The following is a 57,671-nucleotide window of genomic DNA, read 5'->3' on the forward strand; positions in this document are numbered from 1 at the left end:
AAAATAGAAGCAGCAAAGATGGTATTAGAAGATAAAAATGCAAATCAAGAAGTAGTTGATAAGGCTGCTGAAGAATTGCATGTAGCAATAGATAACTTAGTTAAAAGAGAAGTTGAAGAGATAGTAAATAAAACAGTATTAGAAAAATTAATTGCTGAAGCTGAAAAAGTAAATAAAGATGAATATACAGAAGCAAGTTATAATGCTATGGTAAAAAAAATAGAAGCAGCAAAGATGGTATTAGAAGATAAAAATGCAAATCAAGAAGTAGTTGATAAGGCTGCTGAAGAATTGCATGTAGCAATAGATAACTTAGTTAAAAGAGAAGTTGAAGAGATAGTAAATAAAACAGTATTAGAAAAATTAATTGCTGAAGCTGAAAAAGTAAATAAAGATGAATATACAGAAGCAAGTTATAATGCTATGGTAAAAAAATTAGAAGCAGCAAAGATGGTATTAGAAGATAAAAATGCAAATCAAGAAGTAGTTGATAAGGCTACTAAAGAATTACAAACATCAATAGATAATTTGGTTAAAAAAGAAGAGTCTAATGAGCCACCAGTTGTTACTCCAACTGAGCCATCTAATCCTGATAATTCAACTAATACACCAAAATTAGATAATCCAACTGAATTAGTAAAGACTGGTGATGAAAGTATAGTTTTATCAGCAATAACAGCTTTAGTATTATTAGCTGTTGGAACAGTACTGTTAAAAAGAAGGAAAACTAGGGAAGGGGAAAATATATAATGAATAAGAGAGTTGGAAGAATATTAAAATTAGCTTTAGCATTAATTTTTGCAGGTAGTATATTTTCTTATGGTTTTTCTAAGTCCAACGGTGATTCAGAAGTTGCTGTAAGTTCTAAATATGACAGTGAAACCTTGTTGAAGGATCCAGTTACTACATTAAGTTCATTGACAGATGACAACTTAATAAGTGCCTCAGAGGAAGAAGAAGGGGAATATGAATTACTTTGGGAGGATGACTTCGGTGAAAATGATTTAGATTTGGATGTCTGGGGATATGAATTAGGAAGTGTTCGTGGTAATGAACAACAGCACTATGTTGATAGCAAAGAAAACGTTTTTCTTAGAGATGGAAATTTAGTTTTAAAAGTTACTGATCGTGCAGTTGAAGATCAATATATGAATCCTCGTGGAGGAGCTAGTGCTAGAAAAATTATATATAATTCAGGAAGTGTAAGAACTCATGCTAAAAAGGAATTCTTATATGGAAGAATTGAGATGAAAGCAAAATTACCAAAAGGTAAAGGTGCTTTCCCAGCATTTTGGACTTTAGGTGCAGACTTCTCATTAGATGGTGATATTAATTCTGCACAAGGTTATGGATGGCCGAGCTGTGGAGAAATTGATATTATGGAAATTATCGGAGCTCCAACAGCAGAAAGGGCTGCTCAAGGCGAAACAAAAGAAGGAAATCAAAGTAATTCAAAGGTATATGCTACACCTCATTTTTACTGGAAAGGGGCTACTGGTGATCCTGACCGTGATGGTAGCTATAGCCCATTTGAATTAGGTAAAAACTATGATATTGGTGAAGATTTAAATAATGAATATCATATCTTTGGAATAAATTGGACACCAGAAAAAATTGAATGGTACATTGATGATGTTATTTATAACACCATGGAGTTTAAAGATGATAATGGTAGAATGAGTGCAGCAGCAGCATCTCTTAATAGACCACAATATATCCAATTCAATCTAGCTACAGGAGGAAACTGGGCAAAAAATGCTGGGTTACATTTAGGAGAAGATAATACAGAATTTGCTATTGACTGGGTAAGATGGATGCAAGACGATGAACAAAAAGCAGCATCTGAAGCATATTACCAAGATAATCCTGTCATTACTGGAGTTAAAGATATTACAATGATTGAAGGGACTACACCAGATTTATTAAAAGGAATATCAGTAAATAAAATTGATTATTCAATTGATTATTCAATCGAAGATGAGTATATGTTTTCTAATGCTGGTGGATTAACAAATTCAACATTAAAATGTAGTGGGGTTAATGATATTGCAAAACTAGCAGAATTAGAACCTGGGTTATACAATATCTTCTATACTGCTGCACCATTAGGTGAAACATTAAGTGGACCTGTTACACCAACTCCTAAAGTGAAGCGTGAATCATCAATTTTAGTAGTTTTACCAAAAGAGTTGGATGGCGAAACAATTACCAACTTAACAGGTTTAAAAGGTGCAGAACTTTCAACTGTTTCATTACCAGATAATTTTAATTGGGTAGATGGTGATCAAAAAATTGATGGTAACACTTATAGTGTTAATTATACAAAAGTAAACAAAGAAAATGATGTTAGGGAAATTTATGCTGATATAAAAATTAATGTAATAGATAATTCTAAGTTATTGAATGTATTAGAACAAGCGGAAGAGTTATTAACAAAAACTGATCAATACTCTGAAGAATCTCTAGATAATTTAAGCAAAAAGGTTACAGTTGCCCAAACGTTACTTTCAAAGAAAAATATAACTGAAAAAGATTTAACAAGAGTTAGAATGGATGTTAAAGTAGCTATTATGGATTTAGAGGAAAAGTAAGTACTGTTAATTTAAAAGAAGATGATCCTATTTACTATAAAAAGAAAATTAGAGGAAAAGTAAGTACTGTTAATTTAAAAGTGCTGTAGTAATCATGATAGTGCTGTTTATTAAAAAATAGTGTAAAGAACTTTATACTAATTGATTTTAAAAATAGTGTTTATTTTAGAAGAACAAGAGAATTTACAAACAAAAATTATGTTAATATTAAAGTAATATATCAGAAATTAAAGGTTGTAAATTCAGATTATAAATTTTGGATTACAATTGATGATACAGTAGTAGACTATCCTGTGGTTCAAGGAGAGGATAATGATTTTTATTTAAACAATAATTTTTATAAGGAACAAAGTATTTCAGGAACTATATTTTTGGAGTATAAAAATGTTGAGTTGCAAGATAAAAATCTAATTTTATATGGTCATAATATAAGAGATGGGAGTATGTTTGCTTATATAAATAAATTTAAAGAAAAAACTTTTTAATAATAAGAAAATTTAAAATAATGAAACACAGAGGGAGTCGCGAAACGCGACTTCCTTTATTTTTTTATAAAATGCTAATTTATATTAAATTTATGAAAATAGATTAAAAAATAATTTGAAAATTAGTTTAAAAGGTAAATTGAGAAGTAGTTTAAAAAAATAGGATTTGAAAGTGGATATAATAAGCAAAAATTGACAAACCTTTTTGAAAAGAATATAGTGGTTATATTAAAAAAATATATATTGTATATACTAAAATATATATTTATTAAATTGAAAAACTATATTAAGAAAAGAATATATTCAATATATAAAAAATGAAAAGTAAAAGAAGGATACTTAAAAAGTGAACATTAGAGAGGTGACTTAAAAGTGGACATAATAAGAAAGCAGCTAGTTAAAATAAGAGATGGATTTTTAAATGGAGTACCAACTATAATTGTAGCTATTTGCTTATTTTTTTCTTTCTTAAAAATTTTCGGAGTATCTGAAGTTATAATAGCCTCATTTTTAACAGTTTTATTTACAATTAAATCAAGAGAAGAATTTAACTTAAAAAGATTGTTAAAGATATTTTTTATGTTACTTGTGATATCAGCTTTTTCATATATTGCAAATTTAAACATAGCATTATTCGTGGTGATTAATTTAATGCTACCATCTCTTATAATCTATTTATATACTGATAATTTTACGCCAAGAGGATATTTTGTATATGTAATGGCATTCATATTTTTACAGCTAAGACCTATTGAATTTTCAGCATTACCTAAGAGGTTTGCTGCCTTAATTTTTGGAATGGTGTTTGTAACATTAGCATTATTTATAAACTCATTAAGAAATAGGCATAAAAATAGTTATGAATTAGCGGAAAGTGGATTATTAAATTTATCTAATCAAATTAATAAATTATCTCTAAAAGAAGAATTAAAGAGTGAAACAGATGAACTTAATAGAATAATATACAAATTAAATAATATTATATATTCAAGTAGAAATTATAAGTATTTAGTAGATAGTTTTGGCTCAAATAATTATTATTTTATGCTAGTATTTCAAAAGTTTCAGTATGTTATAAAAAATATTTATATGATTTATGATAATTTAAATGATAGTGATATTTTATACTTGAAAGAATTAAGTATATTATTAAAAAAGATATCAAAGGAAGTTAATGAAAGAGATAATGTATCTTTAATAAATTTATTAGATAATTTTATAGAAGTACAATATTTTACAGATAAAAAAATAGAAGCTGATGTAGCATATATTATTAATATTTTAAAAGAGGTACTTACAAATATAGCTACTTCAAATTTTGATAGTATGAAGGAAACATGGAGAATACCAAAAGCTACTCATAAGATACGTGGAATTAGATATAATCTAAAATTAGATAAATTTCAATTGCGTTTTGCATTAAGGCTGTCTTTTGTCATAACAGCTACTTTCTTAATATCAAAGTTAACTGGATTAAATCATTCATATTGGATCCCTATGAATGCCTTTTTTATGATTACACCTTTTTATGAGGATAGTGCACAAAGAATTAATAATCGTATATTAGGTACAATTATTGGATCTATTTTAGCATTTATATTACTTAGTATATTTAAAACACCAAATTCTCATATTGTGATAATAGTTATAATGACAATATGTATGTATTCAGCAACACCATCAACATGGATAATGACTTCATATTCTACTTGTTATGGTCTTGCTTTAGTTACCTTAGCAATGGATAGAACAGAAGCAATAGAGCTTAGACTAGTATATATATTTATTGCAGCTATTATTTCAATATTAGCAAGTAAGTATATATTACCTAATAAGAGTAGTTATGAATTTAAATTAAATGTAAATAAGCTAATTGAAATAGATAGAAGAATGGTTTCAATGTTAAGAAAGGCATTAGAAAATAAAGATGAGTTTGATAATACATATTTAAGGGAATTATTAATAAGGTCTAATCAAATAAATTTAGATATTAAAAATTATAAAAAGAAGAATGAATATGAACAATCTTTTTATAATAATTTACTAGAAATAAATAAACAGCTTATACATGAAGTTAGGCAGATTTCATATATAGCTATTAACAATGAGGGGATTTTACAGGAAGATAAAAATATAAATGAAGTCCTAGATAACATAGAAGTTATTTTAAATATAATTCAAGTAACCTTAGAAAGTAATGAGTTGGCTGTAAATCAGATTATGTCAAGGAAATCTAAGGATTACGGATTAATTAGTAAGGATTTATATTTTAATAGTATAGTTCTTAATTGCATGAATACAGCTGAGGATATGTATAAGCTAGTAAGTGAAAGGTATAAAGAACATACGAGGTAATATAAGACTAGAATTTATGGGCTATAGAATAATAAAAAGAAAGAATAATGAGTAGGGAATTCATTAGTTTTAGTTAGAAAAAGATAATTAGAATTAAAAATAAAATATAAAATAAATAACACGGAACCTAGAAAATCCATAGCTTTGGAGAATCTAGGTTCTTTATATTTTATGAGTAAAATACTACTTTTTATATGAATTTCATAAAAAGCCATAAAAAATATATAGTATATGGTATAAATTTCAAGTTTGTGAAAAGTATCATAAAATTACAATGAGATTATATGAAATGCTGAAATTTTTACCTATATATTGGTAATTGATACACTAAATACGAATAATAGTTATAATCTACTTTGAAAACGTTTATAAGGAGTGATTTTATGAGAAAAAGAAAAAAATTTAAGGTTGTAAATATTCTTACTGTAATATTTATGACTCTAGGAATTTTTTCAAGTGTATCAATAGATGCATTTGCAAAAGATACTGAAAATCTAATTGAAAATGGCTCATTTGAAGACGGACAGAAAGGAAAATGGAATCCTAGAGGCGATGGGGTAAACTTAGAAATAACAAATGAAACAGAAGCAGCAAATGGGACTTACAGTTTAAAGGTTACAGGAAGAAATGATAGCTGGAAAGGACCATCTTATAGTGTTAAAGACTTACTTGAAAAGGGGAAGACTTATAATATATCAATTAAAGTTAAGGCAGTTGCTGGACAAAAGGCTATAGGGAAAGCAGAAAAGGTTACTTTATCTATGGAAAAACAAATAGATGGCTCAGCAACATACACTAATATATCTTTCTCTAGTGGCACTGATATTAATGAAGATGGATGGACAACAGTAGGCGGAAACTATACTTTAGATTATGCAGGAGAACTTACTCTTCTTGATATCTATGTAGAATCAAGCACTAAGGATTTAGAATTCTATATAGATGATTTAGTAATTGCTGATACTACACCTGTAGATAAAGGAAATATAGTTTCAAATTCAACTTTTGAAGATGGAGTTGAAGGGTGGGACAAGCAAGGAACTGTAACACTTGAATCAGTAAATGATATTTTTTATGAGGGAAGTCATAGTTTAAAGGTTTCTGGAAGAGGAGCTACATGGGCTGCACCTAGTTACAATTTAACTGATAAGGTGGTATTAGGAAGAAGTTATGATGTAAGCCTTTGGGTTATGTATAATGAAGGTGAAAATGAAGAAGAAACAATAAAGGCAACATTTAAGCCAGGATATGCAACAGTTGGAGAAGTAAAGGCTAAAAAAGGAGAATGGACAGAGATAAAGGGAACTATGAATGTACCTGAAACTTTATCAGAAGCATCTAGTATATATATTGAAGCATCAAACGTAGATTTACCATCTTATTATATTGATAATGTTAAGATTGAAGGTGAAATACCAGCAAAGCCAATAGAAATAGAACAAGATATTCCAAGCTTATATGAAAGTTTTAAAGATTATTTCTTAGTTGGAGGGGCTGTTAATCCAGGAGACTTTGGTAATAATAGCCTTACAGAACAACTTGTAGATAAGCATTATAATATAATAACGGCTGAAAATGCTATGAAACCAGAAGGACTTCAAGGAGAAGAAGGAGTATTTACTTTTGAACAAGCTGATAAATTAGTTGATTATGCAAGAGATAATAATCTTGTAATGAGAGGACATACTTTAGTTTGGCATAGTCAAACTCCAGATTGGTTCTTTCAAGACAAAGATAATCCAGAAAAATTAGCAAGTAAAGAAGTTTTATTAGAAAGAGAAAGAACTCATATAAGAACAGTACTAAATCATTATAAAGAAAAATATGGTACTGCAGCTGAAGGAAGTCCAATAAAGTATTGGGATGTAGTTAATGAAGTTATTGATGATAATGGAGAATACAGAAATTCAAAGTGGTATCAAATAGCAGGATTAGATTATATAAAGGTAGCATTTGAAACAGCACGTGAAGTAGACCCTTCACTAAAGTTATTTATTAATGATTATAATATTGAAAGAAATAATTCTAAGACAAATAAATTATATGAATTAGTAAAAGAATTAAAAGCAGAAGGAGTTCCAATAGATGGAGTAGGACTTCAAATGCATGTAAATTCAGATATACCAATGGATAGTATTAAAAAATCTATGGAAAAGTACGAATCCATACCTGGAATAGAACTTCAAGTAACAGAACTAGATGTAAGCATGGGATTAGAAAATGAGGCTGTAACCCATGAAGTTTTACTTAAGCAAGGAAGATACTACAAACAATTATTCGATTTATTTAAATCTAAAAAAGAAAGTATAAGTGCTGTAGTTATTTGGGGAGTAATTGATGATACTTCTTGGGTTAAGACTTATAAACCATTATTATTTGATGGTAAATATAAAGCAAAACCTGCCTTTTATTCAATAGCAGACCCACAAAATTCAGAAATTAACAGAGAGCAAATACAAGCTGTAGAAGGAAAGCCATTAAATAAAGATGATATTATTTGGTCAACAGTAAGAACATTAGATATTAATACTTTCTATGAAGGTTTAGATGGCGCAACAGCAAAAGCTCAAATCATGTGGGATGATAAAAATTTATACTTAAAAGCATATGTTAATGATAATACTATGAGCAATGATGATAGCTTTGAAGTGTTTATAGATTTAAATAATGATAAATCAGAAGCTTATGGAGATGATGATAATCATATTACAATTAAACGTAATGAAGCAATTAGTGATGGAAATGGATATTTAGTTTATAAAGCAATTCCTTTAGATATAGCATTACCAGCTGAAAAGGTTATTGGTTTTGATGTTAGAATAAGTGATTATAATGCTGATGGAAGCAAAAATTCAATTGTTGTTTTAAATGATTATTCTAATTCTCAAGATACTAATACAAAATATTTTGCAGATTTAAAATTAGGTAATAAATCTAAAATTGGAGATTCAATTTTTGGAACTCCAATAATTGATGGAAAGTTTGATGAGGCATGGAAAAATGCAAAGGAAATAAGTACAGATGTATGGGTGACAGGTAATTCAGGAGCAACAGCAAAAGTTAAAACTATGTGGGACAACAATAATTTATATGTTATTGCTGATGTTACAGATACAGTATTAAATAAGTCTAATGAAAATGCTTGGGAACAAGATTCAATAGAAATATTCCTTGATCAAAACAATGGTAAAACTTCTAGCTATCAAGGTGATGATAGTCAAATTAGAGTTAACTTTGAAAATATGGTTACAGTTTCTGGGTACAAGCCAGAAGGTTTAACAACCCAAACTTCTATTACTGATAAGGGATATATAGTAGAGCTTGCAATACCATTAACAGAAATTACACCAACAGAAGGAAATATCTTAGGTTTTGATGTACAAGTAAATGATGCTAATGAAGCAGGTGAAAGAACAGGAGTAGCAACATGGTGTGATTCATCAGGTGCATCTTATGCTAATACATCAAGGTTTGGGAATATTAGACTTGTTAAAAATGAAGTTAAGCCAGAAGAACCATCAAATCCAGGAAATCCAGGAAATCCAGAGAACCCAGAAAATCCTGAAAATCCATCAACTCCTGAAGTGCCAGAGCAACCAGGAAATAATAATCCAGGCCCAAAACCTGGTGATAACAATCAAGGTGGAAATCCAGGAGATAATAACTCAGGGGAAAATCCATCAAATCCTGAAGAAAATAATAATGGACAAAAGCCAGGATCTGATAATCAAGAGCAACAGCCAGGAAATACAAATTCAGGTGCAAATGAAAATTTACCCAAAACAGGAGGAAGCAATCCGATATATCTATTAGTTATTGCAACTACAATAATTGGAGTTGGTTGGTTATTATTTTATAAAGGAAAGAAAGAGAAATTAAGCAAAAATAAATAAAATATTATTATGGTATAGAAAGGACCTCACGTTTCGTTAGGTCCTTTATTTGCATTAGATAAATGTGAATAAAAGTATAAGATTTTAAGCTACTTCATCATTTAATGTCTCTTATTTGTATTAGATATATGTGAATATAAAGAAAATAAATAATAAAGAGGTTGAGGAAGTTAGTCATTGATTTACACTAGGTATATATAAATTAATTTATATTTTTGGGGGCATAGGGGTATTGGTCTTGAGGTTAGAAAAATGAAAAACACATATTTATTCAAAGTATAGAATGTATAATATTAATTTGAATTAAATACAATATATGTTAAAATAAATATAAATAAACTTTATAGTAAAAACAATAATTAAAGTTTAAGGACTATATAAAATATGAGTTAAAATAGAAATAAATATATTTAAAATATCAATAAATATCTATTATAACTTATATAATGATACTTAAAGTATAGTAATAATAGAAAGTAAGAGTTAACAGTAAAATTAGAATGGTATAGGGATTAAAAGAGAATTGAATAAAAATAGAGGTGGGTTTTTGAAATATGACATAATGGAAAAGAAGATGATATATTTAGATCATGCAGCAACAACAGCCATTAAAGATGATGTTCTTAAAGAAATGATACCATATTTAACAAATCAGTATGGAAATCCATCATCTCTTTATAGTTTTGGGCGTAAAAGTAAAAAAGCAATAGAAAAAGCAAGAGAGCAAGTAGCATCTGCTATAAACGCTAAAAAGAGTGAAATTTATTTTACTAGTGGAGGCACTGAAGCCAATAATTGGGCAATTAAGGGAGTTGCTCAGTATTATAAAAAAAAGGGGAAACATATAATAATTTCTTCTATAGAGCATCATTCTGTTATCAACAGCTGTAAACGATTAGAAAAAGAAGAGTTTGAAATAAGCTATCTGCCAGTTGATAAGAATGGAAAAATATTAATTGAAGATTTAAAAAAAGCTATAAGAAAAGATACTATTTTAATAAGTATAATGATGGCAAACAATGAAATAGGAACTATAGAACCAATTGCTCAAATAGGGAATATAGCTAGGGAAAATAGAATAATATTTCATACAGATGCGATACAAGCTGTTGGATGTATTCCTATAGATGTTGAAGATTTAAAAGTTGATTTATTATCAATATCAGCACATAAATTTTATGGTCCAAAGGGTGTAGGAGCCTTATACATAAGAAAGGGTACGGGCATCGATTCTCTTATGGATGGTGGAGAGCAAGAAAAGGGAAAGCGTGGAAGCACAGAAAATGTTGCATCCATTGTTGGTATGGGAAAGGCAATTGAATTAGCAAATAAAAACTTAAATCAATATCAAAAAAAATTATGCAACTTAAGAGATGAAGCTACAATGCATATTTTAAAAAATATACCAAACACAAGATTGAATGGACATGCTGTTGATAGATTGCCAGGAAATGTTAACATTCTCTTTGAGGGAATGGAAGCAGAAACAATGATATTAAAACTAGATAAAATGGGATTTGCAGTATCAAGTGGATCAGCTTGTACCTCAGGGTTACTAGAGCCTTCACATGTACTTAAAGCAATAGGCTTATCTCATGAAAATGCACAATGTTCACTTAGATTTACCTTTGGAGAAGAAAATAATATAAAAGACGTGGAAGATTTAGTAGAAGCGCTAAAAGAAATTTGTAGCTCGTAAATATAAAGGCTACGATAACTAGATATGTTCCATAAGCTAATAGCTACGTAAAGAAGTACTAGGCTCGGAATAACTACAATGCCAAGAGTTTTGGTTAACTCGCTGCGCTCAAACAAACCAACAACACTAAGGCACAGTAGTTATCCCTTCACCAAGTACTTCTAATTACTCGCTATATGCTTATTCCACATATTCTATTTATCTTCGCCAACTTATATTATACAACTTTAAACTGTTAAATGAAGAATTAACCTCATTAATGATATGTATTAAATTTAGATGATAATTGGAAGTTATTTTAAAATCCGCAAGGATTTTTTACTTCACTTTTCACTCTTTCATTATTTCACTATTTTGCGCAACAAAATACTAGGGGGAGATTATATGAGAAATACTTATGGAGAACTTATTAATGAATTGAAAAACAATCATAGTATGGTAATGATGACAAGGCTTTCATTTAAAAGGGGAAAGAAAATAGAAAAAACATTATTAGATTTAAATAAAGTGGATTTATTAGATATTAATGAAGAATTAGATATTAATGAAGAATTAGATATTAATGAAGAAATGAAGAATTCAATAAATGAAGCAATAGATAAAAAGGTACCAGAGCTTTTGATGCAAAATGATGAAGAGCAAATATTAATAGAGCCTTTTTTTCCAGAGGCAAGATTAATTATATTTGGAGGGGGAAATATCTCTGAGCATCTGGCTGACTTAGGAGCTAAAATTGGATTTAAGGTAACTGTTGTTGATGATAGATTGTCATATGCAAATAGAGAAAGATTTCCATTAGCAACAGAAGTAATTTGTGAAAGTTTTGAAAGTGTTTTTGAAAAAGTAAAGGTAAACCAAAATGATTATGTTGCAATTGTTACAAGAGGGCATAAATATGATAAAGAGTGTCTTAGAGCAGTTTTAAATATAAAGCCAGAATATCTAGGAATGATAGGATCTAAGAGAAGGGTCCAAGGAATTAAAGATCAGTTTAAAGAAGAAGGATATAGTGCAGAGCTACTTAATAAAATATGTTCTCCTATAGGCTTTAGAATTGGTGGAATTACACCATTAGAAATTGCAATATCTATTATTTCTCAGATTATTGCACAAAAAAGGCTTGGTGTATCAGATATGATAGCTTGTGCAAATGCTAAAAAAAGAACAAATTATTCTGATATTGATATTAAAGTGTTAGAAAATCTTGCAAAAGAGGATGAAGAAAGAAAAGCCATTGTTACAGTAACATCTACAAAGGGATCTACGCCAAGAGGGGCAGGAGCTAAAATGATTGTCTGGCAAAGTGGAAAAACACTTGGAAGCATAGGTGGAGGATGTAGTGAAGGTGAGGTAATTCTTGCAGCAAGGGATTTAATAGAAGATGAAGAAGAAGGAAGCTTTATAACAATGCAAGTTGATATGACAGGGGATGTAGCTGAAGATGAAGGAATGGTTTGTGGTGGAATAATGAATGTACTTATAGAAGTGTAAGAATGACTCTAGGTATAATTTGTTTGATAATCACACAAAGTTATATATTATCAAAAGTTAAGCAAAAATAAGCAGTTTTATTCTTAATTATAAGCATTAAACTTATGATATAACAAAGGACCTAACGTTTCGGTAGGTCCTTTGTTATATTAAAAATTCTACAGATTTTTATGTAGGTTCAAAATTAAACATTGTAGAAGTAACTAGTAGTATTAAAAATACAATAAAAAAGCTATAGTTTTCACTATAGCTTATAACAATCTAAAATTATCTTCTATTTTGTTCTTTTCTAGCTCTTCTACAAGAAATACATCTTGTTGGCTCGTTATCGAATCCTTTTTCTTTATAGAATTCTTGTTCTCCTACTGAAAAAATGAATTCGCTTCCGCAATCTCTGCATGTTATTGTTTTATCTGACATATATAGTCCTCCTAAAATTAAAGATTCGAATTTGATAATAATCTCTAATTTTGAGAAACTAATTATCGAAATGAAACTTTTTTATTTTGTTAGCAACTTGCTACTCATTTATAATAACATAGATACAAATATAATACAAATAGTATTTGTTGGGAAAATTGATTATTTTCTGAAAGTTTTAAAATGAGTTTTATACTTATATAAAGTTATAATAAATGTAAAATTGATAATATGAATAAGATCGCTGATATTGATGATGAATAAGATTTTATTTATTGTATAGATTTAGTGTGAATTAGGAAGGTATTTAATAATAATTGAAATGACTTTAAATTAAATATAGAAAATAAATGCATATTATGCTAAAATATTCCTTGGAAATATAAGGAGGATAAATGAATGGATAAAATTGCTAAAAAATTGTCGATTATGTTAGTAGCATTTATGTTATTGACATATGTACCAGTTTTACCTGTAAGTGCTATGATGGATTACAGTAAATTTGGTATAGATTATGTAAATACATACAGAAATGATCAAGGGAGAAGGGAATTTTCATTAAATGTTAGGGAGGAGGCATTAGGACAAAAAATTAAATCAGTTAAGCTATACCTAAAAATTGTTAGAGTAGAATATGATACATATAATAATCAAACAGAGGTAGTTTTTGATGTTCCTACAATATCATTGAATAAAAATAGCTATGATTCTTTTACGGGAATATTAGAAGAAACAAATATACAAAATTTTGGGACATACAATGTTGATAAAATTGAAATAACATTAGAAGATGGAAGTAAAAGAGTATCTTTTAATAATAAATTTTATAAATCATTAAGTGAAAACGATAAAGAAAATGGAGAGTTAGTTTATTATTATAATCTTGGAGAAGAAACAAATCCAATCAACATAGATGGACAAGCTACTATAGAAAAAGATATTGTAAAATTAGGAGAAGAGCAAAAAGTAAAATTTTCAATATTAAGTAGTAACAAAGAAGTTTATCCAGACAAAATATATGTTAATTTTACTAATCAAGAAGGTAATAAAAACCAAATTTCTTTAGCAAATAAAGTAGATGAAAATAATTATGAAGCTACTTTAGTTTTGACAAATAGTTTAGATACCGGAAGTTGGCATGCTAATAAACTTGATATTTCAGATAACATTGGAAGAAATTTTTCGTTAAATGTTTATAGTAATTATTTTAAAGTTGTTTCAGAGAATACAGATACTAATCCACCGGTTTTAAAAGCTATAGAATTAGATAAAAATATTTATGATGGAAGTAGTTATGACAATAATCCTACATTCAAAATAACAGCAACAGATGACTTATCTGGAGTTGACTATATTGATATTAAGTTAGTAAATACGAAAGATGAAAATATTACTACGGATATAACTGAATGGATATATGATGATGAAATTGAAAATAATACATTTAATATTAGAGTTAACAATATAGAAAATGATGGTGAATATGAAGTTAAATATGTATTTATTAGAGATAAAAATAATAATAGTATAAATTATTATAATGAAAAATATTATAGTGAAAATGAAATTTATAGTGGGAAGTTATTTAATTTTGATAATATAAATATATCAGCTATAAACTGTAATGGGGATGAGGAAGAACCTAAAATAGAAATATTAGAATTAAAAAATAATAAAAGTGAAATAGTTAATAATTCGGAGATAGATTTAGTAGTAAAATTTAAGTCTTCCAAAGCTATAAATGAAATAAATGTTATATTTAAAGATAAAATGAATAAGGATATTTATTTTTATTCAAGGGATATAGAATTAAAAGATGGAATTTATACTGCTCATATAATATTGCCAGAAGGATATGAAATAAAAGAGTATATGGCAAATGGAGAATATAAGGCAGATAGGATAAGGTTAGGCTATGAATCTAATAGATATTCTACTTTTATCGATATATATGATATAAGAAATAATTATTCAGATTATGCTGACCATAAGGCTGATTTAAGTCCATTGGATTTTGTGTGTACAAATCCTAATGAAGATATAACAGCACCTGAAATTTTAGATATTACTATAGATAAGAATATTATTCTTCCAGGAGAGAGCATTTCAGGAACTATTAAAGTAAAGGATGATAAATCAGGTTTTATAGATCAATATGGTAGTACTAGATATCTAAATATTAACTATTCTAATGGAGATAAAAATATAGAAATAGATAATATTAACTATGATGATGAAAATAAAATATATACTATAGATGTAAAGTTTCCTGGATTTGTATCAACAGGAGTATATACAATAAGATATATAAGCTTTGGTGACTTAGCAGGTAATGATAGATTCTATGATTGGTATAATGAAGAAGATAAAGAAATTCTATCTAAGGGAACTGTTTTAGTTAAAAGAAGCTTAGATGAACTTTTACCACCAGTAATAACTTCTAATATTAATGATAATGGATTAGATAGTTTTAAAGCTCCATTTACACCAATTGTTAATAGTGATCATGGAACAGTTACTATGTTATTGAATGGACAAGAATATAATGGAGATGCGATTAATGAACCAGGAAGATACACTTTATTTATAACAGCTACAGGAGTAGATGGATCTAAATCTACTAAGAAGGTATCTTTTAAAGTTATAAAAGAAATAAATAATGAAACTAAAATTGAAGATATAGTAGAACAAATTATCAAAACAGAATCAAAGGATATAGAGTTTGAAGTAAAAAGTGATGAAAAGCAAATTGATTCACAAATTTTTGAAGCTATAAAGGGTACTGATAAAACAGTTTCATTTAAGCAAGACGATGGTACAGTATGGACATTTAATGGAAAAGATATTAAGGATGAAAATATAGGGGATATTAAAATTTCTGTTTCAAATACTGCAAATGAAGAAGTAGAAGATGATATAAGTGGTTTAGATAATGGAGCAAGAATTATACATTTTGATCATCATGGAGTTTTACCAGGAAAAGCAACTGTTAAGATAAAAGTGGATAATCCATGGGATTTACAAGGGCGTGATTTAACATTCTATTACTATAATCCAGAAACTAAAAAGCCAGAAAAAGTACAAGGACCATTATCAGTAGATATGGATGGTTATGTAACTGTAGAAATTGAGCATTGTAGTGATTATTTCTTATCAACAGAAGATAATTTAGAAAAAATTGCTAATATGCCTAAGATTACAGTTGATGAGGCGTATATAGTTTTAAAAGAAGGTGAAAGAAAAAAATTACAAGTAACTGTTGATCCTTCAAATATTAATCCAGAGTTTGTATCATTAGATGAAAGTATTGCAAAAGTAACAGATGACGGAGAAATAATAGCTGTATCAAGAGGAATGGCTACAATAAAGATAAAAGCAGGAGAAGCTGAATCTTTTGTTAGAGTATTTGTAGGAATGGAAGAAGATCATAGTGGTCCTATAATAACTGTAGATAAAGATGAGTATGTGTTATCTGTTAATGAAGAGATGAAAATTAATGCTAAAGTTACACCAAAAGGTACAAAATTATATTACACATCTATGAATGATACAATAGCAACAGTTAATACAGATGGTGTTATTAAAGGAATTTCTAAGGGAGAAAGTGAAATTATAATTGATACTGGAGCAACAGTAAAAAGTATTAAAGTAATTGTAAATGAAGCAAAGGTTATAGAGCCGGAAGAAAAACCTGGTACAAATCCTAGCGATAATGGAGCAACGCCTCCTGTAGAAAAGCCAGATAATAATGATTCAAATGGAGAGAATCCAAGCGAAACACCTAGTGATAATAATGGAGAAATAAGTAATCCAGGTGAAAATAACACTAGTATAAATGACCCAAAAGATGATAATGAAGGCAAAGATGAAGGTACTAAAGTAGAAGCAAGTCAAGGTAGTGAAAGCGAAGAATTATCATCAAAGGATGATATAATTACTACTCAAGAAGTAGAAAAAATAGAATCTAGTAAGGAAAATGATTTACCTAAGACTGGTAGCAGAATACCTACTAGTTTAGGAATAATACTTTCAATGATTGCCGTTGTATCAGGAGTATTATTATATAGAAAGAAATAATCTTTATATAAGTATTATATAAAATCAATAAAATTATTTATTAATATATATGTAAGGGATTGTGCCCTAAAAATTTGTGCACAGTCCCTTATAATATTTGAAATTATCTTTTATTTTGTTCTTTTTTAGCTTTTCTAAAAGATTAATAAAATATTTTTCGTTGACAATGAATAAGTTTTCATTTATACTTTAAGTATAGTTTGAATATGGATCGTTACTGACGAATTTTGATCAGGCGTGACCGGGAATAATGATATGCTTAATTTATGTATATCGGTATTTTGGGTCTTTTTTTATTGTTTTGGAGGTAGTTATGCGTATTAAGAAGGTGTTTAATAATAATGTAGTACTTGTTATAGATGACCTTGGAAAAGAGCAAATCGTTATGGGAAAAGGCATAGGATTTCAAAAGTTTCCAAAGGATTTAATAGATAGTAAAAAAATAGAAAAAAGATTTATATTTAATGATAAAGAATCTTTAAATGATCTTTATACATTATTAGGAAGAATACCTTTAAATGATGTAGAGCTTGCTAGTGAAATAATTGAAATGGGAAAAGAGGCTCTTGGATATGAATTAAATGATACGATTTTAATTACTTTATCTGATCATATTAGCTATATGTTAAAAAGAATAGATGATGGATTATTTTTTAGAAACCCACTTCAATGGGAGATAAAGCAAATATATCCTGAAGAATATGAGTTCTCTAAAAGGGCTGTTGATTACCTAAGAGTAAAAACTGGTAAGAACATCCCAGATTCAGAGGTAGCTTTTATAACATTACATTTTGCAAATGCTCATTTAGAAACAGATAATATGGAAGAAACATTATTATTAACCAAAATAATAGATAGTATATTAGATATTATAAAATATAACTATGGAATAGAAATGAATGAGTATTCTTTTGATTATACAAGGTTTATATCACATTTACGTTGTTTTATAAGTAGACAACTTAAAAATGAAAGCGTCAATGTTGATACATCTTTATTGGAAATTGTAAAGATTAAATATCCAGAGGATTTTAAATGTGCTAAAAAGATTAAAATGTTTCTTGAGGTAACTTATAAATGGAACATAAGTGAAAATGAATTGTTGTATTTAACTTTACATTTAAATAGATTGTCTAGTATTAGTAAGAAAAAATAAATATTTGTAGGATCGTTACTGGTTTAGCAGGCGTGACCTAAGTTTAAGAGATTATATTATAGAATTAGATATACGTTAGTTATTTTATTTAGAAATTATATTAATTGTATTTTTGTATATCTAATTTGTATTAATTAGCATCTCTAAAAACTTAGGTCTTTTTTTATATATAAATTTTGGAGGGGAGATTTAAAATGAAGTTTGAAAGAGAAGCCGAAGAAATAATAAAATTAGTTGGAGGAAAAGACAATGTAATAAGTTTAGTGCATTGTGCTACAAGATTACGCTTTAAGCTTAAGAGCACTTCTGTTGCTAATAAAGCAGAATTAGAAAAAATGAAAGATGTCTTATCTGTTGTAAATAGTGGTGGACAATATCAAGTGGTAATTGGTAATAAGGTTACTGATTATTATGATACTATCACAAAAAAATTAGGATTAAAGGATAGTTCTTCTAATGAAAAAGGAGAAAAGGTATCATTAGTTTCTATGATTTTTGAAACTATATCAGGAGCATTTTCACCATTAATACCAGCTTTAGCAGGAGCAGGTATGGTAAAGGCATTATTAACTGTATTAACATCATTTGGATGGATGTCTGATTCAACTACTACTTATGCTATTTTATCAGCAGCTGGAAATGGAGTATTCTACTTATTACCTGTATTTTTAGGTATAACTTTAGCTAAGAAGCTAGGAGGTAATATGTTTGTTGGAGGAGCTATTGGTGCAGCGCTTTTAGATCCAAGCTACACTGGACTAATTGGATCAGAAGGTATTGTAGACTTTTTAGGATTAAAAGTAACACCTATTGATTATGCATCAAGTGTATTCCCAATATTCGTAGCAATATTTATCTATTACTGGGTTGATAAATTATTAAAGAAGATAATTTTAAAAGACTTACAATTATTCTTAGTACCAATGTTTTCACTATTAATTATGGTTCCTTTAACAGTTATTCTATTTGGACCATTTGGAACAACTGTTGGTGATGTTATTTCTAATGCTGTAATGTGGTTAATTGATAAGAGTCATATATTAGCAGGTATAGTTTTAGGTGCAGGAATGCCTTTCTTAGCAGTATTTGGACTTCACTGGGGATTTACTCCTATTACATTACAAAACCTTGCAACTACAGGAGGAGATCCAATTGAAGGAGCAGCAGTTGCAGCAGTATTTGCACAAGTTGGTATAGCTTTAGGTTTATTCTTAAGAGCAAAGAAGCATACTCAATTAAAATCATTAACAGGTTCAACTGCTTTAACAGGAATATTAGCAGGTGTAACTGAGCCAATAATTTATGGTGTTATTTTAAGATATAGAAGAACTATTCCAATTTTAGCTATTGCAGGTGGTGTTGGTGGTGCTATTTGTGGTGCTTTTGGAGTTACTTGTAATGCTTATGTATTCCACAACATTTTCTCAGCTCCAGTTTACACTCCATTTATAGGATATGTACTTGGTGTTGGAACAGCATTAATTCTTGGTACAGTACTAGCATTCATGTTTGGATTAAAAGAAGAAGAAATTAAAGAAATGGAATCAGAAACATCAGCTGTTATTAAAGAGGATGATAATAAAATTGAAGAATTAGTATCACCAATTAAAGGAGAGCAAATTAATTTATCAGAAGTTGAAGATGAAGTTTTTGCATCAGGGGCTGTAGGTGTAGGAATGGCAATTGTTCCATCAAAAGGAGAGGTTGTATCACCTGTTGATGGAGTTGTTTCAACTATATTCCCAACAAAACATGCAATAGGAATTATATCTGATAATGGAACAGAAATATTAATTCATGTTGGATTAAATACTGTTTCTTTAGATGGAAAATATTATGACTTAAATGTTAATTCTGGAGATAAGGTTAAAAAAGGACAAAAGCTTCTTTCTTTTGATATTGATGGAATTAAGAAAGAAGGATATAGCACAGTTACTCCAGTATTAGTTACAAATTCAAGTGATTTAGCAGATGTAATTATAATTGAAAATAAAGAAATTGAAGAAAATGATTCAATTATAAAGGTTGTTCACTAAGATTTACGGAGGTATTTAAAACATGGGATTATCAAAAGACTTTCTATGGGGTGGAGCTGTGGCAGCTCATCAAGTTGAAGGTGGTTATAATAAAGGTGGAAAAGGACTAAGTATTGCAGATGTTATGACAGCAGGAACTCATACTATTCCAAGAAAAATAACTGATGGTATTATTGAAGGAAATTATTATCCAAATCATGATGGAATTAATTTTTATGAAAACTATAAAGATGATATAAAATTATTTGCTGAAATGGGATTTAAATGCTTTAGAACAAGTATAGCTTGGACTAGAATATTCCCAAATGGTGATGAGTTAGAGCCAAATGAAGAAGGTTTAAAGTTTTATGATGATTTATTTGATGAACTATTAAAATATAACATTGAACCTGTAATAACATTGAGTCATTTTGAGATGCCATATAATTTAGTGAAAAATTATGGTGGATGGCGTAATCGTAAGTTAATTGATTTCTTTGTAAGATTTTGTGAAGTTGTGATGAAGAGATACAAGGATAAAGTTAAGTATTGGATGACTTTTAATGAAATAAATAACCAAACTATAACTACAAATCCAATTTATGCATTCACTAACTCTGGAATAATTTATAAAGAAGATGAAAATAAAGAAGAAGTTATGTATCAAGCTGCTCATTATGAATTTGTAGCTAGTGCAAAAGTTGTTAAGATAGGACATGAAATTAATCCAAACTTCATGATTGGATGTATGGTTGCGGCAATGCCAAGTTATCCTTATTCATGCAATCCAGATGACATAATGAAGGCAGAAGAAGCAAATAGAGAACAACTTATGTTTACAGATGTTCATGTTCGTGGAAGATATCCAAAGCATACATTAAAGTTATGGGAAAGAAATAATTTTAAATTAGATATAACTAAAGAAGATGAAGAAATTCTAAAAGAGGGAACAGTTGATTTTATTGGATGTAGCTATTATTTAACAACAGTAGTAACAGCAAATAAAGAACTGAAGAGAACAGGAAATGATTCAGCAGGTAAGGCTGATGTTGTAGAAAATCCATATTTAAAAACATCTGAATGGGGATGGACTATTGATCCAGTTGGATTAAGATTTTATTTAAATCAACTATACGATAAGTATGAAATCCCAATTTTTATAGTAGAAAATGGGTTTGGAGCTGTTGATGTTCTTAAAGATGATTTAACAGTTGATGACGATAACAGAATTGAATACTTATCTAATCATATAGTTGAAATGAAAAAGGCTATAGAAATTGATGGTGTCGAAGTTATTGGTTATACAACTTGGGGATGCATTGATCCAATATCATTTACTACTGGAGAAATGAAAAAGAGATATGGTTTCATTTATGTAGATAGAAATAATGATGGTAGTGGATCATTAAAAAGATACAAAAAGAAATCTTTTGACTGGTATAAGAAAGTAATAGAATCTAATGGAGAGATTTTATAATAACAATGGAATATTAAACAGATGAGAATTGAAACTTTCATTTAGATATTGGGAAAAGAGTAGTATAATCCCCAAGGGAGTCGCGTTTCGCGACGACCTTGGGGATTATCAATTATTAAATACAATAATCAATATTTAATATGTATTATTTATAATTTTCAATATTACATAGGTACAATTAATTGAAGTAGATAATAAAAAACTTCCCATATGTTTGGGGAGTTTTTTACTTCCCTTTTAAATTGTAGTTGATGATGAAATAGCAATACCTCATGCTAAGCCTGGAAGATATGTTAATAGTTTTGGAATAACAATAAGCACTTTTAAAACTCCAATTGTATTTGCTAGTCATAAAAATGTCAGAATACTTATAACTATTGCTAGTGTTAGTAGTGAAAATCATATTGATTTAATAACACAAATAATGAAATTAATCGAGGATGAAAGTTTTATGGAACTTCTTCTTAATAGTAATGATAGTCAAAAAGATTACATTTTAAAAAGAATTCATAATTGAATGAGTATAAGTATTAAAACATATACAAAAAAATGATAAAATTTTAGAAAAAAGTTATTGTAATTAAAGGTAAAATATACTAGAATATATATGAAAACATTGTCATGTATTTGTTGAATTAGCGTGTAATCAATTAAGTTTGAGCATTAGCTGAAAAGGAGTTAGTATTCTTTTCGGCTTTTTTTATGCAACAATGCACTAAAAGTAAACCCATATTATGTTTACTTGGAAGCAAATGAGGGAATGTGTGCAAATCTACGCAACAGTCAAATTATAGAAGAAGCAAATTCGAAGTACAGTTATAGAAAAATCAAACTTAAATATATCCATTTTGTTAGATCAAATGCATAACAAAATAAATTTAAGGGGGAAAGAGACGATGATAAAAAAATCTAAAAGGTATTTATCAGCAATGCTTACTGGAGCCATATTATTATCGAATATGTCAGGCACAATTAGTGTATCGGCTGAAACTCTGTCTAATGGAGTACCTAATGCTGAAGTCACTACAGTAGAAAATACTGAGTATGAAATTTATCCATCACCACAAAGAATAGAGTATAACGATGGAAGTTCTAATCTTAATAATGGTGTAAACGTTGTTTATGAAACTGGTATAGATAGCTATACCAAGACTCGCTTAGAAAGTGAAATTTTAAAAGCACATAACATTGGCTATGAAGTTTCATCATCTAATGCAGTTGTTGATGGAAAAACTAATATTTTAGTAGGGATTGAGGGTTCTGGTGAATTTGTTGATCAGTATGCAGACAAATATACTTTATCAACAGAAAATCTTTTTAGTAAAATTGATTCTTATTTCTTAGCTGCTGATAATAATGTTATTACTGTTCTTGGAAAAGATACGGATGCAGCTTTTTATGGGTTAACAACTTTATATCATGTAGTAAATCAAATAAATAATAATATAATAAGGAATTTTAAAATTGAAGATTATGCAAACGTAGTTACTAGAGGATTTATAGAAGGATACTACGGAAATCCATGGTCAGTAGAAGACAGAAGTGATCTTATGACTTATGGCGGGTATTATAAATTAAATGCTTACTTCTATGCTCCTAAAGATGATCCAAAGCATAGAGTTCAGTGGCGTTCACTTTATACTGAAGACGAGCTTACATGGATTAGGCAATTAGCAGATGCAGGTAATGCTTCTAAGTGTAGATTTGTATATGGAATTCATCCATTTCCAGGAAACGATGCCTTTGGAATAAATAAAGATGAAGCAGGGTATCAAAATGATTTAGCTGATTTAAAAGCTAAGCTTAAACAAGTTATAGATCAAGGTGTTAGACAAATTGCTATACTTGCAGATGACTTTGCTAATCCAGGAGGAGAACTTGGTCTTAGATTAGTAAACGATATAACTACTTGGTTAGAAACTGAAGTAAAGGCACAATATCCTGATATGAAAACTACATTACCATACATTCCTTTTGATTATATGGGAAATGGATCAAGTAATGAGTTTAGCTATTTACAACAAGCTCCAGAAAATGTACAACTTGTTATGACTGGTGGAAGAATTTGGGGAGAAGTAACTCAAAATTTCTCACAAACATTCAAAAATAATACAGGTAGAGCACCATATTATTGGATTAACTGGCCATGTTCAGATAACTCTAAGAAACATTTAATTATGGGTGGTAATGATACATTTTTACATCCAGGAGTAGATCCAACACTTATTGAAGGAATAATGCTAAATCCAATGCAACAATCAGAAGCTAACAAATCAGCTCTATTTGCAGTTGCAGATTATTCTTGGAACATTTGGGAGACTAAAGCAGAGGCAGATAAAAACTGGAATGATTCATTTAAATATATGGATCATAATACAGCGATAGAAACTGAAGCTTCATCTGCTTTACGTGAAATTAGTAAGCACATGATAAATCAAAATATGGATGGTCGTGTTACTGCATTACAAGAATCTATCGAATTAGCTCCTAAATTAACAGCATTTAAAGAAAAATATGATTCAGGTGCACTTGTTAAAGAAGATGCATTAGCATTAATTGAAGAGTTTACAAAAATTAAAGATGCAGCAGCTTATTATAAAAATAATCCAGGAAATGCAAAGACAAGAGATCAAATAATTTACTGGTTAAATTGCTGGGAAGATACAACAACAGCAGCAATTGGATATCTAAAAGCTATTATTGCAAATGAAGAAGGAAATAATAATGATGTTTGGACAAACTATTCAGAAGCACAAGCTGCATTTGAAAATTCAAAGACTTATGGATTTCATTATGTAGATCATACTGAATATGCAGAAGTAGGTGTTCAACATATTGTTCCATTTATAAAAACAATGGAACAAGCTTTAGCTCCAATAGTTTCTGGGATAGTAGATCCATCTAAGGTAGTTGCATCTGTTATAACTAATAGATCAGATGTTCCAGCTGGAAACTTATCAAATGTTTTAGATAACAATCCTTCAACTGAAGTTGTTTATAAGAATCCAAATTCTATAGTAGCAGGAACTTATATTGGTGTTAAGTACAATAAAGTAATTAATATTAAAGACATAGAATTTTCATTAGGTGCTATTTCTAACCCAAATGACACAATGCAAGAAGCTAAGCTTCAATATACAGTAGATGGTAGAAAATGGATAGATTTAAATGAAGAAGTTTATACTATGCCAAGTAAAATTGTTGTTGATGGTTTAAATCTTGATGCAATGGGAGTTCGTGTTATTGCAACTAAAGATAAATCAAATACATGGTTTGGTGTTAAAGACATAATAATTAATAAAGATGATATTGTAGAAGAAGATAATGAAATAAATGCTACTATAATAAGAACTCCAGGATGGCAAGGAATTTATAGTGGATCTGAGTCAAACTTATTAGATGGTAATGACTCAACTGATGTTTGGTATAAAACTCATACAGGAGATATGAGTTATGCTGGAGATTACATTGGAGTAGATTTAGGTTTAGTAATTCCAGTAGGGGATGTTAGATTTGTTGTTGGAAGAAATGGTTCAGGCGATAAATGGTCTAGCTATAAATTAGAATATTCAATAAACAATCAAGATTGGACAACATTTAAAGAATATACAGGAAAAGATAGTGGACAAGATATAATTGAAGAAAATCTTGAAGGAAAAGAAGCTAGATATGTTAGATTAACTAACAAGGAAGAGGCACATAAATGGGTAATCTTCTCAGAAATTAGTGTTAAAAAGTATGGCTCAGAGGTATCAACAAAGAATGTTTATACAAATACTGATTTAGAGCTTGCATCAATTTTTGAAAATGAAGAGTTAACAAAGCTAGCTCCAAAAGAAAATATAACTTTACAGGCTAATGAATATATAGGAATTAAGTTAGATAGAATTAAGGACTTAAGTGAAATAGCTTTAGAAGTATCAAATATGGATGGATTAGCATTACAAACATCTATGAATGGATTAGAGTGGACTGATGTTAATTTAGAAACAAGAAGTAATTTACAAGATGCTAGATATGTAAGATTAATAGCAAATAAAGATGTTACTTTCAATTTAAATAAATTTGAAGTTAAGTCTAATGAAATATATGCGCCATCTATAGTAGAATCATTTGTAAAAATTAATGGTAAAGTAGAAAGCATATTTGATAAAAACTTCAATTCATCAGCATCATTTGATTCTTTCCCAAGAAAAGATAGTGGCATAGTATTTGATTTAGGACAAACTATGAATATAAGTAATATTACTTATGCTGTATTAGATACAGAAAGAGATTTCCTAAGAGATGCTAAATTCCAAATATCTTTAGATGGAGAAGAATGGACAGATGTAATAACTATTGGTGATGGCGTAGAAAATGATAATAGCGATATGGATGCTAAGCCAGTTGATGCTGGATATGACCATGGAGATAGTACAACTATAGTTCCAATTTCTCATGCTTTTGTAAAAGGTGAATTAGATTCAGCTAAAGAAGCAAGATATTTAAGAATACTATTTACTGCAAATTATATGCATAGATGGGTTAAAATAAGCGAAATCTTAATTAATGATGGTGAATATGTTCCAAATGTAAATGATCCAACTTTTGTTTCTAATCCAATAGAGGTAGAAGGATTTGGACCACAAAATATTAAAGATGGCGATTTAACTACAGCATATAAACCAAATACTAATAATGGACAAATAAAATCAGGAAGCTTAACATATCGTTTATCTGAAAATACAGATGTTAAGAAAATAAACATTGTTCAAAGTGGTAATGGTATTTCAAATGCTAAAGTTATGGTTAGAACTGGATATGATGAAGATGGACAAGAGATTTGGAATGAACTTGGAACACTAGATAAGAGTTTAAATGAAATTCTAAATACTGAGTATGATAACATTTATGAAATAAGAATTGATTGGGAAGGGGTAGCTCCTACTATATATGAAATAGTTACAATCAACAATTATGATATACCAAATATAACTGATTTAGAAGAATTAATAGCATCTTCTGATGAGTATATAGCAGAAAACTACACATCAGGAAGTTTTGCTATATTTACTGAAGCTTTAGAAGCTGCAAAATCTATATTAGATAATTTAGCAAGTGCAAGTCAATCTGATATTGATAAAGCTAAAGAAGATTTAGTAAATGCAATAACTGGATTAGTTGATATTCAAGATTTAAAAGCTGTTATTAATAAAGCAAATGCTATTATAGGTAGTGATGTAGAGTACACAGAAGCAACATTCAATGCTCTTAAGGAAGCTTTAGAAGCTGCAAATACTGTTTTAGCTAATGCTGATGCAACAAAAGATATGGTAACAGAAGCTATAGAGAATGTTGATAAAGCTATCGATTCTTTAGTTGTAGTTGAAAATAAACCTGCAAATAAAGAACAATTACAAGCTTTAGTTGATAAAGCAAGTTCAATATCAGAAGAAGACCTTTCAAAAGTTGAAGATGAATCATTAGTTGCTGAATTTAAAGAAGCTTTAGAAGAAGCTAAGGCTATACTAGCAGATGAAGAAGCAACACAAGAAGTTATAGATGCATCAGTAGCTAGATTAACTAAAGCAATAGAATCTTTATCTTTTGAAAATACAGATAAAGGAGCTTTAACTGATTTAATAGAAAAGATAATGAACTTAAATAGTGAAAACTATACAGAAGAATCCTGGAATGCCTTAAAAGATAAATTAGAAATTGCAAAGGAAGTTCTTTTAAATGAGAATGCTTCAGAAGAGGAAATTCAAAAAGCTTATGATGAATTATTTAAAGCTTTCTCTGAATTAAAAGTAAAACCAAGCAAAGAAAGACTTGAAGCTTTAATAAATAAAGCAGAAGGTTATAAGAAGAAGGATTACACAAAAGAAAGTTTTGAAGTCCTTAGTGAAAAATTAAAAGCAGCTAAAAAAGTATTAAAAGATAAAAATGCTACAGAAGCTGATGTATTAAAAGCAGAGCTTGAATTACAAAAAGCAATAGATCAGCTAGTAGTAAGAGACAATAATAATAATAATAATGGCAGCAATAACAACAGCAACAATGGTAATAACAATTCTAATAATGGAGGCTCTGGAAACAGTGGATCTTCTAATAATGGTAGTGGTAATTTACCTCTAACAGGGGGAACTTCATCACTTGCATTAGTAGGAATTGCAGTGACACTTATTGGTGCTGGAACTGTACTAAGAAGAAGAAAGTAATTTCCATTCTTCTTGGCCCCAGGGAATTTCCCCTGGGGCTTAATTATTACAAGTTGAAATTATGAAAATTCTTAGATAAATCTATAAATTTCTAATAGGTTTAGTAAATGATTACATTAGAGTGAAATATAGTGATATAATGTGAAATATGTAATAAATTAAGTGAAATAACATTCGCAATATTAGTTAAAGAAGTTTTAAATGTGGTTAATTATTTTGAAGTTATAGTATCAAAAAAATAGTATTTCAGTGTTTTATATAGTTTCGATCGATATTATTATAGCTAAATAGCACTTATATAAGATTAAAAAATTTATGCTTAATAATATTGTTCAAATAAATAAAAAAGATATTTTATAAGGGGAGGATTTGAGATGAGACCATTTCAAAAAAAATGTTGTGCTTTATTGGTAGGGATGTCTGTAATGACTAGCTTAGTACCAACAAATAGAACATCTGCAATATCTTTAAGCTCTGAAATTAAGCAAAAGCAAAATGCTGAAACAGTGTATGTAGGTTTTATTAAGGATGGAGAAAGATCTACATTATTTAACCAAGATTGGCGCTTTTACAAAGGTGATCAAGCAGGTGCAGAAGCAGTTGATTTTAATGATTCATCTTGGCGTTCTTTAAGCTTACCACATGATTGGAGTATTGAAGGAGATTTTACTGTTGAAGGTGAAGCAGAAAGTGGGTTTTTATTAGGTGGTACTGGATGGTATCGTAAGCATTTTGTTGTTCCAGAAAAGTATGAAGGTAAAGAATTTACTATAAATTTTGATGGTGTTTATATGAATGCTGAAGTTTATGTAAATGGTAAGCTAGTAGGTGAACATAACTATGGTTATACAGCATTTGCTTTTGATATTACTGATGAATTAATATGTGACGGTGAAACTGAAAATATAATAGCCGTTAAAGTAAAAAATCCAATTCCAAGTAGTAGATGGTATTCAGGAAGTGGTATATATAGAGATGTTACTTTAACAGTTACAGATTCTATCCATGTTTCACATTTAGGAACAACTGTTACTACACCAGAAGTTGAATCACAAAAAGGAGGAAATGTTGATGTAGTAGTTGAGACAATTGTAGAAAATGAATCAGATAATAATAATGATATTAAACTTAAAACTACTGTTGTAAATTCTAATGGGGAAGCGGTTAGTAATCCAGTAGAAACAACTGAAAATATAGTTGCAAATGGAAGTTTTACTTTTAAGCAAACTGCAGTAGTAAATAATCCAATTTTATGGTCAGTTGATAACCCTAATATGTATAAAGTAAAAAATGAAGTTATAGTAAATGATAAAGTAGTTGATACTTATTATGTAGACTTTGGATTCAGATATTTTAATTTTGATAGAGATACAGGTTTCTCGCTAAATGGGGAGAATATGAAGCTTAAGGGTGTTTGTATGCATCATGACCAAGGAGCTTTAGGAGCAGCATCTTATTATAGAGCTGTTGAGCGTCAAATGGAGATAATGAAGGAAATGGGTGTAAATGCAATTCGTGTTACTCATAATCCAGCAAGTCAAATGTTATTAGAAATTTGTGATAGATTAGGACTTTTAGTTATAAATGAAGCATTCGATACTTGGACAAACTCTAAGAATGGTAATGTAAATGATTTTGCTAAATTCTTCAATACTCCTATAGAAGAAGGTAACCAGATAATTAATGGGGAACCAGGAATGTCTTGGGGAGAATTTGAAGCTAGAGCAATGGTTAAAACTTCAATAAATAATCCATCAGTAATTATGTGGTCAATAGGAAATGAAGTTTTAGAAGGGATAGGAGGAAATTCATCTAACTATGCTACAATTGCAGAAAATATTGTTAATTGGATTCAAGATGAAGATACAACTAGACCTGTTACTATTGGAGACAACAAAAGTAAGGGATTGGATAATAGAGCTATAGCTATTTCAGATGTTATTGCTAATAATGGTGGTATAGTAGGGTTTAACTATGCTAATGAAAATCAATTTAACAGTTTAAGAAATAGCAAAAGTAATTGGATACTTTATGGATCAGAAACTAGTAGTGCAGTTCATAGTAGAGGATATTACAAAGTTAGAAATCATAACAATGAAAGTAGAAGGGATCTTCAATTACCTGAGTTTGATAATAATGCAAATAAAGTAGGTTGGGGACACTCTGCAAGTGATGCATGGAAATACACAATAAAGCATGACTATAATGCAGGGGAATTTGTGTGGACAGGCTTTGATTATATTGGAGAACCTACACCTTGGAATGGTACAGGAACTGGTACTGTTGGTGGAGGAGTTGGAGCAGCTCCAAAATCAAGTTACTTTGGTATAGTTGATACAGCTGGATTTGAAAAAGACGTTTATTATTTATATCAAAGTCAATGGAATGATGATGTAAACACCTTACATGTATTACCAACATGGAATGAAGAAGATATCCCAGTTGAAAATGGAAATGTTCAAGTTGATGTATTTACAGATGCTTATAAAGTTGAATTGTATGTAAATGGAAAACTAATTGGAACTAAAACAGCAACAGAGAATATAACCGATGCAGGGTATAAGTATTACACTTTTGAAAACGATTCACTATATCCAAGTTTTATTGTTCCATATGAAGCTGGAACAATAGAAGCAAAGGGATATGATAAGGAAGGTAATTTGTTAACTAACACAGAAGGTAGATCTTCAGTTACAACTTATGGAGAAGTATCTACTGTAGATTTAAGTGCTGATAAAACTACTATAAGTGCAGATGGATATGACTTATCTTATATTACTGTTGACTTAGTAGACGCAAATGGAAATATAGCTTCAGGTGCAAATAATAGATTAACTTATACCCTTGAGGGAAATGGTAAAATAGTTGGTTTAGATAATGGAAATGCAGCTGATACAGATAGGTATAAACCAGCAACTGATAAATCAGGAACTAGAAGTGCATTTAATGGTAAGGCTTTAGTTATAGTTCAATCAACTAAGGATGCAGGCGAAATGACTTTAACTGTTTCAGGTGAAGGATTAGAATCTAAATCTATAACTATCAATACTGTAAATACAGCAGGTGATAACAAATATATAGAATCTTATGATATAGTTAAAGATTATTATGTATCATTAGAAGAAAAGCCATTATTACCAAAAGAAGTTACAGCTAGATATAGTGATGGTACTACTGAAACTTTAAAAGTTGATTGGAATGAATATGATGAAGCTCAATTAAGTGCTCCTCAAATATTTAAAATTACAGGTAAATTATCAGGAACAGATATTGCAGTAGTTGTTAATGTACATGTAATTGGTGATGTAGTTTCAATGGAAAATGTATCAACTTTCACATATTCAGGAAATACACCTACGCTTCCTAAGACAGTAAAAGGATATTTAGCAAATGGTACTGAATCAGAAGAGTTTGTTGTTAATTGGAATCTTGATGGTCTTGATTTTTCAACTGAAAATACAAATGTTACTGTTCCTGGTACTGTAGAGTTATTAGAGGAAACTTATAATGTTATAGCAAATGTACGTGTAGTTCCAGCTTTAAAAGCAGCTAGAAATCTTGCTATAAATAATTCAAGTGAAAATGATGATATCCCAACATTATCTCAAAGTTGCGTAGTAACAGCAGATAACTTAAATTCTATCAATAATGGAATTACAAATGGTGGAGAAAATGTTAATGAGCGTTGGACAAACTGGAATGAGCGTAATTTAACTGGAGAAAATGGTGAGCCTAAGGGAGCATATGTCCAATTTGATTGGAATAACAAATATGATATAGATCGTCTAGATTTATGGTTATTTACAGATAACTTAAGTGCAAGAATTCCAAAGAAAGTTGAAATTAGCTATAAAAATGAAAATGGAGAGTATGTTGTTGCTCCACATACAAATACAACAGAAGTATCACATGCAGCAGGAGAAACAACTTATTTCTTAAATGAGGTTATAAATACTGATAGCATTAGAATTTATATACAACAACCACAAGTTGGAAATTGTATTGGATTAACAGAAGTAAAAGTTTATGAATATGTAGTGCAAGAAAATGCTAAAACTACAAACACTTTAACAGAAATAAAAATAGATGGTAAAGCTTTAGAAAACTTTGATCCAACTATAAATGAATACTCAATTAATTTAGAAAAATTACCAGAATTAGTTGAAGCAACTTCAGAAGAAAATGCAGCATTAACTATATTACCAATTCATAATAATAAATCAACAATAGTTGTACGTGCAGAAGATGGATCTAAAAATATTTATACTGTAAATTATGTATTACCAGCACCAAAGGAATATACAGTTACAGTAAACAAAACAGAAGGTGGTTCAATTGCTGGAACAGGAAAATATGTAGAAGGTCAAGAAGCTACTTTAGTTGCAACAGCAAATAAAGGATACAACTTCATAGGTTGGTTCGATGAAGATGGAAAAGAGGTCAGCAAAGATGCAACTTACAGATTTATAGTTAGCTCCGATGTAGTATTGAATGCTAAATTCGAAAAAATTCCAGAAGCTGTAGATCCAAGTGATCCAACAGATCCAGAAACTCCAAGTAACCCAGAAAATCCAAGTAATCCAGAAGAACCAACAGAACCATCAGATCCAAGTGATCCAAATAATCCAGAGAAGCCTGTAAATCCAAGTGATCCAGGAAATCAAGGTGGGTCAAATAATCAAGGAAATGTAAATGAGCCAAGTGATTCAAATGGAAGTAGTAATGATAAATTGCCTTCAACTGGTTCAGTTGTATCAAGTACTCAAATACTTGTAATATCTTTAGTACTAGTAGGAGTAGGAATAGTTATATTAAGAAAAAGAAAATATGAATTAAAATAATATCTATTTATATAGGCCTTAGGAGATTAACCTTTGGCCTATTATTTATTTCCAAACTAACCTTCCATTTTGTGTATATTAAATATATAATTTTACTAGGGGGCATTTGGATATTTATGTATAAAGGAAAGATAAGAAATAGGCTTTTAATATTTTTTTTGGTTATAACTTTTTTGCCTATAACAACTTTAGGAATCTTTGCAAATTTAATTTACACAAAGATTGTTGAGAAGAAGGTAAATCAGCATACAGAGCAAATGATAAAACAAATAGAAGTGAACATAGATAACCATATAAAATCAGTAGAAAATATTCTTATGTATATATCTAATTCAGAGGATGTAATAAACTTTTTAAAAGAATCAGAAGAAGATTCTAGCTCTAGCGAAATTTCTATATTAGAGGATAGAATAAAGAAAAGTTTAAAGGTATATACAGATGTGAATTCTGAAATTTTTGGATTATTAATTGTTAATAATTATAATAAATATATAAGTAATGAATTAGAGAAAAAAACAAGGGATTCTTTAATAAAAGAAACATGGTACACTGGGGCTATTAATGAAAGTGGAAAAGTATATTTTTTTAGTAATCCTATTGGAAGAAATCTAAGGTCATATAAAAGTTATAGTGCAGAGGATATAATTTCTATCAGCAAAGCCGTTATAGATAAAGAGACAAATAAACCTATAGGTGTTGTTATGGCTGATATTAATTTAAAAAAGTTTGATGATATAATAAGAGACAATTATATTGGAGAAAAAGGTTTTTTTTATCTTTTAGATAATAATAATAACATAGTATATTCTCCAGTTAATTCAATAATATATAGAATAAATAGTAATAATTTTGATAATAAGAGCGATAGTTTCATACATTCTATAAATAATGAAACTTTTAAGATAATGTACACTACAAGTGAGGTCACGGGTTGGAAAAGCATAGGTGTATTTTCTTTTGAGGATATAACCAAAGACATAACAGTTATGGAAAGGTTTACTTTAATAATAGCTATAGCTACATCCTTTTTGGCTGTTTTTTTCTCACTTTTATTTACAAATAGTATTGTAACACCTATTAGAGAATTAAGGACTTTAATGAAGGGGGTAGAATCAGGTGATTTAGATTTAAAGTTTGAAGAGTATAAATATAGCAATGAATTTGGAGAACTTGGGCATAGTTTCAATCATATGGTAAGTGAAATAAAAAAACTTATAAATATGGTATATAAAGAGCAAAGAAGTAAAAGAAAGGCAGAAATGGAGACATTGCAAGCTCAAATAAAGCCACACTTTCTATACAATACTTTAGATACCATAGCCTGGATGGCAGAGGATTATAATGCAAAGGATATTGTTGAGTTAGTGGCTGCATTAACGAAAGTATTTAGAATTGGCTTAAATAAAGGAAAGGAAGTTATTAAACTTAGAGATGAAATTGAACATATTAATAGCTATTTAATTATACAAAAATATAGATATGAAGATAAATTAAGCTATGAGATAAACTTTCATAATGAAATTTTGGATACTTTGATTTTAAAGCTTATAACTCAACCAATAGTAGAAAATGCTATTTATCATGGAATAAAAGAAAAAAGAGGCAGGGGGAAAATTTATATTAATTTTCGAAAAGTTGCAGATGAAATAATTATTACTGTGGAAGATAATGGAGCCGGGATAACAGAAGAAAAGTTACTAAATATAAATTCTATGTTAGAGACAAGCAATAGTTTTTGTATAGATTCGGAAAGTGGATCTGGATATGGAATATCTAATGTTAATACTAGGATTAAGCTTAGTTATGGACAAAATTACGGACTACACTATTATAGTGAGCTTGGAGAATGGACAAAAGTAGAAATAAGATTACCATTTAAAAATGATTATAAAGGGTAGGAGGGGAGTTATCTTTGATTAAGGTTTTAATTGCTGATGATGAGCCGAGGATAAGAAGAGGAATTAAAAGTATAATAACTTGGAAAGAAGAAGAAGTGGAGCTAGTAGGAGAAGCTGAGGACGGAGAAGAAGCACTACAATTAGCTATAGAAAAGAAGCCAGATATATTATTGTTAGATATCTGCATGCCATTTTTAAATGGAATTCAATTAATAGAAGAGTTAAATAAGGTGCTATGCAATCCTGTTGTAATAATAATATCAGGACATGACGAATTTAATTATGCACAAGCGGCTTTAAGACTTAGAGCTTTTGACTATATTTTAAAGCCAATTGATAGAGAAAATTTTAATAATGTATTTATAAAGGCAAAGGATGAGGTTATTTTAAGAAGCAAGAAAAATGCAAAAGAAAGCTTTAAAAACATGGTTTTTGAAAATAATATTTCTTATTTAAAGGATAGCTTTTTCAAGGATTGGTTAAATGGAAAATTAGAAGCTGATGAATTAAAAATAAGAATGGATAATTTTAATATAAATTATTCTAATAATAAGGCTCTTGCATTAATAAAAATATTAGAAAAGAATTTTGTTGGTATAGTTAACAAAAATGAGAGAGAGTTAATTTCATATGGTGTTGTTAATATTTCAAAGGATTTTATGAGTAGTTTTAAAAATTTATATGTTTTTCAATATTCATCATCAAGAGTAGTAATACTATGCGATGTAGAATCTATAAGAGTATGGAAAGAGGTATTAATAAACTTAGAAGAGAAAATAAGTACTTTATTTAAGATTGACATTATAATTGAAAAATCTTTACTAAGTAATAATCCTATGGAAATTAAAGATACTTTCGATAAATTAAAAAGTAATATCTTAGAAAAAAGTAAAAAAACACCTATTGTTTTAGAAGTTGAAAAATATATAGCAAAGAACTATGGAGATGAGAATTTATCAATAGAGAAGTTATCTAATAAACTTGGAATTAGTCAAACTTATTTAACACGGTTATTAAAGAAAGAGCTTGGAATGAACTTTATAGATTATTTAACTTATATTAGAATTCAAAATTCAATAGAGCTTATGAAGGAACCTTCTATTAAGATATATGAGATATCAAGACTTGTAGGATATAGTACACAACATTATTTTAGTAGTGTTTTCAAAAAACATATGGGTATGTCTCCTAATGATTATAGGATGTGTATAAATAATGAAGATTAAATATGAAGATTTTGTTTATTTTATAGCTATTATACTACTTGGAGTTTTTTCTATATTAACAGTAGGAGTAATAATTTTTAATAATGTAAAAGTTGATAATAGTGGAGAAAAAAAAACGTATATTATAGGAGTTTCTCAATCTCAATTGATGGAGCCCTGGCAAATTAAAATAAATGAGGAAATAAAAAAAGAAGCTAGTAATTATAATAATATTCAAGTTATATATTTAGATGCTGTTGGAAATTCAAATAAGCAAATTGATGATATTGATAAGCTTATGAATTTTGATATAGATTTACTAATCATTTCGCCATCAAATTCTAGCAGTGTTACAAAAAAGGTTTCTGAAGTTTATAAGGATATACCTGTAATAGTTTTAGATAGGGGTGTAGAGGGATATGATTATACTTTATATATAGGGCCTGACAATAACACTTTAGGAAAGCAAGTTGGAGATTGTGTTTTAGATTTACTTGAAGTTAATGGTGGGAATATTGTTGAAATAAAAGGTGATTTAACTTCTAATGCAACTATAGAAAGAAGCAATGGGTTTAGAAGTAGGATTAATCAATGTAATAATATAAATTTAGTAAGTGATATTAGTGTAAATTGGAATCGTGATGAAGCTGAAGATAACATGAGAAAAATTTTTATGAATAATGATGACATTGATTTAGTTTTTGCTCATAATGATGCAATGGCATTAGGTGCATATAATGCATATAAAAATTCTAATTATAAGAAAGATGTAAAGTTTATTGGAATAGATGGATTAACAGGGGAAATGGGAGGAGTAAACCTAGTTGACCAAGGAACATTTTATGGAACTTTTACTTGTCCAACCGGAGGGAAAGAAGCTATTCAATATGCAATTGATATTTTAAATAAAGAAAAGGGAATTCCTAAAAAAGTTATTTTAAGAAGTAGTTTAATTACTAAAGAGAATATTAATGAGTATAAATTGAAAAAGGAAACGAATAAGGAAAGTGATAAAATAACTTTGGGTTTTTGTAATGTTGGTAATGAAGGTGGTTGGAGAGAAGCTAATGAAAAATCCATAAAGAATGCAGCAAGTGATTTTGGTATTGATTTAATTTATGCAGAAGCAGATTTAAATTATGAAAAGCAAGTAGATATATTAAATGGATTTATAGATATAGGTGTGGATATAATATCTTTTTCACCTGTTAAAGAAGAAGGTTTTGAAGAAGTTTTAAAAAGAGCAAAAGAAGCTAATATACCAGTCATATTAGCAGATAGAACTATAAATATTGATGATAAGACTTTATATAATACATTTGTAGGATCGGATTTCAAAGAAGAAGGTAGGCGAGCAGCTAGATGGTGTATAGAAAATTTGGACAAAAATATAAATGTTTTCGAAATTCAAGGCATTTTAGGATCAACACCAACTACAGAAAGAAAAAGGGGCTTTGAAGAAGTAGTATCAGCAGTAGATGATATAAAAATAGTTGAATCTGATAGTGGAAATTATACATTTGAAGGTGGCAAAAAAGCAATGAAAAATTTCCTTGATAAAAGCTATAAAAAATATAGTAATTCACAGCTTTTAGTTTTTTCTCACAATGATGATATGGCACTTGGAGCAATAGAAGCTATTGAGGAACATGGAATTAAGGCAGGTAAAGATATAAAAATAGTATCAATAGATGCAATAAAGCAAGGAATTTTAGCTATGAAATCAGGAAAAATAAACTGCATAATAGAATGTAATCCTCTTATTGGACCAGAAATAATGAAGATTTCAAAGGATATACTATGTGGAAAAGATACAACAAGAATGATAATCACAGATGAAAAGATATTTGAAGAAGAAAATTTTGATAGGGAATGGCTAAATAGAGCTTATTAGGAGCGAAAGAGTGAAAGGGCGAAAGAATAAAAGAGCGAAAGAATAAAATAATGAAAAAATGAAAGAATCAGAGATATAATTTGTTCCAAATTATGAAATAGATTAATTTTAATTTCTTATGTAAGGTTTTAATGGCTTTAATGGTTTTAATCAAAAGAATATTATAAATAAGAAAAATAAATTTAAAGGACAAGCGATGTGCATGTCCTTTTTTGTGCAGAAATTTATAAATTATACTTTTTTATTGTAAATACATTTTATGGGAATAGGATTAAAATTTAATTGTAATCGTAATCAAAAAGGTTTATGAGGGGGATTTAAAATGAAATTTAAAAAGTTATTATCTTTAGTACTTGCTGGAGCAATGGCTCTTTCCATTGGATGTTCTGGCGGAGGAGATAAGGTAAAAGAAGAAGGAAAAGGAGAATCTGGAGGAGATAAGAAAATAGTTGTAGGTTATGCACAATTAGGCGCAGAAAGTGAATGGAGAACTGCATGTACTAATTCTATTAAGGAGGAAGCTGAAAAGAGGGGAATAGAACTAAAATTTTCTGATGCACAACAAAAACAAGAAAATCAAATTAAGTCAATTCGTTCTTTTATAGCACAGGGGGTAGATGTTATAGGTGTATCTCCAGTTGTTGAATCTGGATGGGAAACTGTTTTTAAAGAAGTTAAGGATGCAGGTATTCCATTAGTATTAGTTGATAGAAAGGCAGATGTTTCAGAAGATCTTTATACTTGTTATTTAGGTTCTGATTTCGTAGAAGAAGGAAAAAAAGCTGTAGATGAACTTGCTAAATTAATAAATTCAAAGGGAAATATAGTTGAGCTTCAAGGAACTGTAGGATCTTCAGCAGCAGTTGGAAGACAAGAAGGATTTTTAGCGGGATTAAAAGAAAAATATCCAGATATAAAAATTATTAAGTCTCAAACTGGTGATTTTACAAGAGCTAAAGGTAAAGAAGTTATGGAAGCTTTCTTAAAATCAGATGGTGAAAATATAGATGCTTTATTTGCACATAATGATGATATGGCAATAGGAGCTATTCAAGCTATTGAAGAGTATGGTAAAAAGCCAGGTGAAGATATAAAGATTGTTTCAGTTGATGCAGTTAAGGGTGCATTTGAAGCTATGATAGCTGGAAAGTTAAATGTTACAGTTGAATGTAATCCACTACTTGGACCACAATTCTTTGATGTTTGTGAAGATATAGTTGCAGGTAAAGATGTTACTAAATATATACCATCAGAAGAAGGTGTATTTAGACAAGATACAGCAGCACAAGATCTTCCAAATAGAAAGTATTAATTTTAATTAATTTTCTTTAATTTAATGTGAGCTGTTGCATCTAATAATTTATATTTGCAACAGCTTATGTTAAATCTGAAAAAAGGAGATGTAGCTATGAAAGAAAAAGATATATTACTTAAAATGAATAATATAAGCATAGAATTTCCAGGAGTTAAGGCATTAGATAAAGTTAATTTCACTTTAAATAGTGGAGAAATACATGCATTAATGGGAGAAAATGGAGCAGGTAAATCAACTTTAATTAAGGTATTAACAGGAGTTGAAAAGCTAGATAGTGGAGAAATTATTTTCTTAGGAGATAAAATAAACCCAAAATCAACATATGAAGCTCAAGTGCTGGGGATTAGCACAGTATATCAAGAGGTAAATCTATGTAGTAACATATCTGTAGCAGAAAATATATTCATTGGAAGAGAACCTATGAGGTTTGGAACAATTAACTGGAAAGAGATGAATAGAAGAGCAAGTTTAGCTATGAAAAAGCTAAATATAGATATTGATGTAACAAAAACATTAGATAGTTATTCTATTGCTATTCAACAAATGGTGGCAATTGCAAGAGCAGTTGATATTAAAGCTAAAATATTGATTTTGGACGAGCCAACAGCTAGTCTAGATGAAAAAGAAGTTGAAAAGTTATTTGAAATAATGAGAAGTTTGAAATCTCAAGGTATAGGAATAATATTTGTTACTCACTTTTTAGACCAAGTATATGAAGTTACAGATAAAATTACAGTTTTAAGGAATGGAAAGCTAGTTGGAGAGTATAAAACTAGTGAATTATCAAAGGTTCAGCTAGTAGGAAAAATGATTGGAAAAGATTATGGTGAGATAAATTCAAATATCAAGCCAGTTGAGAATATAAAAAGTGAAAGAGAAATTTTATTGGAGGCAGTAAACTTAGGTAAAAAAAATGTTTTAAACCCTTTTGATACTGTTATTTATAAGGGAGAAGTACTTGGATTAGCTGGGTTATTAGGTTCTGGTAGAACTGAACTTGTTAATTTATTATTTGGAATAGAAAAGGCAGATACAGGTGAGATAATTATAAATGATAAGAAAAGTAAAATAAATAACCCTCTAGAAGCAATGAAAAATGGAATTGCATATTGTCCAGAGGATAGAAAAAAGGAAGGTATAATACCTAATTTAACTATAAGAGAAAATATTACTTTAGCTTTACAAGTAAAAAGAGGCTGGTTTAAATATATTCCAATTAAAGAGCAAGAGAAAATTGCAAAAGAGTATATTAAACTTTTAGATATTAAGACTCCATCTACAGAAAAACTTGTAAAAGAATTAAGTGGGGGAAATCAACAAAAGGTTATTTTGGCAAGATGGTTATTAACAAGACCTAAGCTTTTAATTTTAGATGAACCTACAAGGGGAATAGATATTGGAACAAAAGCTGAAATTCAAAAGTTAGTATTAGATTTAGCGAGGCAAGGTATATCAGTAATATTTATTTCTTCAGAATTAGATGAAATGCTAAGAACTTGTAGTAGATTAATAGTTTTAAGAGATAGGATTAAAATTAAGGAACTTATGGATCAGGACTTAGAAACTAATATTATTATGAATACTATAGCAGGAGGTAATTAATATGAATGCATTAAAAAGTATAAAAAAACATCAAATATTTTGGCCTCTTGTAGCACTATTTTTAGTTCTATTATTTAATTTATTTTTTACTCCAGGTTTTTTCAAAATAGAAATGAAGGATGGTCATTTGTTTGGTAGTCTTATAGATATCATTAATAGAGGAGCACCTTTAATGATTTTATCAATAGGTTTAACTCTAGTAATAGCAACTTCAGGTACAGATATTTCAGTTGGATCTGTAATTGCAATTACAGCAGCTGTAGTTGCTAGTTTAATTGGAGGGCAAATGAGTTTTGTAGATGGAGTTCAAGAATATGTTAGTTTAATTCCAATGCCTTTAGCAATTATTATTGGATTATTATTAGCATCTCTTCTTGGTTTTTGGAATGGTATATTGATAGGAAAAATAAAGATTCAACCAATTATTGCAACTATGATATTGATGGTTGCTGGTAGGGGAATAGCTCAGCTTATAACAAAGGCTCAAATAATTACAATCTACTATAAACCATACTTCTTTTTTGGAGGAGGATATTTATTTGGATTACCATTTTCTATTTATATAGTAGCAGCTTGTCTCTTAATTGTAATGCTTCTTGTTAAGAAAACTGCATTTGGATTATTTGTAGAATCTTCAGGATGTAGTTCAGAAGCAAGTAGATACGTTGGAATTAAAGTTGATTGGATTAAGGTTTGTGTTTATACAATATCAGGTTTATGCGCAGGTATTGCAGCAGTATTATTAAGCTCAAATATTAAATGTGCTGATGCAAACAATTTAGGGTTATATATAGAACTTGATGCTATTTTAGCAGTAGCTATTGGGGGAAACTCTATGTCTGGAGGTAAGTTTTCTATTCCTTGTAGTATAGTTGGAGCATTGATAATTCAAAGTTTAACAACTACTATATACTCTTTTGGAGTTCCACCTGAAGTAACTTTAGTTGTAAAAGCTTTAGTTGTAATAGTTATTTGTTTATTACAATCTGAAGAATTTAGAGCTATCTTTAGGAATTTCTTTGATAAGAATAGGAGGGTTAATAGTGAAAAACTTACTAGTATTGAAAAACAAAATATTACAAACTAAATACTTACCTATATTTGTGACAGTAGTTTTATTTATAGTTTTATGTGCTTTTGGAGCTTTTAAGTACACTGGGTTCTTTAGATTACAAACATTTTTAAATCTACTTATTGATAATTCATTTTTACTTATAACAGCCATTGGTATTACATTTGTACTTATTACTGGAGGGATAGATATATCTGTTGGAGCTGTAATTGCTTTTGTATGTATGTTATCTGCATACCTCCTTGAAAATAAAGGGTGGAATCCGTGGGTAGTTATCATGCTTATGCTTATAATAGGCTGTATTTTTGGAACGATTATGGGAGTCTTAGTTACAAAGTTTAAAATTCAGCCATTCATAGCAACATTAGCAGGAATGTTTCTGGCTAGAGGATTATGTTACCTTGTAAGTATAGATACTATAACTATTACTAATGAAACTTATGCGAAAATAAGTCAAGCTAGAATTAAAATTGGTAATGGGTTTATTTCATGGAGTGTAGTTATTGCTTTAATAGTTTTAGTATTAGCAATATATATTTTACAATATACAAAGTTTGGAAGAACGATATATGCTATAGGTGGAAATGAGCAATCTGCAAGACTTATGGGACTACCTGTTGATAGAACAAAAATTTTAGTTTATACCTTAAGTGGATTTTGTTCAGCACTTGCTGGAGTTGTATTTAGCTTTTATATGTTATCAGGTTATGGACAGCATACGGTTGGACTAGAAATGGATGCAATTGCATCAGCTGTAATAGGTGGAATAATGCTAACAGGTGGAGTTGGATATGTATTTGGAACTTTACTTGGAGTACTAACACAAGGAGTTATACAAACAATAATAACCTTTGAAGGAACATTAAGCTCTTGGTGGACAAAGATTGTTGTAGCGGCACTTTTATGCTTATTTATAATACTGCAAAGAGTATTTATTATTATAAAGGATAGGAAAGCATAGATATTTTTTAATGAATAGATAATTTTTAATGAAAGAATTAAGAAATATAGATTATCAAATTAGACAAGAACTCATAATAAGCAGTTATATATGAGTTCTTGTTTTTATAATTTAAGAGATAATTTAAAAGATAATTTAAGAGAGAGTTTTATGAGTAATAGAATACTTTTTATTTTAGTAATTGCTAAGTATTAAAGTGAAAATAGAGATAATGTGAATAGTATAGATATTTTATTAATCTTGAATTAATTATATAATATTAGTATCATTATTAATTATACAATGTTAGTATTTATAAAACGTTATATGAAATATAATATAAATATAATTTTTTAATGTGAAAGAGGTGATTGTTTGCTTAATAAAATAGACTATAATTTAGATGAAGATATTATAGAAGAAATAAAAGAAATATCTAGAAAACATCATAATATTAAAAAAGTAGTTTTATTTGGTTCAAGAGCAAGAAGAGATAATTCACCTAGAAGTGACATTGATTTAGCAATATATTCAGCCGTTGATTATTCAGATCTATTAGATTTTATAGAAGATATAGAAAATAATACTACTACCTTGCTAGAATTTGATTTTTCAAATATGAATTCAATAAAGGATGAATTATTTATTGAAAAAGTAAATAAAGAAGGGATAGTTATATATGAGAAGCATTGACTTTAAATATATGAATTTAAAAAAAGCTTATTCAAGATTAAAAGAAGTCAGTGATTTATATGATGGGGAAAATGATATAATAAGAGATAGTTTAATACAAAGATTTGAATTTACTTATGAGCTAACTCATAAAACCTTAAAGGAATTTATGAAGTATTTAGGAGTTACCCTAGAGAATTCATTTCCACGTACTATTTTTAAGAAGGCATATGTGAATAATTTGATTTCAGATGATAAGGTATGGATAAATTTATTAGAAGATAGGGATTCTACATCACACATTTATAATGAAAATATGTATAATGAAATAGCTGATAGAATAGTTAATAAATATGTTGATGCTATTGAAGAGTTAGTAGAGAACTTAGAAAAACTATTGTAAGTTTTTAGAAATAATAAATGGCCTCAGGGGTACTGCCCCTGAGGCTAAATGTTTTTATTTATAAATACTTTTGAATGAATTGTTCTTCAGGTGTAAATAAATATATAAATCCTTCAATTAAACTTATAAATCCAATGACTCCTATAATACCTGTGAAACTTAATATTAAATATATTATTCCAATCTTGTATTTTCCTAAGTAGAATTTCTGTGCACCAAATATTCCAAAGAAAATTGAAATAAAAGCTGCTATATACTTATTCTTATACCAGAAAGAAGATTTACTGGTTGCATTTAAATTACTAAAAAAAGAAATAAGAGCATTAGGTAAATAATTATTATAAGAATTAGAATAAGTAGAAGATGAATTTTTAGACGAATTTATATCTTGATGCTTGTCTGATTTTATATCCTGATTATTTCTAGATTTTACATCAGAATATTGCTGAGAAGTCTTACTTTTCTTAAATAAGGATTTAAATGTTATATTTTCTATATCGTCAAAAGATTGAACTTCCTTATATAATAAATTATTATTTTCATCATAAACCTCTTTATACTTGCTATAGCGAGAATAGATATTACTTTTACTTGAACTATAATCTTTATTGTTATTAAGATTATAACTTTTACTTTTGTTTATATTACTTGAACTATCATTTTCAATAACTAAATCCTCTCCACAATGCTCACATTTATCAATAAATATTGAATCTACAGGAGATCCACAGTATGAACAATATTTCATTATTAAATCACCCTTTCATATATATATATTATAAATGAATTTTACATTATATAGAATAATATTTTTATAAACATCCTCTTTAATGATTATTATTTTGCTAAATAGATAAAGATAAAGTTTTTGAGTTTTCTGTGATTTAGGATAATTATCTGAGGACTTAGAAAATTAGAAATTAAAATGTTTTCAGAAAGTTTGAAATTACTATTGTAAATGTAAACAAAAGATGTTATATTATAAATATACAAAATATTGTACATTTATATAAGGGAGTGGTAAATTGGACGTTCAAAGTAAGCTTATGCAAAAGCTTGGAATAGCAATTACTTCTTTAGCAGTTGAATTTTTATCTCTTAATGAAGGTGATAGAATTAAAACTGTAGCAGAGCTTGCTGAAAGTTATGAAAGTGCTAGAGGAACAATACAATCTGCTTTAAAGTTTTTAAAAGATCATAATGCAATAACTTTAGAATCTAGAGGACACTTAGGAACATTTGTAAAAGATATAGATTACATAAGACTTCTAGAACTTACAGGAATAAAATCCTTAGTAGGAGTTATGCCATTACCTTATTCTAAGAGGTATGAAGGTTTGGCAACAGGACTTTGTAAATGCCTAAATGATAGTGGAGTTAATACAAATCTAGCTTTCATGAGAGGTTCTAATCATAGATTAAAAGCTTTAGAAGATGGCAGATATGATTTTGCAGTTACTTCAAGACTAACAGCAGATTATTATTTAGAAAACAACAAGCCAATACAAATAGTTAAAACCTTTGGAGATTTTAGTTATGTTAATGAACATATAATAGTGGTTTCTAAAGAATTTAACGGTGAATTTAAAAGAGGGACAAGGGTAGGAATAGATAATTCATCTATAGATCAATTTATGTTAAGTAAAATATATTTTGAAGATATAGAAGTTGAATATGTTCCATTAAACTACAGTCAATTCATTACAGCTATAAAAGATAATAAAATAGATGCTGCTATATGGAATTTAGATGATATTGAAGATAGGAAAGATGATATGAAATTTATTCCTATAAATAGGGAGAGCAAAAATATTAAAGATACGGAAGCAGTAATAATTGCAAATAAGGAGAACTCTATTGTTCCAGCACTATTTTCTAGGGTATTAAATGTAGAAGATGTGAAAGAATATCAAAGATTGGTTATGGAAAAGAAGATAATGCCTCAATATTAGAGGTATTGTTAAAATCAAAATACAAAAAAATGTACGTTGGAGGCTTTAAAATGGAATTAACATTAAGATTAGATATATTAAGAGATTCAGGACAATTATCAAAAGAAAATTACAATAAAATAATACAAGTTATAAATTATTTTGAAGAAAAAAGAGGAGTAAAGCTTTTAGAAGAAAACGCATCAATGTTTATAACTCATTTATGTTCTGCCTTAGGAAGAATTGATGAAAATAATTTAGTAAATAAATTAGATGATGTTGTAGCACAATCCTTAAAAGAAAATGAAAATTATGATGAAGCTCTTAAAGTAGTAAAAGATTTAGAAAGTATCATAGGTGAAATTCCAGATTCAGAACTTGATTTTGTAGTTATGCATGTTTGTACATTAATATAGTTAGGGTAATCTGAAGACTAATTGTATAAGTGAGGTAGATTGTAATAAATAAATATAGCCGACTTGTATACGATTTAAAAATACGAGTATAATATGGGTTTATAATAAACATTATGATAAAGAAATTGTATGTCACTACAGATAATGACCATGTAAGTGAAAAAATATAATTTGCAGATAATATATTAGAAAAAATATGGACAAGTAAGTTGAAACTATTAAGTAAGATTAAAAGTATATTTGAGTACGAGAGCTCAGTATGAAATTTGAGAACAAAAGCTTAAGTTTAAAGTAACTTATAAAAATTGGGAATAAAGTTATTAAAACGGAATTAATATCAATATTAAAAATTAAATTTGTATTGGAGGAATAAAAAATGAAGAAAATAGTAATAGGTGGACAAATAGACAAGCAAAGAGTAGCAGATATAACAGCAAAAATAGCAGGAGACAGAGCAACTATAGAAATAAAAAGTGATATAGAAGCAGCAATGGCAATAAAAACAGGAACAGCAGACTTTTACTTAGGAGCATGTAACACTGGTGGGGGTGGAGCACTTGCAATGGCAATAGCACTACTTGGAATGGGACAATGCGCAACAGTATCAATGCCAGGAAATATTAAGAGTGAAGCAGAAATAAAAGCAGAAGTTGAAGCAGGAAAAAAAGCTTATGGATTTACAGCACAACACGCAGAAGAAGTTATACCAGTAATTCTTAAATATCTACTATAAAAATAAATATTAATTTGCAAAATAGCCTTTACTTAAATCACTAAAATTTATTAGATTTTACGTGATTTAAGTAAAGATATTTTAGCAAGTTATAACTATATGCTTTCTTTAATAATATATATATCTATTAATCTATATATTTAGTAATTTGTATATTTTTAATATATGCTATAAAAAATATTAGCATATGAAAGGATAGCATGCTTGTTTTAAAAAATATCAGAATTGAGAGCATATATAAATTTAGTTATTCAATAAATATCATATTATAAAATTTTAGGAGGTATTATTTATGCAATATTTAGTTGTAGCACTTTTAGGTGCATTAGCAGCAATATTATCAAATGCTGGTATAGCTGTTTTCAATGATGGATTTAGAGCCATAGTTCCAGAATACTTAGAAGGAAGAATGGACAAGAAAGCTTTAGCAGCAACATCTTTTGCAATCAGCTTTGGATTAGTTATAGGTTTTGGTATTCCAGTATCAATAGCTGCATCCATTATCTTGATTCACAGTATATTACTAGGTACTGATATCATTGGATCTTTTTGTCCAAGCGGTAAAAAAGGATTAGCTATATCAGGAGTAGTAGGAGCTCTTTATGGAGTAGGTATAGTTTATGGATTACAATTTGTAGTTGATTTATTTGCAATGTTACCAGTTAATTTCTTAGACGCATTAAAGCAAGTTGGAACTCCAATAACAGTTGCTTTTGCAGTATTCCCAGCACTTGTTGTTTCTTATCAATTTGGAATTAAAAAAGGATTTCTTACAGGAATAGTTGCTTTAATAGTTAGACAAATAACTGCAATATATGGAACTTTCACTGTAAATGGTGCTAGCGTTAAGTTAGACCAAGAAGGTATGGCATTACTTGCAGGTATGATAATAATGATTGCTTTTGCAATGCAAGAAAAACCAGATCCAAATGCTCCACAAATTGATTTAGTAGCAATTTTTGCAGAAAGAGTTAAGAAAATCAAAAAGAATTTACCTTTATTAGCATTAATGGGTGGATTAATATCAGCAGCAACTAGTCTTACTTTAGTAGCTGGAGACCCAATAAGCTTAAATCTTTTAGCAGAAGGAAAAACAACTGAAGCTGCAATGACAGCATTTGCAAGAGGTATAGGATTTATACCACTAGTTGCAACTACAGCAATTTCAACTGGAGTATATGCACCAGCAGGTATGACATTTGTATTTGTTACTGGATTTTTAATTGGAAACCCAATATTAGCATTTGTTGCAGGAGCTGCAGTAATGGCTTTAGAAATCTATTTCTTAGATGTATTAGCTAAGTTGATGGACAAGTTCCCAGGAGTTAGAAAATGTGGAGATAACATAAGAACAGCTATGAGTAAAGTATTAGAAGTAGCTTTATTAATAGGTGGTATGATGGCTGCACAAGCTATGGCACCAGGACTTGGATTATTCGTAGTAGTTGGTTTATACGTTTTAAACAAAACTTCAAAGAAACCAATAGTAGATATGGCAGTTGGTCCAGTTGGAGCAATTGGAGTTGGAGTTTTAATTAACATACTATACTTAGTTGGATTATATGTAATACCAAGTTAATCAATGGATAATTGACAATGGAAAATGGACAATTTATGTAATAACTCAGACGAGCTGAGTTATGAAAATGAGGAGTTAAAGAATGAAAAAGTAAAAGAGTTATGGAAATGATTCGGACAAGCAAGAATCCAATGAATAATAAATAATTAAAAATGGATAATTGAGATAATAACTCGAAAGAGCAAGAGGACAATTAATAATTGATAATGCACAATTGATAATTAAGGTAATAACTCAGAGGAGCTGAGTTGGAACAATTGATAATTGACAATGTACAATGGATAATTAATGAATAAAATCTAAGGAGTTTAAGAAAATTTAATTTTAAATAATTCAGAACTAGCTGAATTATCCCATCTAATTGTCAATTATCAATTTTCAATTATCAATTGAACAAAGGGGTGTTTATATGAATAAGGAAATAATTTATGCACATGAGCATATTACTATAGATTTATCTGGTGTAAAAAAAGATGCAGATTGTTTTTTAAATAATAAGAAGCAAACTATTGAAGAATTTAAAGATTTAAAAGCTAAAGGAGTTTCTACTATTATAGATGTTACAAATAGAGGAATGGGTAGAAGCACTGAATATGTAGCTGAAGTTATTAATGAAACTGGATTAAATATTCTTCAATCAACTGGATATTATAAAGAACCATTTCTTCCAGAAGAGGTTTATAAAATAAATGAGAAGAAGATGGCAAATATTTTAGTAGATGAAATAATAAATGGTATAGATGAAACATCGGTAAAGGCTTCTGTAATAGGAGAAATAGGAACTAGTTTAAATAAAATAGAAGAAATGGAAAAGAAGGTTTTTGAAGCTTCATGTATGGCACATCTTGAAACTGGAGTTCCAATAATAACACATACAACACTTGGGAAATTAGGACTTGAACAAATTGAGATATTTAAAAATTTCAATGTAGATTTATCTAAGGTTACATTAAGTCATATAGATTTAAGTGGAGACTTAGAATATATGTTTAGATTATTAGATACTGGTGTAAATATAGCATTTGATACAATTGGGAAAAATAATTATCAGCCAGATGAAAAAAGAGCAGAATGGTTAAAGGCTCTTTGTGAAAGAGGATATAGCAATCAAATAGTTATGTCTATGGATATTACAAGAAAATCTCACTTTAGAGAAAATGGTGGACTTGGTTATAGTTATTTAATAGATAGCTTTCTGCCAAGATTATATGAAAATGAAATTTCTAGCAAGCATATAGAAAATATGTTAGTTAATAATATAAAAAATATTTATAACCTTAAGTAGGAGGAAGAGTTATGAGAACATACCCATTACACTCAATAAGTTTAGATGAAGCAAAAAAACTACAATTTAAAATAATAGATACAATAACAAAGCATTTTGATGGAAGAGAAGTTCTATCTCTAGGTGATTTAGGTGTTGTTAAGGGATTGAATAAACCTACTTATACTAAGAAAGTAGAAAATGTTTTTGCAGAAGTTTTTGATGCAGAAGCTGCAATATTAGTAAGAGGTGCAGGGACAGGTGCCATAAGATGGGGATTAATTAGCTTTATGGAAAGTGGAGATACAATATTAGTTCATGATGCTCCAATATATCCAACTTCAAAAGTTACTATTGAGACTATGGGACTTAAGATTATAAAAGCTAATTTTAATGATTTAAATGATGTAAAAGATGTAGTATTAAAAAATCCACATATAAAAGGGGCATTAGTTCAAAATACAAGACAAAAGATTGATGATTCTTATGACTTAGAAGAAGTTATAACTGCAATAAAAGAATCAAATTCTAATATAAAAATAATTACTGATGATAATTATGCAGCTTTAAAGGTAAAGAAAATAGGAAATCAATGCGGAGCTGATCTTGGAAGTTTTTCTTGCTTTAAGATATTAGGTCCAGAAGGTGTTGGAGTATTAATAGGAAATAAGGAACTTGTAGATAAAGTTTATTCACTAAATTACTCAGGAGGAAGCCAAGTTCAAGGTCATGAAGCTATGGAGGCATTAAGAGGACTTGTATATGCACCAGTTTCATTAGCAATTCAATCAGAGGTTAATGAGGAACTTGTAACAAGATTAAAATGTGGTGAAGTTGAAGGAGTAAAAGATGCATTCCTTGCAAATGCTCAATCAAAAGTTTTACTAGTTGAATTAAATGAAGATATAGCAGAAGAAGTTTTAGAGTTAACTACAAAATATGGAGCAGCATCACATCCTGTAGGATCAGAATCAAAATATGAATTTGTTCCAATGATGTATAGAGTATCAGGAACGTTTAGAGCTGCTGACCCTACTCTAGAAAAAAGAATGATAAGAGTAAATCCAATGAGAAGTGGGGCAGATACAATAATAAGAATATTAAAAAGTGCAATTGAGGATGTTAAAAAAGAAATTAAGTAAGGAGGAGTAAGGATGTTTCTTGAAAAGACCATAGAAAGAAATAGGGAATTAGTTCAAGCTGCATTTAAGCTCCATAAAGAAGGAGTAATAATACCAGATACTTATGTTATTGATTTAGATACTTTAATAGAAAATGCAAAAAAGCTTAAAGATGAAGCAGATAAGTATGGTATAAAGCTTTATTTTATGACAAAACAAATAGGTAGAAATCCTCTTATTTGCAAAGAATTTATGAAGCTTGGATATGATGGAGCAGTAGTGGTAGACTTCAAAGAAGCTGAAGTCATGATAGATAACGGAATAAAGATAGGTCATGTTGGACACTTAGTTCAAATTCCTAAAGCTTTAAATGAAAAAGTAATTAAGTCTAAACCAGATTATATTACAGTTTACTCAATTGAAAAAGCAAAAGAAATTAATGAGGTTTGTGAAAAGCTTAATATAAAACAAAATATAATGCTAAGAGTTTTAGGTGAAAATGATAATTTATATTCAGGACAATATGGTGGATTTAAATTAAATGAACTTAAAAGTGTAGGAGCAGAATTAGTTAAGCTTAAAAATTTAAATTTAGCTGGTGTAACTTCATTTCCATGTTTCTTGTTTGATGAAGAAAGCAATGAAATTAAAAGAACAAATAATATAGATACAATTAAAGAAGCAAAAGACATATTAGAAAAAGAATTCAATGTAAAAATAGATCAATTAAATATGCCATCAGCTACCTGTGTTAATTCCATAAAGAAAATATATGAAGAAGGTGGAACTCACGGGGAACCAGGACATGGATTAACAGGAAGTACTCCATATCATAAATTTAATGATGGAGATGAACTTCCAGCAATGGTTTATGTAAGTGAAGTATCACACAATTTATTAGATAGAGCTTATTGCTATGGTGGAGGTCATTATAGAAGATCTCATATGGAAAATGCTTTAGTTGGAACAGATATAGATAATTCAAAAATGATTAAAGTAATTCCACCAACAGATGAAAGTATAGATTATCATTTTGAACTATCAGAAAACTGTAATGTATCAGATACAGTAATAATGGCTTTTAGAACTCAAATATTTGTTACAAGGAGCAATGTGGCAATAGTTAATGGAATAAAGAGTGGAAATCCAGAAATAGTTGGAATTTACGACTCACAAGGAAAAAGGATCAATGGATAATTGAAAATATAAAGGCTACGATAACTAGATATGTTCCATAAGCTAAATAGCTGTGCGAAGAAGTACTAGGCTTGGAAAAACTACTAAGCCAAGAGTTTTGGTTAACTCACTGCGTTCAAACAAACCAACAACACTAAGGCCTAGTAGTTTTTCCTTCACCAAGTACTTCTAACTGCTCGCTATATGCTTATTTCACATATTCTATTTATCTTCGCCAACTTATATTTCTCAATTTAAAATTATTAAATGAAGAATTAGCATAATTAATGATATAAAAATCGGGAAGTTAACTTATATAATTAAATTTGTTTTTCAATTTATAAAACTGAATAAATAATTAGAGGAAAAGAAATGGATGATGAGGATGGGATAATACCACAACCTTGTGCTGAAGTTTCTTTTAATTATAAGTGAAGAAAATGAAAAGTTACTAGTGAAAGAGTTTCGTAAAAGGGCATTAATGAACTTTGAATAGAAAGTGCTTTACAGCTATAGTTTAAGTTTTGCGTAGCAAAACAACATTAATTCTTTTATTTTTAAATTTTTTCATTCTTTCATTAATAAATTGTATTCACAATTTAAAAAGGAGGAAATTAATATGGGAAAATTCGTAGTAATTGTACTTGATGGTTTTGGCATTGGAGAAATGGATGATGTTAAAGAAAAAAGACCTCAGGATATAAATTCAAATACTTGTCTTCATATTTTGGAAAGAAGAAAAGATGTAATTTTACCAAATCTTGAAAAGTTAGGTCTTATTAATATATTAGGAACAGAAATAAATGGAATGAAGGAAGATCCTCATGCAACGTTTGGAAAGGGAAAGTTAACTCATTTTGGAGCAGATACTTTCTTTGGACATCAAGAAATAATGGGAACAAAACCAAAGATGCCATTTAGAGAACCTATAAAAAATAAAATAGAAGTTATATATAATGCAATAAAGGAAGCAGGATATAAAGTTTATTATAAGGAAGGTAAGAAAGAAAAGTATTTAGTAGTTGAAGATGCTCTTACTGTTGCAGATAATATAGAATGTGATTTAGGCCAAGCCTTTAATATAACATCAGCCTTAGATTTAATACCTTTTAGTAAGGTGTTAGAAATTGGTCATATAGTTAGATCTATTGCAACAGTTCCTAGAGTTATAACTTTTGGAGGAAAAGGAATTACTTTAGAAGATATATTAAATGCAGAAGAAGAAAAAGATGGTGGATATATAGGAATAAATGCACCTAAGTCAGGTGTTTATAATGAAGGATATGAATGTATACACTTAGGATATGGAGTTAATCCAAATACACAAGTATCAACAATATTATCTGAAGAAAATGTACCAGTTTACTTATTAGGAAAAGTAGCAGATGTAGTTATAAATGAAAAAGGTACAAGCATACCTATGGTAGATACAGAAAAGGTATTGAAGAGGACAATAGAAATATCTAAAGAAGTAAAAGAAGGTTTCATATGCTGTAATGTACAAGAAACAGATTTATCAGGGCATGCTGAAAATGTTGATAGATATGCAGAAAAACTTCAAATTGCAGATAAGCTTATAGGTGAGCTTATAGGGACAGTAAAAGATAATGATATATTACTAGTAATGGCAGATCACGGAAATGATCCAACAATAGGACATAGCAAGCACACAAGAGAAATGGTTCCGCTTATGATTTATGGAAAAAATATAAAAGAAGGATTCGTAGGTGTAAGAGAAACACTTTCAGATGTGGGAGCAACAGTTGCAGATTACTTTAAAGTAAAGGCACCTGAAAATGGAACAAGTTTTTTAAGCAAACTATTATAGAATTTTTAGATAAGTAGTTTAAGATTTTAATATAAAGATTATATAGGAGATTGTTTTGTAAAGGCTATATAAATGATTTACAAATTTCCAAATAGAGATTATGTAAATTGCGATTATGTGAATAAAGATAATGTGAATTAAGATTTAGATATAGAGTTTATAGGTAACTTGAAATATCAAAAGATAAAAATAAACATAGAAGAAGCATAAGAAATAAACAATAAATAAAAACTAAATAATTTTATATAATGGAGAAGTTAAAATAAGGAAATTGAATATTAAAGAAAGCTTAATATTTGTAACTCATTTTAATTTCTCTAATTTTATTTAATGCAAATTTAAGGTAGTTTATTTTAGTTTATCTATTTTTATTTAGTACAACTATAAAGTTATTATTAGTAAGTATAAATTAACTGCTATCTAATATTTTTACTTTAATCAAATTTTGATGATTAAAAATTTTCTAGTATATATAATAGGAGGTTAGTTCAATGGATGAGAAGAAAATAAAATTACATAAGACTAAAGTTTTAGCAAATCAAAATTTATGTAGGTCTGTTATTTCTATAAATAATTCTTTAGGAGAAGAAGTAAATGATAAAGATAATGATTATTTAACTTTTGGAGTTAAGAATACTGTGGATATTCCTATAAGTTTGGTGGACAAATTAAGGAAAAATTCTAAATATTTATTTGCAACTATAGATAAAATGTCTCATCTTGGTAGAAGTATAGATACAGATTTAATTAATCCATTAACATATAGATGCATGACAGGATCAAGTAGTGGAACAGCTATTAATATCCTTAAAGGGATTAATGACTTTGGAATAGGAACAGATGGTGGAGGATCAGTACTAGCACCAGCACTTAGTACTAATTTATATTCATTTATAGGATCAGGAGTTGGATTAGTCACAGGAAAGGAAAGTTTATCCACAGATAGTATATCTTTTACAGGAGGAATTGGAGTAATATCAAAAAGCTTCCATATATTAAAAGATGTAGTTGAAGAAATATTAGAAAAGAAAATAAAATATAGTGAGGATAAAATAAGAGTATTGATACCTAAGAATAATTCAATAGTTTTACCTGATGGAATGGACATGAGATTAGAAATAGACAAAGCAATTAATTATATAAATGAAAATAGTAATATGGTGGACAAATTAAGAGATAATCAATGGGATAGTTTAGTGGACGAAGATAGGGAAAATTTGGTGGATAAGGCAGTAGAGAAGCTAGAAGAAAATCTGGAGGACAAGTTTAAGAATAATCCAGAGCAAAAATTGATGGCTAAATTAGAAGATAGTTTAGTAGATAAGTCTGCTAAGGATAAAGCAAGTAGTGAAAATATTAAGGCAAAATTTGAATTCATAGAATACTCTTTTGATAATATATATGAAAGAAATATTGCTATAAAAGAAATAAAGAATATATTTAATAATGATATTGCAGATATTATTTTAACTTATGAAGGTCCAATAGATGTATATGGTTATGATGAAACTATCCAAAGAAGTTTTAAAGGTAAGGCTGAAAAAGAAATCACATCAAATGGGGGAAAAGGAATAGTTAAAGCAATAAATATGTGTAAATGTACAGGTATTACAATTCCAGGAGAAAAGCTTGCTAGTGGATTTGTGATTTGTGCAAATGAGGGGATGGAAGGATTAATTAATGCTTTTGATCTTGGAGAAATTATTGAAGAAAGTATAGAAAAAAATGAAATATTTAATAGATATTTTATTGATAGAGAGAAGTTTGTGGAACCAATAGAATAATGAAAAGATAGGTCCTAGGGAAATTACCTCATTGGTCTAGAGAAATTCAACTGAAGGTCAGAAAATAGGAAAAAGAAAATTCAAATTAGTGATATTATGTTATAATAAAACTCCAAGCCGGTTTCAGTAAAATTTATTTTAAAGTCATTTTAGGAGAGAAGACATATGATAAGTGAAAATAAAAAACAACATGTATCAATAATTAAGAATTTTATTCCATTTATTTTACTAATGTTATCAATGTATATAATACATAGGTATGTATATATATATGCTGATGATTTGTATTATTCTAGAGATATTCAAAATGGGATTTCATATTTACCAAAGCTGATGTGGAAAGAGTTAAATGTAAATGGACGAGTATGGGTTCATGTACTATTATCAATTTTAGTAAAATATGATGCAGTATTATATAGAATAATAAATCCAATAATTATAACATTAGGTGCGGTTTTAATTGCTAAGATTAGTAATAAAGATAGGGGTAGTAATAAAATTTTACCAGCAGCAGTTGTAAGTTCCCTTTTATTTTTAGCAATACCAACACAAATAGCTAATACAACTTTATATTATGCTGCATGTGCATTAAATTATTTATATCCTACACTAGTCTCTATATTATTTGGATATATTTTTTTAATATATTATTCAAAAGAGAAAAATTTATCTAAAATTAATTTTGGGATTATTGTACTTGGATTTTTTGCAGCTTCATCAACTCAACAAGCAGGAGCAATTGGAATTGGATATAGTGTTTTAATGAGTTTATACATAGCATTTATGAAGGGATATAAATTAAAGGCTAAATACTTTATTAACTTTATACCTTTAGTATTGGGATATGGATTAGTTACTTTTGGATCATTAAAAAGAATGTTACTTGAAAAAGATAGTGGAGTAGTAATTAAAATATCTGAAACTATAATGGAGATTTTAAAAACAAATATATTTTCAAAACCTGTAAGTATATTTACTATACTTATATTGATATGCTTAGTAATATGGATAATTAAGTTTTCTAGAGAGTATCAACATAATAAGACTTTAAGATATTTCAATACACTATTAGCAATAGCTTTATTAATATCAAGCTTATGCTATATATATGTTGTAATTATTAAGGGATATAAAGTTGAAGTTATCACTTTAGCAAATATAACAAGTGAAATTACTTTATTTTATTTAGGATTTACGGTAATTTATATTTTTTCTATGTTATATGTAGGGACTCTTATATTATTAAATAAAAAAAATCCATTTATTTTGGCGTCTATTATCAATGCAATAGGTGCACAGGTTATGCTTCTAGTTGCTGATTCTAGATTTGCAAGTGCATATAAAATAATTTTTCCATCTCAATTATTAATGTTTATATTTATTTGCTATACATTTTCAGAATTATACTATGAGAAAAGTATAAATTTAAATAAGGTAATTTTTTATTCTTTAATAATTCCATTTACAGTAATAGCATTTAGATATTATTTTATTAATTATAATGGATATAAGAGTACATCTTCAGAGATAGAGTATAACTTAAATATGATAGAAGAATATCAAAAATCTTCAGACAAGAGTAGTATAACTTTAAAAAAGGTACCACCTAGTATATATGGATATAATCTAGGAAATTGGAATAAGATGCCTTACTTTATGAAACAATGTTATAAAATAAATGAAGATACTATAATAAATTATATTGAATAAGTTTTATATAAAAGTATATTTAATAAAAAATAGACATCTGTGCAAGGCATATTTAACAAGATGTCTATTTTTATTTTATTAAAATATATATTATTCTAATAGTTTTTAATTTAATAGTGCATTAAAAATTATAATTAATTATTATTAAATTTATTTATCTTTAAGTGCTAGTCTCACAACTAAAAAGTTTACAGGTATTGAAATACAGTAAACAAAGAGTGGTGCAAGTGCTTTACTGATTCCTAGGTAGATAAATATATTTAGTAAAAACATTTGTAATAAATAATTAAAAATATGGGCAAAGGTAAATTTAGCTCCCTTTTTAGCAGATACATTAGTCTTAAAAGTAAAATATGTTGATGCTATATAATTAAAGCAAAAGCTTATTATATAGCCTAATGTATAAGAAATATTATACTGAACAC

The 57,671-nt window shown here is 28.6% G+C and carries 35 protein-coding genes (1 of these 35 running past the window's edge); 32 read left to right on the forward strand and 3 right to left on the reverse strand.

Annotated elements, in window-relative coordinates:
• From I2A75_RS06780 to I2A75_RS06810, 7 genes are all read left to right on the forward strand, one after another.
• The coding region (locus I2A75_RS06780) for an LPXTG cell wall anchor domain-containing protein (RefSeq protein ID WP_195263719.1) at window positions 1–750 on the forward strand (750 nt) is incomplete at its 5' end.
• A complete protein-coding gene (locus I2A75_RS06785; protein WP_195263720.1) occupies window positions 750–2,591 on the forward strand; it encodes a glycoside hydrolase family 16 protein in 1,842 nt (613 codons plus the stop codon). The genes I2A75_RS06780 and I2A75_RS06785, both read left to right, overlap by 1 nt.
• 266 nt (window positions 2,592–2,857) lie before the next feature.
• Window positions 2,858–3,076 (forward strand): class B sortase, encoded by a 219-nt coding sequence (locus I2A75_RS17955; RefSeq protein WP_347707761.1) that lies wholly within the window; start codon window positions 2,858–2,860, stop codon window positions 3,074–3,076.
• A 372-nt stretch (window positions 3,077–3,448) separates the two neighbouring features.
• Window positions 3,449–5,431: an FUSC family protein gene (locus I2A75_RS18180; protein ID WP_195263721.1), complete on the forward strand. Its 1,983-nt coding sequence runs from the start codon at window positions 3,449–3,451 to the stop codon at window positions 5,429–5,431.
• A 383-nt stretch (window positions 5,432–5,814) separates the two neighbouring features.
• Window positions 5,815–9,324 (forward strand): endo-1,4-beta-xylanase, encoded by a 3,510-nt coding sequence (locus tag I2A75_RS06800; RefSeq protein ID WP_195263722.1) that lies wholly within the window; start codon window positions 5,815–5,817, stop codon window positions 9,322–9,324.
• 562 nt (window positions 9,325–9,886) lie between these two features.
• Window positions 9,887–11,023 carry a cysteine desulfurase NifS gene (gene nifS / locus I2A75_RS06805; protein ID WP_195263825.1) on the forward strand — a complete coding sequence of 379 codons (1,137 nt, stop codon included), beginning with the start codon at window positions 9,887–9,889 and terminating at the stop codon, window positions 11,021–11,023.
• Between the two features lie 384 nt (window positions 11,024–11,407).
• Window positions 11,408–12,514, forward strand: coding sequence for an XdhC/CoxI family protein (locus tag I2A75_RS06810; RefSeq protein WP_195263723.1), 1,107 nt, complete (start codon window positions 11,408–11,410; stop codon window positions 12,512–12,514).
• A gap of 267 nt (window positions 12,515–12,781) precedes the next feature.
• On the opposite strand, the gene I2A75_RS06815 is transcribed toward I2A75_RS06810, so the two are convergent.
• Complete coding sequence (locus I2A75_RS06815; RefSeq protein WP_195263724.1) at window positions 12,782–12,934, reverse strand: zinc-ribbon domain-containing protein; 153 nt, start codon at window positions 12,932–12,934, stop codon at window positions 12,782–12,784.
• 399 nt (window positions 12,935–13,333) lie between these two features.
• On the opposite strand from I2A75_RS06815, the gene I2A75_RS06820 reads away from it, so the two are divergent.
• The 15 genes from I2A75_RS06820 (at window position 13,334) to I2A75_RS06895 (ending at window position 43,704) form a co-directional block, all read left to right on the forward strand.
• On the forward strand, window positions 13,334–17,011 hold the full coding sequence (locus I2A75_RS06820; RefSeq protein WP_195263725.1) for an Ig-like domain-containing protein: 3,678 nt from the start codon (window positions 13,334–13,336) through the stop codon (window positions 17,009–17,011).
• 313 nt (window positions 17,012–17,324) lie between these two features.
• A complete protein-coding gene (locus tag I2A75_RS06825) occupies window positions 17,325–18,167 on the forward strand; it encodes a PRD domain-containing protein (RefSeq protein ID WP_195263726.1) in 843 nt (280 codons plus the stop codon).
• Window positions 18,168–18,361: 194 nt separating this feature from the next.
• Window positions 18,362–20,203 (forward strand): beta-glucoside-specific PTS transporter subunit IIABC, encoded by a 1,842-nt coding sequence (locus I2A75_RS06830; RefSeq protein ID WP_195263727.1) that lies wholly within the window; start codon window positions 18,362–18,364, stop codon window positions 20,201–20,203.
• Between the two features lie 22 nt (window positions 20,204–20,225).
• Window positions 20,226–21,659 carry a 6-phospho-beta-glucosidase gene (locus I2A75_RS06835; RefSeq protein ID WP_195263728.1) on the forward strand — a complete coding sequence of 478 codons (1,434 nt, stop codon included), beginning with the start codon at window positions 20,226–20,228 and terminating at the stop codon, window positions 21,657–21,659.
• 896 nt (window positions 21,660–22,555) lie between these two features.
• Window positions 22,556–27,862 (forward strand): beta-N-acetylglucosaminidase domain-containing protein, encoded by a 5,307-nt coding sequence (locus tag I2A75_RS06845; RefSeq protein ID WP_195263729.1) that lies wholly within the window; start codon window positions 22,556–22,558, stop codon window positions 27,860–27,862.
• A 374-nt stretch (window positions 27,863–28,236) separates the two neighbouring features.
• Entirely contained in the window at window positions 28,237–32,703 is a 4,467-nt protein-coding gene (locus I2A75_RS06850) for a glycoside hydrolase family 2 TIM barrel-domain containing protein (protein ID WP_195263730.1), read from the forward strand.
• 116 nt (window positions 32,704–32,819) lie between these two features.
• A complete protein-coding gene (locus tag I2A75_RS06855) occupies window positions 32,820–34,601 on the forward strand; it encodes a sensor histidine kinase (RefSeq protein WP_195263731.1) in 1,782 nt (593 codons plus the stop codon).
• 14 nt (window positions 34,602–34,615) lie between these two features.
• Window positions 34,616–35,827, forward strand: a complete 1,212-nt coding sequence (locus tag I2A75_RS06860; RefSeq protein ID WP_195263732.1) for a response regulator — start codon at window positions 34,616–34,618, stop codon at window positions 35,825–35,827.
• Window positions 35,817–37,700 (forward strand): substrate-binding domain-containing protein, encoded by a 1,884-nt coding sequence (locus tag I2A75_RS06865; protein WP_195263733.1) that lies wholly within the window; start codon window positions 35,817–35,819, stop codon window positions 37,698–37,700. Before I2A75_RS06860 ends, I2A75_RS06865 begins: the two co-directional genes overlap by 11 nt.
• A 322-nt stretch (window positions 37,701–38,022) precedes the next feature.
• Window positions 38,023–39,012, forward strand: coding sequence for an ABC transporter substrate-binding protein (locus I2A75_RS06870; protein ID WP_195263734.1), 990 nt, complete (start codon window positions 38,023–38,025; stop codon window positions 39,010–39,012).
• Window positions 39,013–39,108: 96 nt separating this feature from the next.
• Entirely contained in the window at window positions 39,109–40,617 is a 1,509-nt protein-coding gene (locus I2A75_RS06875) for a sugar ABC transporter ATP-binding protein (protein ID WP_195263735.1), read from the forward strand.
• Window position 40,618: 1 nt separating this feature from the next.
• Window positions 40,619–41,704, forward strand: a complete 1,086-nt coding sequence (locus I2A75_RS06880) for an ABC transporter permease (protein ID WP_195263736.1) — start codon at window positions 40,619–40,621, stop codon at window positions 41,702–41,704.
• A complete protein-coding gene (yjfF, locus tag I2A75_RS06885) occupies window positions 41,658–42,650 on the forward strand; it encodes a galactofuranose ABC transporter, permease protein YjfF (RefSeq protein WP_257445673.1) in 993 nt (330 codons plus the stop codon). The genes I2A75_RS06880 and yjfF overlap by 47 nt, the downstream gene beginning before the upstream one ends.
• A 354-nt stretch (window positions 42,651–43,004) precedes the next feature.
• Window positions 43,005–43,322, forward strand: coding sequence for a nucleotidyltransferase domain-containing protein (locus I2A75_RS06890; protein ID WP_195263737.1), 318 nt, complete (start codon window positions 43,005–43,007; stop codon window positions 43,320–43,322).
• Window positions 43,323–43,332: 10 nt separating this feature from the next.
• Complete coding sequence (locus tag I2A75_RS06895; protein WP_243242063.1) at window positions 43,333–43,704, forward strand: HI0074 family nucleotidyltransferase substrate-binding subunit; 372 nt, start codon at window positions 43,333–43,335, stop codon at window positions 43,702–43,704.
• 58 nt (window positions 43,705–43,762) lie between these two features.
• On the opposite strand, the gene I2A75_RS06900 is transcribed toward I2A75_RS06895, so the two are convergent.
• Window positions 43,763–44,452 carry a TM2 domain-containing protein gene (locus I2A75_RS06900; RefSeq protein ID WP_195263739.1) on the reverse strand — a complete coding sequence of 230 codons (690 nt, stop codon included), beginning with the start codon at window positions 44,450–44,452 and terminating at the stop codon, window positions 43,763–43,765.
• A 277-nt stretch (window positions 44,453–44,729) separates the two neighbouring features.
• Between I2A75_RS06900 and yhfZ the strand changes: the two genes are divergently transcribed.
• From yhfZ to I2A75_RS06950, 10 genes are all read left to right on the forward strand, one after another.
• Window positions 44,730–45,656, forward strand: a complete 927-nt coding sequence (yhfZ, locus tag I2A75_RS06905) for a GntR family transcriptional regulator YhfZ (protein ID WP_195263740.1) — start codon at window positions 44,730–44,732, stop codon at window positions 45,654–45,656.
• Window positions 45,657–45,706: 50 nt separating this feature from the next.
• Window positions 45,707–46,051, forward strand: a complete 345-nt coding sequence (locus I2A75_RS06910) for a PRD domain-containing protein (RefSeq protein WP_195263741.1) — start codon at window positions 45,707–45,709, stop codon at window positions 46,049–46,051.
• A gap of 376 nt (window positions 46,052–46,427) precedes the next feature.
• Window positions 46,428–46,784 (forward strand): DUF2620 domain-containing protein, encoded by a 357-nt coding sequence (locus I2A75_RS06915; protein WP_195263742.1) that lies wholly within the window; start codon window positions 46,428–46,430, stop codon window positions 46,782–46,784.
• Between the two features lie 292 nt (window positions 46,785–47,076).
• Window positions 47,077–48,363 (forward strand): YhfT family protein, encoded by a 1,287-nt coding sequence (locus tag I2A75_RS06920; protein WP_195263743.1) that lies wholly within the window; start codon window positions 47,077–47,079, stop codon window positions 48,361–48,363.
• Between the two features lie 409 nt (window positions 48,364–48,772).
• Window positions 48,773–49,648, forward strand: coding sequence for a TatD family hydrolase (locus tag I2A75_RS06925; protein ID WP_195263744.1), 876 nt, complete (start codon window positions 48,773–48,775; stop codon window positions 49,646–49,648).
• An 11-nt stretch (window positions 49,649–49,659) separates the two neighbouring features.
• Complete coding sequence (locus tag I2A75_RS06930) at window positions 49,660–50,769, forward strand: aminotransferase class V-fold PLP-dependent enzyme (RefSeq protein WP_195263745.1); 1,110 nt, start codon at window positions 49,660–49,662, stop codon at window positions 50,767–50,769.
• 12 nt (window positions 50,770–50,781) lie between these two features.
• A complete protein-coding gene (locus tag I2A75_RS06935) occupies window positions 50,782–51,945 on the forward strand; it encodes a YhfX family PLP-dependent enzyme (protein WP_195263746.1) in 1,164 nt (387 codons plus the stop codon).
• 598 nt (window positions 51,946–52,543) lie between these two features.
• Window positions 52,544–53,752 carry a phosphopentomutase gene (locus I2A75_RS06940; RefSeq protein WP_195263747.1) on the forward strand — a complete coding sequence of 403 codons (1,209 nt, stop codon included), beginning with the start codon at window positions 52,544–52,546 and terminating at the stop codon, window positions 53,750–53,752.
• Window positions 53,753–54,243: 491 nt separating this feature from the next.
• On the forward strand, window positions 54,244–55,536 hold the full coding sequence (locus I2A75_RS06945) for an amidase family protein (protein WP_195263748.1): 1,293 nt from the start codon (window positions 54,244–54,246) through the stop codon (window positions 55,534–55,536).
• Between the two features lie 165 nt (window positions 55,537–55,701).
• Window positions 55,702–57,246 (forward strand): DUF6056 family protein, encoded by a 1,545-nt coding sequence (locus I2A75_RS06950; protein WP_195263749.1) that lies wholly within the window; start codon window positions 55,702–55,704, stop codon window positions 57,244–57,246.
• A 150-nt stretch (window positions 57,247–57,396) separates the two neighbouring features.
• On the opposite strand, the gene I2A75_RS06955 is transcribed toward I2A75_RS06950, so the two are convergent.
• Window positions 57,397–57,671, reverse strand: the 3' portion of a protein-coding gene (locus I2A75_RS06955) for a GtrA family protein (protein WP_195263750.1). The gene runs 109 nt beyond the window's last position; only the last 275 of its 384 coding nucleotides appear in the window; its start codon lies beyond the right edge, outside the window; its stop codon occupies window positions 57,397–57,399.

This window comes from Clostridium sp. 1001275B_160808_H3, from assembly GCF_015550425.1.
GTDB lineage: Bacteria > Bacillota > Clostridia > Clostridiales > Clostridiaceae > Clostridium.

Bases quoted from the DNA above. Each gene is read 5' to 3' on its own strand.
- I2A75_RS06785 (WP_195263720.1), top strand. From the start codon at position 750: ATGAATAAGAGAGTTGGAAGAATATTAAAATTAGCTTTAGCATTAATT.
- I2A75_RS06800 (WP_195263722.1), top strand. From the start codon at position 5,815: ATGAGAAAAAGAAAAAAATTTAAGGTTGTAAATATTCTTACTGTAATA.
- nifS (WP_195263825.1), top strand. From the start codon at position 9,887: ATGGAAAAGAAGATGATATATTTAGATCATGCAGCAACAACAGCCATT.
- I2A75_RS06810 (WP_195263723.1), top strand. From the start codon at position 11,408: ATGAGAAATACTTATGGAGAACTTATTAATGAATTGAAAAACAATCAT.
- I2A75_RS06815 (WP_195263724.1), bottom strand. From the start codon at position 12,934: ATGTCAGATAAAACAATAACATGCAGAGATTGCGGAAGCGAATTCATT.
- I2A75_RS06820 (WP_195263725.1), top strand. From the start codon at position 13,334: ATGGATAAAATTGCTAAAAAATTGTCGATTATGTTAGTAGCATTTATG.
- I2A75_RS06825 (WP_195263726.1), top strand. From the start codon at position 17,325: ATGCGTATTAAGAAGGTGTTTAATAATAATGTAGTACTTGTTATAGAT.
- I2A75_RS06830 (WP_195263727.1), top strand. From the start codon at position 18,362: ATGAAGTTTGAAAGAGAAGCCGAAGAAATAATAAAATTAGTTGGAGGA.
- I2A75_RS06835 (WP_195263728.1), top strand. From the start codon at position 20,226: ATGGGATTATCAAAAGACTTTCTATGGGGTGGAGCTGTGGCAGCTCAT.
- I2A75_RS06845 (WP_195263729.1), top strand. From the start codon at position 22,556: ATGATAAAAAAATCTAAAAGGTATTTATCAGCAATGCTTACTGGAGCC.
- I2A75_RS06850 (WP_195263730.1), top strand. From the start codon at position 28,237: ATGAGACCATTTCAAAAAAAATGTTGTGCTTTATTGGTAGGGATGTCT.
- I2A75_RS06855 (WP_195263731.1), top strand. From the start codon at position 32,820: ATGTATAAAGGAAAGATAAGAAATAGGCTTTTAATATTTTTTTTGGTT.
- I2A75_RS06865 (WP_195263733.1), top strand. From the start codon at position 35,817: ATGAAGATTAAATATGAAGATTTTGTTTATTTTATAGCTATTATACTA.
- I2A75_RS06870 (WP_195263734.1), top strand. From the start codon at position 38,023: ATGAAATTTAAAAAGTTATTATCTTTAGTACTTGCTGGAGCAATGGCT.
- I2A75_RS06875 (WP_195263735.1), top strand. From the start codon at position 39,109: ATGAAAGAAAAAGATATATTACTTAAAATGAATAATATAAGCATAGAA.
- I2A75_RS06880 (WP_195263736.1), top strand. From the start codon at position 40,619: ATGAATGCATTAAAAAGTATAAAAAAACATCAAATATTTTGGCCTCTT.
- I2A75_RS06895 (WP_243242063.1), top strand. From the start codon at position 43,333: ATGAATTTAAAAAAAGCTTATTCAAGATTAAAAGAAGTCAGTGATTTA.
- I2A75_RS06900 (WP_195263739.1), bottom strand. From the start codon at position 44,452: ATGAAATATTGTTCATACTGTGGATCTCCTGTAGATTCAATATTTATT.
- I2A75_RS06910 (WP_195263741.1), top strand. From the start codon at position 45,707: ATGGAATTAACATTAAGATTAGATATATTAAGAGATTCAGGACAATTA.
- I2A75_RS06915 (WP_195263742.1), top strand. From the start codon at position 46,428: ATGAAGAAAATAGTAATAGGTGGACAAATAGACAAGCAAAGAGTAGCA.
- I2A75_RS06920 (WP_195263743.1), top strand. From the start codon at position 47,077: ATGCAATATTTAGTTGTAGCACTTTTAGGTGCATTAGCAGCAATATTA.
- I2A75_RS06925 (WP_195263744.1), top strand. From the start codon at position 48,773: ATGAATAAGGAAATAATTTATGCACATGAGCATATTACTATAGATTTA.
- I2A75_RS06930 (WP_195263745.1), top strand. From the start codon at position 49,660: ATGAGAACATACCCATTACACTCAATAAGTTTAGATGAAGCAAAAAAA.
- I2A75_RS06935 (WP_195263746.1), top strand. From the start codon at position 50,782: ATGTTTCTTGAAAAGACCATAGAAAGAAATAGGGAATTAGTTCAAGCT.
- I2A75_RS06940 (WP_195263747.1), top strand. From the start codon at position 52,544: ATGGGAAAATTCGTAGTAATTGTACTTGATGGTTTTGGCATTGGAGAA.
- I2A75_RS06945 (WP_195263748.1), top strand. From the start codon at position 54,244: ATGGATGAGAAGAAAATAAAATTACATAAGACTAAAGTTTTAGCAAAT.
- I2A75_RS06950 (WP_195263749.1), top strand. From the start codon at position 55,702: ATGATAAGTGAAAATAAAAAACAACATGTATCAATAATTAAGAATTTT.